Origin of the sequence: Sphingomonas crocodyli (assembly GCF_004005865.1) — a bacterium.
GTDB lineage: Bacteria > Pseudomonadota > Alphaproteobacteria > Sphingomonadales > Sphingomonadaceae > Rhizorhabdus > Rhizorhabdus crocodyli.
Genome location: NZ_SACN01000003.1, coordinates 230384 through 285883, shown reverse-complemented (window position 1 = coordinate 285883; position 55500 = coordinate 230384). Strand labels below are relative to the sequence as shown.

Annotated in this window: 60 protein-coding genes (2 of these 60 only partly in view); 34 read left to right on the top strand and 26 right to left on the bottom strand. The window is 64.0% G+C overall.

Annotated elements, in window-relative coordinates; genetic code table 11:
- From EOD43_RS18950 to EOD43_RS18940, 3 genes are all read right to left on the bottom strand, one after another.
- A protein-coding gene (locus EOD43_RS18950) for a Y-family DNA polymerase (RefSeq protein WP_127745595.1) crosses the window boundary here: on the bottom strand, nucleotides 1-560 show its start. Its footprint begins 1258 nt before the window's first position; only the first 560 of its 1818 coding nucleotides appear in the window; its start codon is at nucleotides 558-560; its stop codon lies beyond the left edge, outside the window.
- The gene (locus EOD43_RS18945; protein ID WP_240653361.1) at nucleotides 478-1224 is read right to left on the bottom strand and encodes an ImuA family protein; all 747 of its coding nucleotides are present in this window, start codon (nucleotides 1222-1224) and stop codon (nucleotides 478-480) included. The genes EOD43_RS18950 and EOD43_RS18945 overlap by 83 nt, the downstream gene beginning before the upstream one ends.
- A 113-nt stretch (nucleotides 1225-1337) precedes the next feature.
- Complete coding sequence (locus EOD43_RS18940; protein WP_338069013.1) at nucleotides 1338-2033, bottom strand: SOS response-associated peptidase; 696 nt, start codon at nucleotides 2031-2033, stop codon at nucleotides 1338-1340.
- Between EOD43_RS18940 and EOD43_RS18935 the strand changes: the two genes are divergently transcribed.
- The gene (locus tag EOD43_RS18935) at nucleotides 2027-2539 is read left to right on the top strand and encodes an SOS response-associated peptidase family protein (protein WP_240653360.1); all 513 of its coding nucleotides are present in this window, start codon (nucleotides 2027-2029) and stop codon (nucleotides 2537-2539) included. The two genes, EOD43_RS18940 and EOD43_RS18935, sit on opposite strands and share 7 nt — an antisense overlap.
- Before the next feature lie 35 nt (nucleotides 2540-2574).
- Here EOD43_RS18935 and EOD43_RS18930 read toward each other — a convergent pair whose 3' ends face one another.
- Nucleotides 2575-3105, bottom strand: coding sequence for a hypothetical protein (locus EOD43_RS18930; protein WP_127745592.1), 531 nt, complete (start codon nucleotides 3103-3105; stop codon nucleotides 2575-2577).
- Between the two features lie 367 nt (nucleotides 3106-3472).
- On the opposite strand from EOD43_RS18930, the gene EOD43_RS18925 reads away from it, so the two are divergent.
- The 7 genes from EOD43_RS18925 to EOD43_RS18895 all read left to right on the top strand — a co-directional run bounded on the left by EOD43_RS18925 (nucleotide 3473) and on the right by EOD43_RS18895 (nucleotide 9193).
- Nucleotides 3473-4222: a LuxR family transcriptional regulator gene (locus EOD43_RS18925; RefSeq protein WP_240653359.1), complete on the top strand. Its 750-nt coding sequence runs from the start codon at nucleotides 3473-3475 to the stop codon at nucleotides 4220-4222.
- Nucleotides 4223-4300: 78 nt separating this feature from the next.
- Complete coding sequence (locus EOD43_RS18920) at nucleotides 4301-4930, top strand: acyl-homoserine-lactone synthase (protein WP_127745591.1); 630 nt, start codon at nucleotides 4301-4303, stop codon at nucleotides 4928-4930.
- On the top strand, nucleotides 4927-5823 hold the full coding sequence (locus EOD43_RS18915; protein WP_240653358.1) for a phytanoyl-CoA dioxygenase family protein: 897 nt from the start codon (nucleotides 4927-4929) through the stop codon (nucleotides 5821-5823). The genes EOD43_RS18920 and EOD43_RS18915 overlap by 4 nt, the downstream gene beginning before the upstream one ends.
- On the top strand, nucleotides 5820-6434 hold the full coding sequence (locus tag EOD43_RS18910) for a GntR family transcriptional regulator (RefSeq protein WP_127745590.1): 615 nt from the start codon (nucleotides 5820-5822) through the stop codon (nucleotides 6432-6434). The genes EOD43_RS18915 and EOD43_RS18910 overlap by 4 nt, the downstream gene beginning before the upstream one ends.
- A gap of 213 nt (nucleotides 6435-6647) precedes the next feature.
- Entirely contained in the window at nucleotides 6648-6776 is a 129-nt protein-coding gene (locus tag EOD43_RS18905; protein WP_127745589.1) for a benenodin family lasso peptide, read from the top strand.
- Nucleotides 6777-6848: 72 nt separating this feature from the next.
- A complete protein-coding gene (locus EOD43_RS18900; protein WP_164857347.1) occupies nucleotides 6849-7475 on the top strand; it encodes a lasso peptide biosynthesis B2 protein in 627 nt (208 codons plus the stop codon).
- A gap of 86 nt (nucleotides 7476-7561) precedes the next feature.
- Entirely contained in the window at nucleotides 7562-9193 is a 1632-nt protein-coding gene (locus tag EOD43_RS18895; protein WP_164857346.1) for an asparagine synthase-related protein, read from the top strand.
- Here EOD43_RS18895 and EOD43_RS18890 read toward each other — a convergent pair.
- From EOD43_RS18890 to EOD43_RS18875, 4 genes are all read right to left on the bottom strand, one after another.
- Entirely contained in the window at nucleotides 9106-11280 is a 2175-nt protein-coding gene (locus EOD43_RS18890; RefSeq protein ID WP_127745586.1) for an Atxe2 family lasso peptide isopeptidase, read from the bottom strand. The genes EOD43_RS18895 and EOD43_RS18890 overlap by 88 nt on opposite strands.
- On the bottom strand, nucleotides 11277-13850 hold the full coding sequence (locus EOD43_RS18885) for a TonB-dependent receptor (RefSeq protein ID WP_127745585.1): 2574 nt from the start codon (nucleotides 13848-13850) through the stop codon (nucleotides 11277-11279). The genes EOD43_RS18890 and EOD43_RS18885 overlap by 4 nt, the downstream gene beginning before the upstream one ends.
- Before the next feature lie 75 nt (nucleotides 13851-13925).
- Nucleotides 13926-14945, bottom strand: coding sequence for a FecR family protein (locus tag EOD43_RS18880; protein WP_127745584.1), 1020 nt, complete (start codon nucleotides 14943-14945; stop codon nucleotides 13926-13928).
- Nucleotides 14942-15475 (bottom strand): RNA polymerase sigma factor, encoded by a 534-nt coding sequence (locus EOD43_RS18875; RefSeq protein WP_127745583.1) that lies wholly within the window; start codon nucleotides 15473-15475, stop codon nucleotides 14942-14944. The genes EOD43_RS18880 and EOD43_RS18875 overlap by 4 nt, the downstream gene beginning before the upstream one ends.
- A gap of 363 nt (nucleotides 15476-15838) precedes the next feature.
- Between EOD43_RS18875 and EOD43_RS18870 the strand changes: the two genes are divergently transcribed.
- A complete protein-coding gene (locus tag EOD43_RS18870; RefSeq protein ID WP_127745582.1) occupies nucleotides 15839-16075 on the top strand; it encodes a hypothetical protein in 237 nt (78 codons plus the stop codon).
- Between the two features lie 121 nt (nucleotides 16076-16196).
- Here EOD43_RS18870 and EOD43_RS18865 read toward each other — a convergent pair whose 3' ends face one another.
- From EOD43_RS18865 to EOD43_RS18855, 3 genes are all read right to left on the bottom strand, one after another.
- A complete protein-coding gene (locus tag EOD43_RS18865) occupies nucleotides 16197-17291 on the bottom strand; it encodes a relaxase/mobilization nuclease domain-containing protein (RefSeq protein ID WP_127745581.1) in 1095 nt (364 codons plus the stop codon).
- Entirely contained in the window at nucleotides 17288-17815 is a 528-nt protein-coding gene (locus EOD43_RS18860; protein ID WP_127745580.1) for a mobilization protein, read from the bottom strand. Before EOD43_RS18860 ends, EOD43_RS18865 begins: the two co-directional genes overlap by 4 nt.
- A 459-nt stretch (nucleotides 17816-18274) precedes the next feature.
- A complete protein-coding gene (locus EOD43_RS18855; RefSeq protein ID WP_240653357.1) occupies nucleotides 18275-19417 on the bottom strand; it encodes a site-specific integrase in 1143 nt (380 codons plus the stop codon).
- Between the two features lie 98 nt (nucleotides 19418-19515).
- Here EOD43_RS18855 and EOD43_RS18850 point away from each other — a divergent pair, with 98 nt between their 5' ends.
- The 4 genes from EOD43_RS18850 (at nucleotide 19516) to EOD43_RS18835 (ending at nucleotide 22338) form a co-directional block, all read left to right on the top strand.
- The gene (locus EOD43_RS18850) at nucleotides 19516-20571 is read left to right on the top strand and encodes a hypothetical protein (RefSeq protein ID WP_127745579.1); all 1056 of its coding nucleotides are present in this window, start codon (nucleotides 19516-19518) and stop codon (nucleotides 20569-20571) included.
- A gap of 384 nt (nucleotides 20572-20955) precedes the next feature.
- The gene (locus EOD43_RS18845) at nucleotides 20956-21633 is read left to right on the top strand and encodes a ParA family protein (RefSeq protein WP_127745578.1); all 678 of its coding nucleotides are present in this window, start codon (nucleotides 20956-20958) and stop codon (nucleotides 21631-21633) included.
- The gene (locus EOD43_RS18840) at nucleotides 21630-21965 is read left to right on the top strand and encodes a stability/partitioning determinant (RefSeq protein ID WP_127745577.1); all 336 of its coding nucleotides are present in this window, start codon (nucleotides 21630-21632) and stop codon (nucleotides 21963-21965) included. The genes EOD43_RS18845 and EOD43_RS18840 overlap by 4 nt, the downstream gene beginning before the upstream one ends.
- 19 nt (nucleotides 21966-21984) lie before the next feature.
- Nucleotides 21985-22338, top strand: coding sequence for a hypothetical protein (locus EOD43_RS18835; RefSeq protein ID WP_127745576.1), 354 nt, complete (start codon nucleotides 21985-21987; stop codon nucleotides 22336-22338).
- Nucleotides 22339-22354: 16 nt separating this feature from the next.
- Here EOD43_RS18835 and EOD43_RS18830 read toward each other — a convergent pair whose 3' ends face one another.
- A complete protein-coding gene (locus EOD43_RS18830) occupies nucleotides 22355-22741 on the bottom strand; it encodes a DUF3768 domain-containing protein (protein WP_240653355.1) in 387 nt (128 codons plus the stop codon).
- A gap of 92 nt (nucleotides 22742-22833) precedes the next feature.
- Nucleotides 22834-23229 carry a single-stranded DNA-binding protein gene (locus tag EOD43_RS18825; protein WP_127745575.1) on the bottom strand — a complete coding sequence of 132 codons (396 nt, stop codon included), beginning with the start codon at nucleotides 23227-23229 and terminating at the stop codon, nucleotides 22834-22836.
- 489 nt (nucleotides 23230-23718) lie between these two features.
- Here EOD43_RS18825 and EOD43_RS18820 point away from each other — a divergent pair, with 489 nt between their 5' ends.
- Nucleotides 23719-24300 carry a mobile mystery protein B gene (locus tag EOD43_RS18820; protein ID WP_127745574.1) on the top strand — a complete coding sequence of 194 codons (582 nt, stop codon included), beginning with the start codon at nucleotides 23719-23721 and terminating at the stop codon, nucleotides 24298-24300.
- Nucleotides 24301-24471: 171 nt separating this feature from the next.
- Here the strand turns inward: EOD43_RS18820 and EOD43_RS18815 are convergent, their stop codons facing one another.
- Together EOD43_RS18815 and EOD43_RS23770 are read right to left on the bottom strand one after the other, a co-directional pair.
- Nucleotides 24472-24765 (bottom strand): hypothetical protein, encoded by a 294-nt coding sequence (locus tag EOD43_RS18815; protein WP_127745573.1) that lies wholly within the window; start codon nucleotides 24763-24765, stop codon nucleotides 24472-24474.
- Between the two features lie 107 nt (nucleotides 24766-24872).
- A complete protein-coding gene (locus EOD43_RS23770) occupies nucleotides 24873-25037 on the bottom strand; it encodes a hypothetical protein (RefSeq protein WP_164857345.1) in 165 nt (54 codons plus the stop codon).
- Between the two features lie 454 nt (nucleotides 25038-25491).
- Between EOD43_RS23770 and EOD43_RS18810 the strand changes: the two genes are divergently transcribed.
- The 4 genes from EOD43_RS18810 to EOD43_RS18795 all read left to right on the top strand — a co-directional run bounded on the left by EOD43_RS18810 (nucleotide 25492) and on the right by EOD43_RS18795 (nucleotide 28423).
- Nucleotides 25492-25881 carry an MbcA/ParS/Xre antitoxin family protein gene (locus EOD43_RS18810; RefSeq protein ID WP_127745572.1) on the top strand — a complete coding sequence of 130 codons (390 nt, stop codon included), beginning with the start codon at nucleotides 25492-25494 and terminating at the stop codon, nucleotides 25879-25881.
- Entirely contained in the window at nucleotides 25881-26561 is a 681-nt protein-coding gene (locus EOD43_RS18805; protein ID WP_127745571.1) for an RES family NAD+ phosphorylase, read from the top strand. Before EOD43_RS18810 ends, EOD43_RS18805 begins: the two co-directional genes overlap by 1 nt.
- 280 nt (nucleotides 26562-26841) lie before the next feature.
- Nucleotides 26842-27090 carry a helix-turn-helix domain-containing protein gene (locus EOD43_RS18800; protein ID WP_127745570.1) on the top strand — a complete coding sequence of 83 codons (249 nt, stop codon included), beginning with the start codon at nucleotides 26842-26844 and terminating at the stop codon, nucleotides 27088-27090.
- A 1-nt stretch (nucleotide 27091) separates the two neighbouring features.
- Complete coding sequence (locus EOD43_RS18795; protein WP_127745569.1) at nucleotides 27092-28423, top strand: type II toxin-antitoxin system HipA family toxin; 1332 nt, start codon at nucleotides 27092-27094, stop codon at nucleotides 28421-28423.
- A gap of 173 nt (nucleotides 28424-28596) precedes the next feature.
- Here EOD43_RS18795 and EOD43_RS18790 read toward each other — a convergent pair whose 3' ends face one another.
- The 10 genes from EOD43_RS18790 to EOD43_RS18745 form a co-directional block, all read right to left on the bottom strand.
- The gene (locus tag EOD43_RS18790; RefSeq protein ID WP_127745568.1) at nucleotides 28597-29274 is read right to left on the bottom strand and encodes a thermonuclease family protein; all 678 of its coding nucleotides are present in this window, start codon (nucleotides 29272-29274) and stop codon (nucleotides 28597-28599) included.
- Between the two features lie 279 nt (nucleotides 29275-29553).
- Nucleotides 29554-30489 (bottom strand): DUF2493 domain-containing protein, encoded by a 936-nt coding sequence (locus EOD43_RS18785; RefSeq protein ID WP_127745567.1) that lies wholly within the window; start codon nucleotides 30487-30489, stop codon nucleotides 29554-29556.
- 243 nt (nucleotides 30490-30732) lie between these two features.
- Nucleotides 30733-31185, bottom strand: a complete 453-nt coding sequence (locus EOD43_RS18780) for a hypothetical protein (RefSeq protein ID WP_127745566.1) — start codon at nucleotides 31183-31185, stop codon at nucleotides 30733-30735.
- 259 nt (nucleotides 31186-31444) lie between these two features.
- A complete protein-coding gene (locus EOD43_RS18775) occupies nucleotides 31445-32413 on the bottom strand; it encodes a M28 family peptidase (RefSeq protein WP_164857343.1) in 969 nt (322 codons plus the stop codon).
- A gap of 4 nt (nucleotides 32414-32417) precedes the next feature.
- Nucleotides 32418-33926 (bottom strand): hypothetical protein, encoded by a 1509-nt coding sequence (locus EOD43_RS18770; protein WP_127745564.1) that lies wholly within the window; start codon nucleotides 33924-33926, stop codon nucleotides 32418-32420.
- A gap of 569 nt (nucleotides 33927-34495) precedes the next feature.
- Nucleotides 34496-34777: a hypothetical protein gene (locus tag EOD43_RS18765; protein ID WP_127745563.1), complete on the bottom strand. Its 282-nt coding sequence runs from the start codon at nucleotides 34775-34777 to the stop codon at nucleotides 34496-34498.
- Nucleotides 34778-34850: 73 nt separating this feature from the next.
- Complete coding sequence (locus tag EOD43_RS18760) at nucleotides 34851-35765, bottom strand: DUF7146 domain-containing protein (protein ID WP_240653353.1); 915 nt, start codon at nucleotides 35763-35765, stop codon at nucleotides 34851-34853.
- A gap of 405 nt (nucleotides 35766-36170) precedes the next feature.
- Complete coding sequence (locus EOD43_RS18755) at nucleotides 36171-36785, bottom strand: recombinase family protein (protein ID WP_164857342.1); 615 nt, start codon at nucleotides 36783-36785, stop codon at nucleotides 36171-36173.
- 14 nt (nucleotides 36786-36799) lie between these two features.
- Complete coding sequence (locus EOD43_RS18750; protein ID WP_127745561.1) at nucleotides 36800-37693, bottom strand: replication initiator protein A; 894 nt, start codon at nucleotides 37691-37693, stop codon at nucleotides 36800-36802.
- 505 nt (nucleotides 37694-38198) lie between these two features.
- Nucleotides 38199-39005 (bottom strand): helix-turn-helix domain-containing protein, encoded by an 807-nt coding sequence (locus EOD43_RS18745; RefSeq protein ID WP_164857341.1) that lies wholly within the window; start codon nucleotides 39003-39005, stop codon nucleotides 38199-38201.
- A 981-nt stretch (nucleotides 39006-39986) separates the two neighbouring features.
- On the opposite strand from EOD43_RS18745, the gene EOD43_RS18740 reads away from it, so the two are divergent.
- The 14 genes from EOD43_RS18740 (at nucleotide 39987) to EOD43_RS18675 (ending at nucleotide 53604) form a co-directional block, all read left to right on the top strand.
- Nucleotides 39987-40631: a lytic transglycosylase domain-containing protein gene (locus tag EOD43_RS18740; RefSeq protein ID WP_206363597.1), complete on the top strand. Its 645-nt coding sequence runs from the start codon at nucleotides 39987-39989 to the stop codon at nucleotides 40629-40631.
- A 47-nt stretch (nucleotides 40632-40678) separates the two neighbouring features.
- A complete protein-coding gene (locus EOD43_RS18735) occupies nucleotides 40679-40954 on the top strand; it encodes a TrbC/VirB2 family protein (RefSeq protein ID WP_420822467.1) in 276 nt (91 codons plus the stop codon).
- 3 nt (nucleotides 40955-40957) lie between these two features.
- Nucleotides 40958-41296, top strand: coding sequence for a VirB3 family type IV secretion system protein (locus EOD43_RS18730; protein ID WP_127745558.1), 339 nt, complete (start codon nucleotides 40958-40960; stop codon nucleotides 41294-41296).
- Nucleotides 41293-43722 carry a VirB4 family type IV secretion/conjugal transfer ATPase gene (locus EOD43_RS18725; protein WP_420822464.1) on the top strand — a complete coding sequence of 810 codons (2430 nt, stop codon included), beginning with the start codon at nucleotides 41293-41295 and terminating at the stop codon, nucleotides 43720-43722. The genes EOD43_RS18730 and EOD43_RS18725 overlap by 4 nt, the downstream gene beginning before the upstream one ends.
- Before the next feature lie 65 nt (nucleotides 43723-43787).
- The gene (locus EOD43_RS18720) at nucleotides 43788-44426 is read left to right on the top strand and encodes a TrbJ/VirB5 family protein (RefSeq protein WP_164857340.1); all 639 of its coding nucleotides are present in this window, start codon (nucleotides 43788-43790) and stop codon (nucleotides 44424-44426) included.
- Nucleotide 44427: 1 nt separating this feature from the next.
- Nucleotides 44428-44664, top strand: coding sequence for an EexN family lipoprotein (locus EOD43_RS24270; protein WP_420822463.1), 237 nt, complete (start codon nucleotides 44428-44430; stop codon nucleotides 44662-44664).
- A gap of 2 nt (nucleotides 44665-44666) precedes the next feature.
- Nucleotides 44667-45647: a TrbL/VirB6 family protein gene (locus tag EOD43_RS18715; RefSeq protein ID WP_127745556.1), complete on the top strand. Its 981-nt coding sequence runs from the start codon at nucleotides 44667-44669 to the stop codon at nucleotides 45645-45647.
- Between the two features lie 273 nt (nucleotides 45648-45920).
- Nucleotides 45921-46607 (top strand): VirB8 family type IV secretion system protein, encoded by a 687-nt coding sequence (locus EOD43_RS18705; protein WP_127745554.1) that lies wholly within the window; start codon nucleotides 45921-45923, stop codon nucleotides 46605-46607.
- The gene (gene virB9, locus EOD43_RS18700; protein ID WP_127745553.1) at nucleotides 46604-47446 is read left to right on the top strand and encodes a P-type conjugative transfer protein VirB9; all 843 of its coding nucleotides are present in this window, start codon (nucleotides 46604-46606) and stop codon (nucleotides 47444-47446) included. The genes EOD43_RS18705 and virB9 overlap by 4 nt, the downstream gene beginning before the upstream one ends.
- On the top strand, nucleotides 47443-48636 hold the full coding sequence (gene virB10, locus EOD43_RS18695) for a type IV secretion system protein VirB10 (RefSeq protein WP_240653352.1): 1194 nt from the start codon (nucleotides 47443-47445) through the stop codon (nucleotides 48634-48636). Before virB9 ends, virB10 begins: the two co-directional genes overlap by 4 nt.
- A 1-nt stretch (nucleotide 48637) precedes the next feature.
- Nucleotides 48638-49666 (top strand): P-type DNA transfer ATPase VirB11, encoded by a 1029-nt coding sequence (gene virB11, locus EOD43_RS18690; RefSeq protein WP_127745552.1) that lies wholly within the window; start codon nucleotides 48638-48640, stop codon nucleotides 49664-49666.
- The gene (locus EOD43_RS18685) at nucleotides 49632-51548 is read left to right on the top strand and encodes a type IV secretory system conjugative DNA transfer family protein (protein WP_127745551.1); all 1917 of its coding nucleotides are present in this window, start codon (nucleotides 49632-49634) and stop codon (nucleotides 51546-51548) included. Before virB11 ends, EOD43_RS18685 begins: the two co-directional genes overlap by 35 nt.
- Nucleotides 51535-52638, top strand: a complete 1104-nt coding sequence (locus EOD43_RS18680; RefSeq protein WP_127745550.1) for an LPD7 domain-containing protein — start codon at nucleotides 51535-51537, stop codon at nucleotides 52636-52638. Before EOD43_RS18685 ends, EOD43_RS18680 begins: the two co-directional genes overlap by 14 nt.
- Before the next feature lie 45 nt (nucleotides 52639-52683).
- A complete protein-coding gene (locus EOD43_RS18675) occupies nucleotides 52684-53604 on the top strand; it encodes a HEPN domain-containing protein (protein WP_127745549.1) in 921 nt (306 codons plus the stop codon).
- 19 nt (nucleotides 53605-53623) lie between these two features.
- Here the strand turns inward: EOD43_RS18675 and EOD43_RS23760 are convergent, their stop codons facing one another.
- A complete protein-coding gene (locus EOD43_RS23760) occupies nucleotides 53624-53782 on the bottom strand; it encodes a hypothetical protein (protein WP_164857338.1) in 159 nt (52 codons plus the stop codon).
- A gap of 560 nt (nucleotides 53783-54342) precedes the next feature.
- On the opposite strand from EOD43_RS23760, the gene EOD43_RS18670 reads away from it, so the two are divergent.
- Entirely contained in the window at nucleotides 54343-54819 is a 477-nt protein-coding gene (locus tag EOD43_RS18670; protein WP_164857337.1) for an Hsp20 family protein, read from the top strand.
- 414 nt (nucleotides 54820-55233) lie between these two features.
- Nucleotides 55234-55500, top strand: the start of a protein-coding gene (locus EOD43_RS18665) for a flavin-containing monooxygenase (protein WP_127745548.1). Its footprint extends 1359 nt past the window's final position; the window shows 267 of its 1626 coding nt (coding positions 1-267); its start codon is at nucleotides 55234-55236; its stop codon lies beyond the right edge, outside the window.

The window sequence follows — 55500 nt, the reverse complement described above, 5'->3', positions numbered from 1 at the left end:
CGATCGAGCCAGGCGCGATCAGCATCCGGCTCGGCATCGCGGACATCGAGATCGGCGACGAGTGCCCGGGCATGCGCAGCCGCCATGCCGGGCCGCAGACCCAGCGTAGCGGCCAGCGGACAGACCGACGTAACGACATCGCGTTGACCGGTCCGCAGGACGAGGATGGTCGGTCGCTGTTGAGGACTGGGCCAGTTCGACGCGAGCAGCGGTGCAGACGGGGGTGCGCCGTCGTCCGATGGCATCGCGCGAAACGGGTGGCCGGCCGCTTCGCTGCGTCTGCCGAGCACCCGCATCGTCGGACGCTGATGCGATGGCAACGCATCGATCTGTTCTGATGTCGGCCGATCGCCCAGCTGCTCATCACGCGCCCACCGCGCACCCGGCCGCCAGCCGCCTCCGCGAGGGACCGAGCAGGCACCGGGATTATCGTCGATGGCGCCGGGGAGGCGTGGACTGAGGTCGACCGGCTGGACGTCACGCGGCCTGACGGACCGCTCCGCCTGTCGCAACCGCTCGATCGGCAGAAGGGCAAGGCAGAGCGAGGCAACCCGTGTCATCGCACGCCTCCAGCTCAAGAGAAAAAGGATTGCCACCCCGCTGGCGAACCAGCTCGACCGACCAGCGCGCGCGTCCGAGGCCTGCGTGGGGTAGCGGCGCCGATGGAGCACAGCCTATTCGCCAGCGGGTCATTGCCGACGATGGTTGCGCGAGCGGACATCGCTCGCGCATTCGGTGGCGACGATAGAGCAGCATCGGCGTGCGCCCATCCGAAGCTGCAAGCTGAAGCCGCCGCGTGGCGGTCTGGTCGGCCGTTTTTACCTCGGCGATGACGCAGGCAAGCGATCCGTCGCGAAGACCGTCTTCGGCCAGTGCGAGCACGTCGGCATCCTTGCGGCCCTGGGCGTACAGGATCTTATCAGGACCAAGCCCGACCTGTTCGAGACCAGGGGCATAAAGATCGAAGCGACTAAGTGCCCATAGGACGGTGAAGCCCGGCGCATTTGCGAAACGTGCCGCAATTCCGGCCGCAAACAGCGTAGCGGCAGCGTCGTCTGTCAGGTTGGCCGTCGCCGCTGTAATCTCGTGGAGGCCCGCGCCATCAAGTCCGTGATCGGCGAGGCGATCGTCCACCTCCGGAATACCGAAGCCAAGGGCCGGGCCTCGACCTTCACGCACCTGTGCCAGCTCGGCGCGAAGTGCTGTGATCTGTTCGGAACGCATCCGCTCGTTGGAATGGGGCATAGGAAGCATAGGTCAGAATCGACTCGTTTGTTCCCTTAATGTTCCGCCCGGCATGGTCCTGCGTCAAGGGCCCTCGTGCACCCTTTGTAAAACTACAGCGCCAGGATGGATTGCGCCGCGGGCGCGGGCGGCGGAAACACGCGCGTTACAGTCAAACTGGCCTTGGGCAGATGGCCCAGCACATCCACTGCCGGAACCGCGGGATCGAGCCAGTCGGCCCACCGATTACGCGGCAATGGGATGATCTGACGATGATGATAAGGCGCGATATCCTCGCCCGCCTCAGTCGTCAGCATTGTGAATGCCTCGCCGACATCGGGATGCGATCGCCAAATGCCGGCGATACAGAACCAGCGATGCTCCTTCAGCGTGAACAGCCACTTGTCTTTCAGACGCTGCTTGCGATCCTCGGATTTTGTGAACTCATAGAAGCCATCGGCGAGGATCAGGCAGCGCTTTGATGAGAACTCGCGTCCTTCTGTCCTGAAATTGTGGACCGGCTTTCCGGTCGGCCCAGGCCAACTCCAGCGACGGTTGACGAGTTCGCCTAAGCCTCGCGCCCGATCGACACCGCGCACGATCGGCGCGGTGTCAGTGATCCTGATATCTTCGCGCGCCGGCACATTGGGCACTCCTTCAGGCATCGAGATCCTGATCTTGAGATCGTCAAAATCCTCGGCGATCGTAGCGATATCGACCTCGAGCCGGTAGTCGTTGCACATCCCTCTCGCTCCGACTTGCTTCCCGTTCTTGTTCTTCTTATGTTCTGAATGTGGATTCGGTGGCAACCCCTTTTGATTGCAACGCGCCGCTCGGCGATCGTCGGGCGATCATCCGGCGTAATCCTGACGATAGTCAAGAAATCGAAATGGTCGAGGCGATGTGGGGCAGTAATCCCAGATTTGCCGCTGGTGCCAGCTTTGGGTTCATCCGCTCGGAAGGACAGGCCTTCCCAAGCTACCGGTGTCTTATTCCGGCGTCGGAATTCATCGTGCGGGACGGCAAGAAGCAATATCGGGTGACGCTCGACACAGGCAACTTTTTCTATCTCGCCGGCGTCTGGGAACCTCCTATGGCGGGCTGGCCCCTGAGCTATCGCGTCATCACGGTCGATGCGAACCATGAAGTGTCGCTCTATCAGGAACGGCATGGCGCGATCATCCAGCGGCGCCAGGTGATGCAATGGCTTGATGCCACGGCCGCGGATGACGAGCTTCTCGTCACCCCCCCGCCACGCATCTTCGTGATACAGGAGATTGGCGCCAAGCCGGTCCAGACCAAACTGGCACTGTGACCGGCGACAAAAGCCGGTGCGAACGCCTTGAACCCTTAGCCCAGCCGCAAGGCAGGACGCGCACTTTCAGTGATCGTGTAGACGGCTTCGCGTTGCGCACCCCGGTTATGGTGGTCGACGCGTTCGCCCTGATAATGTCGCCTTACCAGGCCAGCCTGCACCAGGTCCGAAACAGCACGGCTGACATTGCACCGGCCCGCCTTCAGGACACGCAAGCGCACTTCGGCATCGACCAGGCGATCTCCCTCTACCGCATCGGCGGGAAGCCGGCCGGCATTCTCGAGTTCGGCACGGACTTGTGCCACGATCGCGAGGCGCCGGGCATCGCGCTGCGCCATCGGTACGAGCGCATCGCACAGCCAGTCTCGGATCGGCACGCGCCGATCATCCTCAAGGACATAAGGGCCCGCTCTGCCGCGCGCGTCGGCGGCCTGAGCGATCAGGTGCAGGACCATCAAGGAGTAGCGCGGGCGTTGCGAAACGCCCGCGATCCGCTCGATCAGACCTGGCAGCCCGAGCGCGTCATTGCGATCAGCATGTCCGGCAAAAAGATCTGTCTGGAACATAGCAGGAATCTAGCATGGTTGTTCGCCATGTGAATCCCTCCAGTCGGGCGATGTTCGATATTATCGCCCGTGACACTTTACCCTTGGGGTGAAGTGTCACGCGTAGGAAGGATGAGCGAATTGCATCGCTACAAGTAGTCCGATCAAATATTGATATTGTGCAATCGTCGTCATCCGCAATTCATGACCAATCGCGCCGAATTGGCTCAAATCAAGGCTTGAATGCTGCTGTTATTACCGATGATGGTCGCCCGCACCTGACTGAACCGGGCGGAGCGCGCCGAGGTGAAACCGGCTTGCCCACCCCCAAAAAGGCGATTGCCTGCGCTGTGACTGGGCGCGCGACAGGTGGTCGATACGGGCGACCATGAGCCGCATGAAGCTTGTGGATTCCTTCGTAAGCCAGCTGACCGGCCGGCTCGACGAAGCGAATCTTCACGAAGCACTCGAACGCGCAACCCACGACATGAGCTTTCACCATTTCGCCCTGTCACGACATCTGGACAGAAGCCGGGCGCTCGCACCGGATATTCGGTCGCATAATTACCCCGCCGGCTGGGTCGATGAATATGACGAGCGCACGTTGGGGAGCATCGATCCGGTGCGGCGGGCCAGCGAGCGCACCGTCGCGGGCTTCGCCTGGTCGAATCTCGGAGATCTGATCGCACTATCGGAAACCGACCGCATGACCCTTGAGCGCGGGCACCGGCACGGCATCGGCGATGGGATGACGGTACCGGCCAATATACCGGGGGAGGTCAGCGGATCCTGCACATTTGCCCTGCGCCCCGGCGAAGTCTTTCCCTGCCATCAGTTCGGCACCGCGCAGTTGATCGGCACATTCGCTTTCGAAGCGGCGCGGCGATTGCAGAATGACCGGCGGGCGCCACCCACCCACGCCCTCACCGAGCGTCAAAGAGATTGTGTTTTATGGGTCGCCAGGGGCAAGTCGGATTGGGAAGTCTCCAAGATCCTTGGCATCAGGCACGATACTGTTGTGCAGCATCTGAAAATGGCGCGTGAGCGATACGACGTGGAAAAACGAACGTCGCTGGTGGTCCGCGCATTGTTCGATGGTCTTTTCTCGTTCGCCGACATCATCCGCAGGCGTTTCTGATTACCCCCCCCCCATTTCTTGGTATTTGGGGCAATGCTTCCAAGGCCGACATTGAGCCTCCGTTGAAGGGAGGCTCTTATGCAGACGCTGTTTCCCACGTCAGTTTCCGATCGGGCGCTCCGGTCTATGTTCGCCGCGCGTAAAGAGGTTTTCGTCGACCTCCTCAAATGGGATTTGCCCATACTCGAGGGTCGCTACGAGATCGACCAGTTCGATACCAGCGACGCCGAATATCTGATTGTCGCGGCAAGCAACGATCGCCATCGGGCATCGGCGCGCCTGCTTCCCACCGAACGTCCTCATCTTCTCGATACGGTGTTTCCCCATCTGTGCACAGGCCCGATACCAACTGGACCTTCCACGCGCGAGATCACCCGCTTCTGCCTTGATCGCCACCAGCGCTCGGCAGAACGCAGGGAAGCCCGCAATACGCTGATTAGCGCCCTCGTCGATTATGCGCTGGAGCAGCAAATCGACGCTTATACCGGTGTCGCCAATCTCGACTGGTTCGAGCAAGTTCTTAATTTCGGCTGGGAATGCTCGGCGCTCGGTCGACCGATATTGGGGGCCACCGGATGGCTGACCGCCCTTCACATACGCATCGACCAGGACACACCGGCACGTCTGTGCGCACGCGGGATTTACCGTCCGGTCGGAGCGCCTGACGCTTCGCCCCTGCGGCCCTTGCATCTGGAGTTCGCGGCATGACCAGCCTCGCAATGGCGGACCACCCGCTGGCCGCGGCCGACGCATTGAACCGCAACGGCTATTGCATCATCCGTAACGCCGCGCCGGTCTCGGTGGTGATGGAGCTTGCCAGCGACCTTGATCCGATCTTCGACGAGACCCCATTTTGCCAGGGTCATTTCTATGGGGAACGGACAAAGCGCTTCGGATCGGTACTCCGGCGCTCCTCGCATGCGGCGGATCTCGTCCAGGCACCACCTATCCTGGCGCTGGCTGAGGCTGTGCTCGGACCGTGGTGCGACCGATTTCAGCTCAATCTGACCCAAGGCATCGCCATCCATCCGGGCGCACCGGCTCAGTTCGCGCACCGTGACGAAGATATGTGGCACGGCACGAAGGGCGTCCACGAATATCTGATCAATGTGATCTGGCCGCTCACGCGTTTCGAGCGCGATAATGGCGCGACAGTGATCTTCCCCAACAGCCACGGCCCGCTTGGGCGTGACACCGGCTGTACCAATCCGATCGTCGCCGAATGCGAACCTGGCGACGCCATCTGCTTTCTCGGTTCGACCCTGCATGGCGCTGGCGCCAATTGCAGCGACACTGAACGGCGTTGCCTCATCACCGGCTACAGCCTTGGCTGGCTCAAGCCCTATGAGAACCAGTGGCTCGCCTACCCCCCGCATATCGCTCGCCACTTCTCCACCGAGCTGGCCGAGCTGATCGGCTATGTCCAGCACCGGCCCAATCTCGGCAATTATGAGGGTCGATGCCCGTCGGTGCTGCTGCGCGACGCCGTACCCGATCATCTTGCAGCGGCGGACGCGCTCACGCCTGATCAAACCGCAATGCTCGCCGAGTTCATACGCGATCAGTCGCTCGACAACCATGCCCGGCAGGGACGCTTATGAGTCCTGCTCAGGCGCTTGCGCGCTGCTACGCGCACATCAAGCGAGAACTCCTGTTCGGCGAGTTCGGTCCTGGTCGTCGTCTCGAAGCGACCCGCATCGCCGATCAGCTCGGGGTCAGTATCACGCCTGTACGGGACGTGCTCAATCGACTGGTTGGCGAGGACCTCGTCATAGCCAAGTCCGGTGACGGCTTTCATGTTCCCTGGCTCACCCAGGACGAACTGCACGATCTCTATCTATGGAACGGCTTTGTGTCCGATCTGGCCGTGCGTGCCCCGAGCCAGCGCAGCGCCCCCTCGCCGCCTTCATCGGACAGTTACGCAGCCCGCGCCGCATCATTCTTTGCCGGCTTGTCCGTTGGCAGTCGGCCGATCGAATGGGCGATGCGGCGCAACAACGAGTGGCTGAGCCGAGCACGAGCGGTAGAACCCGACGTCATGGACGGCATCGACGAGGAACTGAACGAGCTCCTCGCCATGTTGGAGCAGAATGACCAGCGCAATTTAATCGCGGTTCTGCGGCGCTACCACCGGCGGCGTGAGCGCGCCGCGGATTTAGTAATACGTGCGATGCGAAGGCGATATCGAGAGGAAGATCCTGCCCCGCTCTAGGCCCTTCCATGTCAGGCCTCTGACCGGCTGGCCGTCGCGCATGTCCAGGCTCGCGCTAAAGGCGACGGCACGCACCCAGTGCGTAGTTTCACCAGCCGGTCAACCGCTCCGAAATATGACCGGAATTTCGGTATTATATCGTTTTTATATACCCTCGAACGCTGCAGCCTTGATCGTGCCGGCCCTGATGGCCCGCATCGAAAGGAGCACGTCATGAGCAAGGACGTTCACGAGGAAGACTGCATCGAGCTTGGCACTGCGAGCCTGAGCACCCAGGGCGCCGGCCCGCGGGTCGAAGACGAGATCGGTCTGCAGTTCCAGTCCGGTCTCACCAACGACTGACTGATCGGCGCGTGGCGACCGTCACGCGCCGATTTCACACGGTTGCTTGCCATGCCATCGGCCTCATCCTCCATGTTCTGGTGCCTGATCGACGATCAGCCGATCGTCCTCGACATTCAGCGGGACAGATATTGTCTGCTGACGGGCAAGACCGCTGTTGCGCTTGCCGCGCTCGATCCCGATGCCGCCGCGCCAGATAAGCGGGCCGTTCTCGAACAACTCGCCATGCTCAATATCGTGGCGGCGCAAACATCCGAGATCAGTCCGCCTTGCTCCCATCGCATAGCCGAGCGCGAGATCCAGCATCTGCCGCCTCCCTCATGGCTCGATCTGACCGAAGTTATGATCGCGCTTTTCCGCAGCTTCAGCCAGCGCCGATGGGCGCTGGCGAAGCGCGTGGACGAGTTCCGCAGGCGAAAGGCGCGTACGCCTTCCGCTCCCGATTTGCCCCTGGCCCCTGCCGAGGCGGTAGCCAGTGCCTTTGATCGCTCGCGCCGGCTGACGCTTGGTTTCGACCAATGTCTGGTACGAGCCTTCGCTCTGGCCACCACCCTCCTCACCCGGGGCTACCACCCCGCGATCATCTTCGGCGTCCAGCTCCGCCCCTTTGCCGCGCATTGCTGGGTCGAACTTGACGGGCGCTTGATGGACGACCGGATCGCGCACGTTTCCCTCTTCACCCCTATCCTCGTCCTGTGAGCGGTCCGTACATCATCATGGTCAGCGACCACCCTCACCCGGGCCCGGTTCCCGAAACCGTGTCAGCGGTTGCGGCCTGTCTCAACATGAGCGTCCACCCGCTGATGAATCGCGCTTGGCTTCTGACCCGGTCCGACACGTCCTGGCGCACAACCGGCGCAACTATCGTCATCGGCGACGCCTTTCCACGCGCGTGTGACAGGTCCTCACCGTGCGTTTTCGACAATCTTTGGGGCGGCTACGTCGCCGTTTTGCTGCCCGCGGACCAAGGGGGCGCGATAGAGCTCTGGCGCGATCCGTCGAGTGCGGTTGGCTGCTATTATGCGCGCAGCCGGGAATGGACGGTCTTCGCGTCCAATGCAGGTGACCTGGCACGAGCAGGCGTCGTCGCCGTGGAGATCGACTGGTACGGCCTGGCCGCGCATCTTACCTTTTCGCAGCTTCGCACCCCACGCACGGCGATCAACGGCGTTCACGAGTTGCTTGCCGGTGGACGGCTTCGGCTCGGCGAGCGGGGCGTTACCGCGCAAGCCATGATCTGGTCTCCCTGGGCCTACGGCGCGCCAGACAAAATGATCCGGGATCCAGCCGACGCGTCGCGCGCGGTACGCGAGGCGATCCTCGGCACGGTCGCCGCCCGGCTAGATGGCAAGGGCCGATCAATTTTGCGGCTGTCGGGCGGCCTCGATTCGTCGATTCTGGCTGCGGCGATGAAGGCGGCTGGTCACGACTTTGTCTGTCTCAATTACCGCACCCGTCACGCGTCCGGCGATGAGCGCCATTATGCGCGCAAAGTCGCGAACCACCTGGCGGTCGAACTCCATGAGGTCGAGCTTGACCCTGCTCGCGTCGACCCGTTCCGATCGAGCGCTCGAGACATACCGCGCCCGACGATCTTCAGCTTCAGCCAGGCCCATGCGCACCACCTTGAGGAGACTATAGGACTGACCGGGGCGAGCGCGATTGTCGATGGCGGCGGCGGCGACAATGTCTTTTGTTATCTGCATTCCGCCGCCACGGTCGCGGATGCTGTGCGATTGGAGTCCCCCACAGGCTGGTGGAGGGCAGCCTGCGACATGAGTGATCTGAGCAAAGCCTCGCTGGCGACCATCGGTCGTGCGACGGTCGCGAAACTTCGGCACGGTCATCTCTATCGCTGGCAACCGACCGACTTCTGGCTCAATCAAGATTACGTCCCGTCCTCGTCCTTCCAGCACCCCTGGCTTTGCACGCCCGGCACCGGTCTCCCGGGCACGCTGCGCCATATCGCAAACATCATTCAGATCCAGAACCATCTCGATGCCGGATCGCTCGTTCGTCTACCCGTGCTCTCGCCCTTGCTGGCGCAGCCCGTGATGGAAACCTGCCTGCGGGTACCAAGCTATCTCTGGGCGCGCGGCGGTATCAATCGCCGCGTCGCGCGCGACGCCTTCGCGAACCTCCTGCCGGAGGAAATCGTGTGGCGGCGCGACAAGGGCACGCCGACATCGATCGTGGGTGGATTGTTTGAAACGCATCGTGATCGCCTGCGCGACCATCTGCTCGGCGGTGTTCTGGCGTCAGCCGGCTTCCTTGACCGACCTCGCCTCGAGCGCGTGTTCGATCAGAATCGCGTCGCGCAGGACATAACCTACTCGCTGCTCGTTCGCCTCGCCGATGCCGAAAGCTGGGCATGCGCCTGGTTGAGCCGATCAGACCAGCCACGCGCGCTCGCCTGATCGGCAAGAGCGGACCAGCGAGCATATTGCTCCTCCTTGGCAGGATCCGGGTCTCGGCGCCTTAGCAACCAGAAGTCGAACCAGTCGATCGTGCGCTGATAAAGGGCGAGGCGGTGCGCGGGTTGCCACTTGATGTGGCCCTCATCGGCAAAGACGTGCATCTCGGTCGGCGGCCCGACCCGTCGAAACGCCGCATAGGCCTCCAGCGCACGCTGATATTCGTCGTCTCCCAACTGGAGCAAAATGGGTCCCGTGATCCGCGACGCGCCGAGCGCTGGTGACACAGCGCGCCAGAAGGTGTCGCGTGGCACAATAGGCGAAGGATAACCGGCGCGTTCGCGCGCGGCTTCCCATGCCGGACCGACCAGGATCGCGTCAGTATCGGGGTCCGCGCAACACGTGCTGGCAGCGGTGGCGGCAAACAAGTCGTTATGATGGAGCAACAGATACCAGGCCGTGGTTGATCCGTCGCTAAGGCCGGTGAGCCCGATCCGACGATCATCGACCACATTCAACGCGCGCGCCGCGTCGATCCCCGCCAGAACCGAGCCTGCGACGTTGCGCCGCTCTGCCCAGTTCACGGCGCCGATCGCATCGACTTCGCGCCAACTGGAAAAGCGTCCCGGATATCGCGATCCGTAACTCGCCGGCCGCTGGACGCTCAGGACCGCATAGCCGCTGGCCGCCAGGGGGAAGATTGGAACCTCGTCCCCGGTGCCTCCCCGCAAGAAGCCACGGCTTTCATACTGGACCACGATCAGTGGATATCTGGTGCCCGGTCGCCAGTCCGGCGGCAGGACCAGATCGCCGAACGCGCGAAAGCCCATGGCATTCGTCCACATGAGCCGGCGCACTGAACCGGACCGGACTTTAGCAAATCCAGGGTTGGGATCGAACAAGCGGCTGAGGCCCCCCGTTCGCTTATCGATCGCGACGATGCTGCGCGGGCGGGTGGCCGTCTCGAAGAGGCAATAGAGCCGGCCAGGACTTTGAATGCACCCGGTGAGCAGCCCCGGCGTGCGCAATAAGCGTCGCGATGACCGCCCGGCTCGCCAGCTATAGAGCGCGATGTCGCCGCCTGCCCAGCCTTCACGGCGAAGATAGAGGACGGAGCCCGGCGCCTGGCCCCACCAGAGGCCCATGATCTGATCGCCCGCGCAATCTTTGCACGTAGCTCGCCTGCCATAGCCATCGCTAATCGACAGTGTCGCCGGAGAAAAAAGGCGACCCGGAATGACCGCGTTCACCGCAGCGCTTAACCCGCCCGCTCCGCCAAGTCGCGCCAGGACGCCGTCACCAAGATCCGGCGGGGACAAGATCGCCGCCTCGGCGTCGCTGGCGAGCCGCACGCGCCCCTGCGGTCCCACGACCTCGAAGCGGACCGGCAGGGGGCCTCGCAACTGTGGCATTTTCCCGAACACCGGCACGTAGCGATCATCATAGAGAAAACCCTGCCGCGCTTCGGCGGCACGCGCTGCGCGGGCGTCGAGCAATGCCGGACGGCTGGCGATCACAAGATCGCGACCGTTTGGCGCCCAGTCGACCTTCTCGATGTCAACGCGCGAGGCCGTGACAGCGCGCGCGCCGGACCCGTCGAATGCCGCAACCCAAGCCTGAGTGACTCCACCATCGCGTCTGAGAAACGCGATCGACCGACCATCAGGAGACCAATGCGGGGTCACCACCTGCGCGACATCTAGCCGGGTGATCAGTCCGCGCAGGATCTGGGTCATCGGCAGAAACTCGCCGCCCTCATCGACAATATGCGGGGCACCGCGTGATGCGAGCTCCAGCACCATCAGCGCTCGACAATAGCGGTTGCGCGCGGGGTCGGCGCGGGTGAGCACGAAGGCAAGCCGCCGCCCATCCGGCGAAAGCGCGAGCGGACCCGGCGCACCGAGCCCGGAATCGGTGGACACGATATCGCGCACGCTCGCCAGATCTGCCGGCGTGACGAGACCCCCGGTGACCGGCGGCGATTGGGCGAGGAAGATAGCGCAGGCCTGCGCTTGTGCTATCCGCGGAATGAACAGCAGGCTGATCAGAGCGGCGACCCGGAAGGGTCGCCGCAAGATTCGCAGGCTCACGGGAAGCGCTTGGTCAGCGTGAGACTGACAAAGCGCCCGATCGGAGAATTGTTGGTCGCATCATAGGGCAGATCATAATCCGTCAGTGTCCGGATGAGGTCCGGCTTTTGATTGAACATGTTGCTGACCGATGCGGCGATCTCGAGATTCGCGAACGGCCCCGCCCTGTCACCCAATTCGTGACGGACCGTCAGATCGAACGTTGTCATGCCCCCTGAGCGTACGATCGGGGAGAAACGGCGGTCATCGGTGTCGCCATTGTAGTTGCCAGCGAACGTGACAACCGATCCGCCATCGCGCCAGGTTAGGAACCCCCGCGCAGTATAATGCGGTGGAAAGAAAATCTGACCAGCGTTCGCAGCAAATGGCTGGCCTGGCAGCGTTTGCTGTTCCGACTTCAGATAGGCGCCGTTAACGCCGAAGGTCAGGCTCCCCGTCTCGCGGATCGACAGGCGGTATCGCAGTTGAAGGTCGGCGCCCTCGATCTTCTGTGCGGTCACGTTGCGGTTGCGATTATCGATGATCGCGACGATCCTGCTGGGGTCATAGCCTCCCGCAGCCAGCAGCAGTTGCTCGACACCCGCCACTGCCGCTGCCTTGTCGGCCGCACTTGGCGCCCTGTTGACGAAGGTCGCGTTCAGGGGATCCGAAAGAGCGCGCGCGAGCGACGCGATCGGTGCCGCGACCCGATCGCGATAGTCGATGTGGAAATAGCTGAGATCGACACTCAGGCCCTCGATCGCACGCGGGTGCACCGCGAGCGTCGCCGACCATGTCTTCGCGCGCTCGGGACCGATTCCTGGCTGTCCACCCGTCAGGAACAGGGCTGTCGAGCCAGCGGGAAATCCGCTTCCTCCGACCGATGCGATTGGACGGACACTGGCTGTTTTTGCCGTGAAGCGTTGGAACAGCGTTGCCGCCTTGAACGACTTGCCCCAGCTTCCCTTGAACGCGAAGTCGGGGGTCGGCTCGTAGATGAGCCCGAGCTTGGGCGTGGCGATATCGCCGATGGCGCGATAGTTCTCGTAGCGGATCGCGGCACTCGCGGTCAGCTTGTGGACGAATCGGAGCTCCTGGCTTGGACCCACGAGGGGCGCATTGATTTCACCGTAGGCGTAACGGCTTGTCTGGCGGGCCCGAAGTGTCTGCGCTCCGACACGCGAAGAGATCAGAGTGTCGCGTCGCAGGCCTGTTCCGATTGCAAGCTTGGCGTCACCACCGGGCAGCGCGAACAGGCTGCCATCAGCGCCCAGCTCGACTGATTGGGCATTGTTGCAGTAGCAACCCCGGGTCGAGTTGGTCACCCTACCGTTGGTATAGCTGTCATTGTCATAGTGAGTACGGTCTCGACCATAGGCACCCGACAGGGTGACGGTCCAACGGTCGGTAGCGGTCCACGCCAGCGACGGCGCGACCACGAAAGATCGGTTTCGCGGAAAATTGTAAGCGCCGAAGGTCAGGTAGCTCGCCGTGCTTTGAAACGGCAGATTGAAGACGCTCCTGCGCTGGTTGTAGAGCGCATCGACCGACAGCTCGAACCCCTCCCCCAGCCGCTGGTGCCCCGCCAGCGCGACATTGCTGCGCTTGATCGATGGATACAGCGTTTGGGTGGGAGCCAGCGCCGCGGTGTAGGACCGCTGGCGAGCGACAATCGCCGACGCATCTTCATGCTCGCCCGCGAGCATGAAACCACCCGTCGACCAGCTATGGCCGGTGATGAACCCCGCCTGCCGGTGCGAGCCGCCGCCATCGGTCGAACCCGCGTAGCGCATCATGACGGCAGCGCCCTCATAGTCGCGCTTCAAAATGATATTGGCGACACCGGCCACCGCGTCGGAGCCGTAAATGGCCGAGGCCCCGTCAGCGACGACCTCGAGGCGATCGACGGCGAGGAGCGGGATGGAGGAGATGTCGACGCCTTGGCGCGTCGCATTATAGCTCACGCGATGACCATTGAGCAGGGTGAGAGTCGCATCGGCACCGATCCCGCGCAGATTGATGCTGACCGAGCTGCCGACATTGATGCCGCGCGCATTGGGTACACCTGACACAAGCCCGGGATTGTTTCCCGCCATGGAGTTCTGAGGAATGTCCCGAATTGCCTCCGCGAGTGTGCCTCTCCCCGCCGAGCGCATGTCGTCCGAGTTCATCACGGTGAGCGGAGATGGCGACGCGGCGCCGGGGATGCGGGTGCCGGTAACCACGATCGCGTCGGACACGTCAGCGCCAGCGTCTAGCGCCGGCGCCGACGATCGCCCCTTCACGATGATACTCTTCCCCTCGATCTGAACGTGTAGCCCAGTGCCCCTTGTAAGAATGGCAATGGCTTGCGGAGCGCTATAGTCACCGCTGACGGCCTCGGCTGTGCGACCCGCGACATCGCCCGGTTCGAAAAGCACCTCCCAACCCGTGCGGGCTGCTACCGCGCGCAGAGACTGCCCGAGGTCCTGCTGGGGAAGGTCAATTCTGACGGCCTGCGCTGCGGTGGGTTCGGCGGCGGGGAGCGCAATCGCCCCTAACGCGACCGATGCTAATGCAATTCGGATCCCCCTCTTGTAGACGCGGTTCATGCTGCTGCCCCCTTTGTATCGGCGCCCACATCATTGCGGTGCACCAGGGGTTCGACGCGACAGAGGTCGAAGACCTTAGGTCTCTCCTGAAATATTTTTGTCGCGCCGGCCTATCCACAAAGCCGCGGGATCGGATCGGTCAACCGACACGTCCAGCAGACGAGCGAGATTGTCGGCAAGATGCGCCGGATCATCGATCCGGAAATGCCCCGATAAGCGTCGGGATGTGAGCGACGGATCGGCTATGCGGATCGGCACCACCGCGTAGCGGTTGGCCTCGGCAACGAGTTGCCCAAGAGCAACATTGTCGGCATCGACCATACCGGTCGGCCATGTCCGGTCGTTATCGACGACATGCGCGCCGATCGCAGCTGTCCCCCGCGCCCGGATGGTAATTGCGTCGCCCGCTGAAAGCACATGCGCGTTCTTCTCAGTTCGAACAGCATCCTTCACCGCGACATCGACGACGCCTTCAAGCAGAGCGACCCGCACCTCACCGCGCTGTGACAACCTGACGTCAAACAGCGTGCCATGAGCGGTCACGCGGCTTAGCCCCGCCTCCACGACGAACGGCCGCGTCTCGTGGGCCACCTGAAATCGCGCTCTGCCACGAACGAGCTGCAACCACCGACGCGCACCATCAAACCGGATTGACACCGAAGACTGGGAATCGAGCGTGACAATTGAGCCGTCGCTGAGGCGGACAGTGCGGATGCGGCCGGTCTGCGCGGCGATGATGGCATCGCCTGCAGATTGCGCCGACCGATGCCCAAACTCAGTGGAATCTGGCGATAGAAGCAGTGCAAGCAATCCCGCTGCGATCGCGAGGCCGGGAGTCCATAGCAGCGAGCGGCGCGGGCGACCCGCGGACGACGGGACCGGTTGCCACCGGTGCGAGAGTTGCAGGATGGCCGCTTCGTCGAACCGGCGGCTTAGCCGCTCGAATATCCGGCGATGGCGCGCGTCCGCCGCGAGCCATTGCTCCAAAGCGGGGCGATGCACGTCCGCATCAGGTCCTTGCATTCGCGCCAGCCATGCGGCGGCGGCCAGGCGCAATTCAACCTCACCGGGGTCAGTTTGGTCGGAAGCGGTCATGCGCCGTCCAGAAACGCATCGATATGCGCAATAGCCCGCATCATGTGATATTCGACTGCCCCCAGGCTGATGCCAAGATCCTGCTGAATTTGGCGATAGGGTTTGCCATCGCGCCGGTTCATGAGGAAGATTGTCCGCGTCTTGTCGCTCAATTGTTCGAGGGCCGCTTCATAGCGCGCGAGCAATTGCCTGGCTTCGAGCTCCTGCCCCTGCTCCGGCGCGATCGCAATATGAGCCGCCTCGTCGATCGGCACCTCCTGCGCATGGCGGACGCGGCGGCGATGAAGGTCCACAAGCAGGTTGCGCGCGATCCGTTGAAGGTAGGCCGCCGGGTTGGCGAGATCCGCGCGTCGTGGCGACGTGGCGAACCGAACAAAGGATTCCTGCAACATATCATTGGCGGCATCTTCGCGCCCGGTCTTGCGCTTTAGATAGCGCAGGAGGCCCGGTGCCTCGCGTCGGAACAAGCGGTCGAGATCGATCTCATCGCCCGGGGCCACCTCGATCGCGCGCGGCGATGGCCCGCTCATGCGAGCACCGCTCGATCATGGCCACCAAGACGAAGCCTGCCAAAGATTTGGATAACAAACATCGGCGCGCAATCCGCGCGCGGCTACCATCCTGCGTCCGACACGCGTCGGATCGACCGGATTTCACAAGCTGTGCCGCGATGGGTTTGCCATCGCCTCGGCCATCCGTCCGTGAAGGACCGATGTGATTGATGCCTGACGGGAAAGTCCCGAGCGCAGTCGCCGACGAACCTGCGCTGGCAAGACTTTGCCTCAACGACGACGTCCTCGCAAGGCAAGGTGTGGCTACCCCCATTTCTTGGAATAGCGCCCGCCGCTGCGCGGCGGCAGCAATCTAACCGCTATCCTGGCGGAGGTTGGACCATGGATGACGTTGGTTACAAAATGCTCGAAGGCCTGGTCGCCAACCTGCGGCAAGCCTGTCAATCGAGCGGTCTTGCGGCTGCGGAAATCGCGCAAATCCTGGCGATCGACGTGGACGAGTTGGCCGTCGTGGTCACCGGTGACATCGCGCGTGCTGCGATGCTCGATATATGGTCGGTTCTACCTTTCCTGCGCCGGATCGATATGCCGTTAGTCGAACTGCTGCCAACGACGTGAAAAGCCTGCACCGGCTTTGCGATTTTCGCCGCAATATCTGTCAAGCAGCGTTGACGCGCGTCGCTCATCGACGCCCGATACTAAAGGTCGCCCCGATTTAGAGGGGCACGCGACGGGGACTTCAATCGCGGTCGCGCGCTCCACGAGACTTCGATTGCGGCCCTTTGACCGGTGAGGGAGCTTGCCGGAACATCCCAAGCCCCGCCGCGGCGGTGTCGCCGCCATAGCGCTGCACATCACGCGCATGGTGTGCGGCGAGTTCGAGGCGTCGGCTGAAGGGCGCCGGCATGGCATCGACATAGGCCCGGAGTGCTCGGCCGAGTGCTCGATCGCTTTCGTCAGGCAGGCCTGCGAGCTGATCGGCAACCCGGCCATAAGCCTTTTTCACCTGCTGCTGCTTCACGATCGCGGCGCGCTCCCAAGGCGTAAGTTCACCCGACGCCGCGAAATTGCGCCCGGCACGGCGCGCGGCCTCATCCACCTCGATCAAGCCGCCCGTCATCGCGTAGCGCTGTTTAAGCTTGAGAAGCGACACGTTGTCGGTGCGGCGGGTGATGCCCCGCGCGCGTCGCGGGGTCGCGTCCGCCTCGATGCCGCGTTCGCGCAACTCGTGTGCGAAGGTCTCGCGCATGCGATGGAGGTCGGCCTTGCGAGGATTGAAGCGTGCCCCGCCCAACTCGCAAGGCGCAACTGCGACGGTCACATGGACATGCGGGTGGTCAGTGTCGTCATGGAGCGCGAGCATATAGCGATGCCGCCCCTCAAGCTCGACCCGCGCAAAGGCTCGTGCGGCCGCAAGCACCGTCATCGCGTCGGTGCCGGCGGGCATCGACAGGACCATCGAGATCGAGGTGGATCCATTCGCACGCGCCGATCCATCCTCATGATCCCATTCCGCCGCACGATCGGCCAGTTCGCGCGGATCACGCAGCCGCTCTCCATCTTCGGTCTCGACCTCAAGGTCGCCGTGCCGGCCGATATAGGCGAAATGTGCCGTGACATGATCAGCCCCCTGCTGGCGTCCCGACACCTTCACCATCACCTGGGGGACCCGCTCGACGATCCGGCGCAGCTTTGCGCGCGCAGCATCAATCGATGATACCGAAGGCACGCGAACCGACGCCCTGGGATCGAGGACGCGCCGTCCACCCGACGGTGCGCGCCAGATGCGATCGAGCGAGGCGACCGGGAAGGACGGGTCGGCCGGCTGCGTCATTCAGGTGTGTCCCAATAGGCAAGATCACCACGCCGGGCCGCCCCCACCGCGTTGACAGCCGATCGGATCTCGCACCGAAGCGCATCAAGGCTGGTGTGGACATCGGTCGGGAGTTTCTCCCCAGCTTGTATTGCCTCGGCGATATGACTGACGCTGACCCCTATCCGGCGAAGCTCGGAGCGTATCGCCTCGAGCGCCTTGCCGTCGGGCGCCGCGGGTTCGGGCGAGCAATGAAGGCGTCGGCGCACCAGGCTCACAAGCCAGCCACTTCGTTTCATTCCACGCCGAGCCGCCATCGCCTCGACCGCAGCCACCTCGTCTGACGTGAGCAAAATCTCCAGCCGCTGATCGGCGCGCAAGGACCGGGACACAGCAAGCGGTGCCGCCACCGCCCCTTCGCCGACAGCGTCAAGCACGAGACGCCGCAAGAGAGCGGATCGTCCCCCCTGCCCTTCCGCGAGCCGATCGAACCGGGCCGCGTCCTTGTCGGGCACGAGAAAGGTGAACGAGGTCATGACCTTCATTACGATAATTGAAACCCCGGCGAAAGCCTATCCTGCCCTCCCACCAATTTAGCGATCTTTCATCTAAGATGGTGATGTCGTCGATTGGTAGCGACTACCGGTCGGCGCTCATCAGCACGCCAAAGGAAAGGACAAAAACGATCACGTGGCAGTGGCGGAGATCGGTACGGTTGGCGGCTCGTGCTGCCGGGGCCCGACGATTGCGACGGTTCGCAAAACGACATCGCATCGAGCGACGCGATCCTTTCCGGGCCCGCAAATATTCTCCAACCTGTGCGAGAAACGGCTGAGCGCATCCGATCCATCGCCCACGTGCTGTATATCGAGAGACGGTGCCTTGCCGACCGGTAACCGCTCCGGCGGAGCGCGCGTGGCCATAGAAATCAGGAAACCGGATCGCCAGTTCGCTCACAAACGCTAGCATAACGATAGCATATGATATCATCATGCTATCACTATTTACCCGGCTCCCGTCATTCGAGCGGCCATTCGCGCAGCCGCACCACTCTTGGCCGCCAGCCGCGCTCCGTATCGCATGACAGTGCGCGGGTCGCGCCAGCGATAAGCCTGCATGATGGCGGTCATCGCCTCACCCGCCGCGACATTGTCTTGTGCAACCCCAACGCGGATCGAATGGCTCGAGACGGCCGCCACGAGCCGGTCGCGTTCGGCCTCACCGATAGGGCCCAACAGGCCTTTTTCCCACGCCGCCACTGTGAGACGTTTGTAGATGAATGAGATACTGTTGGGATGCAGCGCCTCGCGACCAATTGTGCGCACCGATCCATCGAAATGCGTTTCAACTCTGCGAAATAGCGCACCTGCATCGATATGGCCGGCGTCTCGCCAGCGGAGGATCGCGCGCATCGTCACCGGCGAAAGATAGGCAAAGGCCCCCTCCCCCACCTGGTCGGTCTTGCTGCGACCGAGCTCCACCGTTCCCGCCCCGGACACATCAGGCCCCTCGATGTCTGCCACATCGATTCCGACCAGCTCCGAGCGACGAAAGCCGGTGTCATAAGCGACGAGCAGCAGTGCGCGATCACGATCGCCCATAAGGTCGCGCCGGCAGGCCTTGAGGAGATGAGTGATGCACAGCCCGGCAGCCGGCGCATCGAGCTCTGCCACGTCGCCCTTGAAACGTAGCGCCCTCGCCTGGCGCTGACGCGTGCCCAGCACGCGTCGCGCCGCTTTCAGCTCAAGCGAGACCAACGGCCCGTTGGTCGGATCGGCAATCCCCACCATCCGATAGGCCCATCCAATGTTGACGAGATAGCGCGCGATCGTCGCGGCCGCCCGGACCTCGATCCCGGCTACGACATCCACCCCGGCCAGCGCGCGAATGAAGGCCGCTGTCGTCTCCGGCGTCGCTTCGCTGAGCTGCAAGGCCGAACGGCGACACCAGTCATCCCAGATGACAAGATCCGAGAGGAACGCCCGGATTGTATTGGGCGCCCAGGCGCGCACCGCAACGCGGATCAGATCGCGATCGACAAGAACGTCACCGGCCGCGCGAACCGTGACGGCGTCGACGACGTCGTCGAGCGTGCGAATTGCTTTTGCCGCCCGGTTATGGACGGAGACCATGCTGACACGCGCCATGCGCTAGCGATAACAGGAAAACCAACTGTTGATAATCCTCCATTATCAACAGCGCGCATCATATCAACATGGATTTTTCGGCATTCTATAGGATATGATTGGTACTGATGAAACCCAGTCCCACCTTCTTTCCGACCTCTCTAGGCTATGGCGACATTGCGCGGATCGAGAAGATCGCCGCTGCGATCGGTGTGCTGAATGGTGCGGTTTTCCGGGGTTTTGGGCACGAAAGCTGGTACATGCGAGCGTGCTGGATGGGCTATGCGCGCGCGCTTCAACTCCAGGCCATCGAACTCGACGAGATTGACGTCATTTCATGGGGCTGCGCGGTCCCCATCCCCGGCCGCGCCCGTCATGATACGCTGGTGGATCCGTTCGGCGCATTTCGAGAATGGCAGGTGTCGCTGGGCCTGGCCGGCGGCCGCCATTGGCGCGAAGACCTGCCCTTCTCCCCTACCCTGCCGCCGGCATTCTCCGAAGCGCCGATCGTACTGCGGGCGATCGCGATCGTCTGCCAATATGCCGCCGCGCGCCCGCACATCCAGGCCTGGCTTTCCCTGCCGATCTTGCTGCACCGTATGGGGATAACCGCCGCCCCCCTCCCCTGCCTTGTCGCCGGCGACAAGGGCGCGCGCTTCGGAACCCGCGACCCGGACGCGGTCGTGTCACGGGTGTTGCGCGATCTTGCCCATAGCGCCACCGACGCTGTTGCGATGTTGGCGCAGATCGAGGCCGATCGGCGGCGATGGATCGAGGTGCTCGCAGCCGAGCGCAAGCCGGGCGCGCTGCGTGACCTCGCCGCGCTGACGATGCGGCAACCCTTATTCCGCCCCGAGCCGCTCGCAAGACAATTGGGCCTCAGCCTGTCCGGAGCGGGCAAGCTGCTGGAGCGCGCGGCGGCACTGGGGTTTGTCACGGAGATTAGTGGTCGGGGTTCGTGGCGTGTCTATATGATTCCCGACATGGCCCGGCGGCTCGGGCTGGCGCCGATGCTGAGAGGCCGTCCGGCCAAACCCCCTCCCCTGCCGAAGCGCGATCCACTGGGTGCTCAACTCGCCGCATTCGACGCGGAGATGGCCGCTCTGGCCGCTCGCTTCCCACACCTCAAGCTTGGCGAAGCGTCCGATGGTGAACCAGGCGGCTCGGCGACATAGTGTGGCCTTCGATTTGCGCAGCCAATGATAGCATGAAGCTATCATGATGATAGCACCTGCATGGCACGTCGTAACTATCTGGAAAGTCGTTATTTTTGTGTGCAGGCAGCTCGTGGCAGGGTGGCGCCTTTACGTCGCGAAGATGTCGAAGCTAGCATCTGCTAGCCTATCATGACGCTATCATATGCTATCCTATGCTAGGCCATCCTATGGCTAGCGCATTGTTATCATATCGACAGCCGTCTGCTATGCGCTCGCTACCATGATGCTATCCTTAGCTATCGACATGCTAGCGCGTTCCTATTGCGTCGCCCGCACAAGGATAGTAATCCGCTAGCGCATTCATGACACTATCCTGTCGAAGGCCTATCGAAAGGAACGCCTATGCCTGTCGTCGCGCTAGCATCGAGCAAGGGAGGCTGCGGCAAGTCGACGACCGCGCTGATCCTTGCCAGCGCCTTCACCGCGGATGGCTACACCGTGAATATCATCGACGCCGACCGGTCGGGACGTCTGATGAAGTGGGGCAGCCATGGCGGGCTACCCGACACACTGTCCGTCGAGAGCGCTGATGAAAAGACGCTGCGCGGTGCGATCGAGGCCAGCGCCCGCAAGGCCGACGTCACCATCATCGACGTCGAGGGGAGCGCCAACATGGGGACGGCGCTGGCGATCGGCTATGCCGATGTCGTAATCGTTCCGGCAAACCCCAGCGCTCCCGACGTCGAGGATGCGGTCGCCACGGTGGCGCTGATCCGAGACACCGCAGGAATGGCCAAGCGCCATATCCCGCACGCCCTGTTATGGTCGCGCGTACCGCCTGCGATCCGCTCGCGCGAGATCGCCGCGCTGGCCAACCAAGTTCTCGAGGGCGGGATTCCCGTGGTGGGGCAAGTGATCGAACGCACGGCCTATAAGAGCCTGTTCAGCTATGCGACCACCCTCGACCGGCTGCCAGCGGGTGAAGTGCCCAGCCTCGACAAGGCAAAGGCCGAAGCCACCGAGGTCGCCGAAGCGATCATTGCCCTGATCGGGAGCCAGAACGCCGAGGTGGCGGCATGAGCGAGGCCCCGCAGCGCCGCCGCCTGCTCGCCGGGCTCACCGATGCCCCCAAGGCGGTGCCCGCCGCGCTTCCCGAAGAGCGCATCGCCGAGGCGGCGGTCCGGCATGGCTTTTCCGCCCCGCCATCGATCGAGGCACCGCCGGCTGAGGCGCTGCCGGCGACGATCACCTTGCGTCGAAACCGTCACTCGGCCGGTCGCACCGAACAGTTCAATGTCCGCCTGCGTCCCGATACGCTCGAGATGATCTACGGCGAGGCCAATGATCGCAACATCCCCCTCGCACAGGTTCTCGAGGAGGCCATGGCCGCTTTGAAGGCTGGTCGGGGCTGAGGCGGGCAGGGGGGTGTCGGTGAGCGAGCAGGCGGCCTGGGATGGCGCGCATGTGCGCGCCTGGCTCGAGCGCCAGTCCGTCAAAGCGCGGCGCGACCAGGATGTCGCGACGCGCCATGGCCGTGACCGCGAAGACGAGTTCGACCAGGCCCTCGCCCGCGAATATGTCTGCCGCCGCAGCTGCAACGATGCTGCCACGCACGCACAGGATGGCTTCCTTGCCCATCTCAAGGGGCTGCTCGCGCAGGGCGAGCACCACATCACCGGTGCGCATGATGACAGGCGGATCCAGCGCCAGGTGCGCGCCTGCCTGCAGAGCCTCGTCAAAAAGGCCAAGACCAACAGCGGGTTCGACAGCTTCGCGCGCTTCTAGGCGACAGGCGCGCCGTTCAATAATCACGCACCCGCATGATTGTGAGGATCCGGCAGGTCACGTCGGGATTGGTCGCGTCGGGCGAGGCACCCCCGCATGCGCGGTCATAATAATCGATCTTCCAGTACAAGGCTTCGCCGAACAGCTCGAAGCGGCCGAAGTCGTGCTCGCCATAGGGATCATTATCCGCAGTGAAGCGATCAAAGTCGCGCACGGCTTCGAAAAGTCGCCGCAATCGGTCAACCCCGGCCGGGGTCGAACGATCGCCAAGCAGCTGAGCGACCGCATCGGTCATCACGACGCGGTTGTGACCGGGGCGGGTGATCATATGCCGCATCGCATCGTTGAGACGTGCGAGACGCGCGGGAACCGCATCACTGGATGGTGGGGGAGGGGAGGGCATGTTGAAATCCTTGCGAGGATGCAGCGCCCTCGAGGTGTCGGGCCTGCAGACTGTCTGACAGCCCGGCGGCGCGGGCCGCCGGGCCGCGAGGGTCAGTAAGGGATATCGTCCTCGGTCGCGCCGGCGCGGCCGGTCCCCTTGCCCTTGGAAAGGAAGGTGACATCGTCGGCGAGGATTTCGACGCCGTACCGCTTGATCTCATCCTTGTCGGTCCACTGGGTGTAGTGGAGGCGGCCCTGGACCATCACCTTCTGCCCCTTGGCGACATAGTCCGCGACGGTCTTTGCGACGCCGTTGAAGCAGGTAATCCGGTGCCATTCGGTGTCCTCGACGGTCCGGCCGTCGTCGTCCTTGAGGATCTTGCCTTCGCTGTCGCGCTTGGGCCGCGAGGTCGCGAGGGTGAAGCTGGTAATATTAGCGCCACTGCCGGTGGTGCGGGTTTCGGGCTCGGCACCGACATTGCCGGCGAGGATGACGAGATTTTTCATGGCTACTTCCTTCGAGTTCGGTCGGAAGGGCCTTTCCCTTCGACGGACCCCTATCAAAGGCGGCGGCGGCGCGCCTCCACCGCAGGCGCAGCCGGAGGGGAACCTCGCCCGAAGGAGTGGTGCGGGCAGCCGGCCTCGAGGGACGGCAACTCGGTCCTGACAGGGCGCGGGTTGGCGGCAGCGCCGACGTCGCCTTAGGGCTTTCCGTCACAAGGAAGGGAAGGGGCTTTCGGCATCGAAGGATGTGCCCGTGGATCGGGCATCCCACTCCCGTCGGTTCCGATACCGACCCACCGCTGACCCGACAAGACTACCCGCGCAGCTCGCGATCCGCCGTTTCCACGCTGCGGGGCAACGACACCGCCTGAGACGCCGCCCATCGTCCAGACCCGAAAGTGGCCCTGATGTCGTCGACGCGGCGCCCCATCGGCCGCATCAGCCAAGGGGGCCGTGTCGGCATGTCCGGGCCGCCCGCTCGAGGTCCTCGGCATGTGGTCAGCGATGATCTGCTCGCGGTCGAGCCTCAGCTCCTCGACGCACTTGCCCGATCAGGAAGGCGCCGTCCGTGCATGCCGGTCTGTCATCGTCCCAGAACCGCAGATCGGCATAGAGGATGCCGCCCGGTGGACGTTCGCGCGCAGGCGTGACGTCCTTAACGAGCGCTTCCTGCGCGGTCTCCACCGCCGGATGTTCGGCGATGTCTGGCGCTGGGCCGGCGACTTCAGCACGACAGCGCGCAACATCGGGATCGATGCCTATAGCATCGGCATCGAGCTGCGGCAGCTGACCGACGATGTCCGCTTCTGGATCGACAACGGCTCCTACCCGGCCGAAGAGATAGCGGTGCGCTTTCACCACCGGATCGTCGCGATCCATCCCTTCCCAAACGGCAATGGCCGCTTGTCGCGCCTGGCGGCCGACTTGCTGGCCGTCCAGCTTGGCCTCGACCGCTTCAGCTGGGGCAGCGCCAACCTTATCGAGGCGCGGGCAACGCGCAAAATCCATGTCGAGGCGCTGCGCGCGGCCGATCGCCACGACATGGCGCCGTTGCTCACCTTCGTTAGATCCTGAGGGCAGGGCAGGGTAGGCGGCACGCCGGCGGCGAGGAACCGGCCGGCACCATAGATGCGCCAACCCGCCCACCGCGACAGGGCTCGTCGCCCGCCGGCCCAAAGCGCCGTCGGCGGTTCGGGGCACGCGCCTTACACGGTCCGGCGCCGCCGGAGCCTCCCGATCACCCCATCATGGGCATTTGGCGAACTGGCCCTTCTTCGGACCGGTCGAATAACGGCACTTGCCGTCCGCACCCTTGGCGACCTTGGCCATCGAGCTAGTCTGAGTGACCTGTGCGCATTTGATGAACTGCCCCTTGTCATTGCGGCAAGCGGCTTTCTGTGTCGTCGACGTCGCGCTGGTAACCAGACCGTTGCTGGTCGTCACCTTCGAGGTCGTCTTGGTCGCAGCGGCGCTCTGCGCCAGCGCCGGCGCACCCGCCAGCAGGGTCAGGATGGCGGCAGCGCGGATCAGGGTCTTCATGGCATCTCTCCTGCGCCGACTTCGGCGCGGCACGCCAACGCGCCACAACGATCGCAGGTCCCGACGTCCCATCAAAGAAAAGGCGGGGGCAGGGCCCCCGCCGACGCTCAGGCGAATGGATCGAACTGGTTGACGACAACGTCTTCGGGGTCGACCTCGTCGGCGCAGATCACGGCAAATTGCGGCCCCACCGCGATCACGACGGTCGGGACCATCAGGGTTTTCGACAGCGACAAGGCGCTTCTGCGGGCGATCTGGATATCGGTGAACATGGGGACGGGCTCCTTTCAGGCTCGTCGGCGGGATCAGCCCCGCTCGACAGGCGCCCGACAGGCCGCGGATTGGCCGCGATCATCTTTTGGGCTCGGCCAAAAGACCGAAGCGAGAGCGTACGGACCCTTCACGGGTTGATCGTGGAAGGCCGGGACGCGGACCAAGGATCGCGCCTCCAAGAGCGGGGTGAGGCCGCCGCTGATCGGGGCAAGACGAAGCCCCCGCCGACGCCGGCTCGTCAGCACCGGGTCACGATGGCCACGGGAACGACTTGCCCCCGCCCGGGATCCTCCGACGTCCCCGCACCGGCTATATGTCAATCACGCAACGACCATCGGAGGTGCAGGACATGGCCTTGGGCAAGAAGGCGGCCTCGCATTCCAGCTCCATCTCAGGTTGCATCAGAAATGCACATATCTTGACGAATGTCTCGATTATGAACATAAAGGCTGCATGAGCACGCAGCCACATCCTGCCGCGCCGCCGACCCGCAAGGATTTGACCGGCCCCGCGTTGCGGACCTTCTTCCGGATTGCCGACGTCTGGAAGCTGCGCGAGCAGGAGCAGATGAACCTGCTGGGTCTCGACAGTCGATCGACGTTCCAGGCTTGGAAGCGCGGCGCGGTCGCAGCGATCCCGAAGGACGCGCTCGAGCGGATTTCCTATGTGCTTGGCATTTATAAGGGTCTCCAGATCCTCTTGCCGCGCAGCGCAGACGAGTGGATTCACAAGCCCAACCAGAGTCCGGTCTTCGGCGGGCGCTCGGCGCTCGAACGGATGACGTCGGGCAATGTCGCCGACCTCTATGTCGTGCGCCAGTATATCGACGCGCAGCGCAGCTGATGACCCCGCCCGTCGCCGAGATCCGGTGGCAGCCCTGTTACCGGATCATTCCGAGCCGTTTTCCGCCGATCGGACTGTTCGAAGCGGTCGCCGACCCCGACGATCTCGACGCCGTTTACGCAATCGAGGCGATGACCAATGATCGCCTGCGCGAAGAGGTGGGAGAACTGCAGCTCGTACCACCCGAAGAGCGGGTCTCGGGTCCCGGAAGTTCGCCTATCATGGCCGCCTTCACCCACCGCAATCCCGAGGGCGATCGCTTCAGCGACGGCAGCGTCGGTGTTTTCTACGCCGGCCTTACCCTCGACACGGCCATCGCCGAGACGCGCTACCACCGCGCGCGGTTCCTCAGCCTGACCGCCGAGCCGGCGCAGGAGATCGACATGCGCGTCTACGCGGTCGATCTGGCCGCCGACCTCCATGACATCCGCGCCCTGCGCGACAGCCACCCCGAACTTTATCATCGCGAAAGCTACGGGGCGTCGCAGGCCCTGGCCAACGCACTGCGCCGCGAAGGCGCTGACGGGATCGTCTATACGAGCGTCCGGCACGATAGCGGCGAATGCGCCGCAGTGTTCCGGCCGAGCCGGCTCTCCAATTGCCGGCAGGAACGCCATCTGTGCTATGTGTGGACCGGCCGCGAGATCGGCACGATCTACGAAAAGCGCGATCTTAGCTAGCGCATCGCCGGGCGAACAGATCCAGCGCGTTCTACCTTGGGATTGATCGTGATCGCTTTTTAGGTCGCGCGGGCCCGGCACAGGAATGAAGCGTGGATTTTCGCTCGGTCCATCACGCTCGAGGCCTGTTGTCCGTAAGCGCAATTCAAGAGAAGGAGGCTCATACCCCGCAGGGCATAATTCGAGAATATACCCTGAGAGCCATAAGGTCGATATCCCCCGAAGGGTATATTGCTAAATTATACCCTTCGGGGTATTGGTCGAGTTGAAAGGACGACCAATGGCGCAGATGGCCCGCTCTCCCCGACAGCTCGGTACCCTCATCCAGAACGCCAGACTGAACCGTGACCTTACCCAACAGGCGCTCGCGTCAATGGTGGGAACGGGCCAGAAAACAGTCTCGCGCATAGAAGCAGGGCATCCCGGAACGAAGCTCGACACATTGTTCGGGATCCTGGCGGCGCTTGACCTCGACCTGCAGCTCGGACCTCGCAACAAGGGCGAACCCGACTTGACCGAAATTTTCTGAGATGGTGCGCCGCAGGACCCATATTCCGCTCAACGTCCTGATAAACGGACGACTGGTCGGCCGCCTCGAGAAGGAGCCAAGCGGCGCCGTCTCTTTCCAGTATGACCAGAGCTGGCTCGACTGGCCGCACGCCTTTGCAGCCTCTCTGTCATTGCCGTTGCGCACGGCCGTCTATCGTGGGGCACTGGTCAATGCGGTGTTCGACAATCTCCTGCCCGACAATGCCAATATTCGCCGGCGGGTGGCCGAGCGTACCGGCGCCGAAGGCGCCGATCCCTATAGCCTGCTCGCCCGTATCGGCCGTGATTGCGTGGGCGCGATGCAGTTCCTGCCCGACGGCACCGACGGGGGCGCCGACGGCACGATCGTCGCCGAGCCGCTCAGCGACGCGAACATCGAAGCAATCCTCGCCGATCTAGCGATCGCGCCGCTCGGGATCGACGCCGATCAGGATTTCCGCATTTCGATCGCGGGCGCGCAGGAAAAGACCGCACTGCTTCGCCACGAAGGACAATGGTTGCGTCCGCTCGCGACAACGCCAACCACACATATCCTCAAACCCCAGCTCGGACAGATCCCGACATCAACCGGCATGGTCGACATGACCGCGAGCGTCGACAATGAGCATTATTGCCTGGCGTTGCTCAGGGCGTTCGGTCTGCCTGTCGCCAACACCGAAATCGCCACCTTCGGCAAGCGCCGAGTCCTTGTCGTCGAACGCTTCGACCGGCAATGGCGGCCCGATGGCCGGCTCCTGCGCGTGCCACAGGAGGATTGCTGCCAGGCGCTCGGGATCGCATCATCGCAGAAATATCAGAGTGAGGGCGGCCCGGGTGCCACTGACATCCTCAATCTGCTCGGATCGAGCGACGATCCGGCCGCTGACCAGGCCGCGTTCTTCGCCAGTCAGATCATCTTCTGGTTGATCGGCGCGACCGACGGCCATGCCAAGAATTTCAGCCTGTTCCTGCGTCCGGGCGGTGGCTTCCGCCTCGCTCCGTTCTACGACGTGCTAACGGCGCAAATGGCAGCCGATCGGGATCAGTTGACCCGTAAAAACTTCCGTCTGGCGATGGCCGCGGGCGACAGTCGACATTATCGTCTCGATGAGGTGATGGGGCGCCACTTCGTCCAGACCGCACGCAAGACCCGGATGGGCCCGACCCCGATTGGCAAGGTCGTTATCGACATTCGCGCGAAAGCGGACATCGCTTCCGACATCGCGCTCAAAGCCATGCCCGCCGACTTTGCCGAGGAGGTCCATGCGAGCGTCAGCGCCGCCATTAGACGGCGGCTTGACCGTCTCGATACCGCGCTCGCCGAACTCGAATGAGCGCGTGCCGCTGATACGATCGTGCCGAGACGTCATTGCCCTGTGACGCAAGCCGCCGCCGGGAAGGGAGGAACCGGCGGGCCTGCGAACGTAATAGACGCGAGCGGGGGGATATGCGGCTTCGCAGGACGAACAGGCTCGCAGCCAGGTCGTTCTGACGCGATAACAGGAAGTTAACGGACCGCTGGACGCCAGCCCGCCGCCTGTGCCTCGCCCAGCGAGCAGAACCAGCGTTCGCCGCGCACCGGATCGATTTTGACGGCGGCATAATCGCGCTGCCCCGGCACATGGACGATCCGCTTGCCTGCAGCGCCGATATTGCCCTTGAAGGGACACGCGCCGGCTCGTGTTCCAACCGCCATGCGCTGGCGCTGCTGCTGGCGCCATTTGGATGGCGCCAGCATCGTGCCTGCCCAGATGTTACGGCGAGCCGCCCGCGCTGTCCGCTCGAGGGCGGCATGGGCGCCACCGGAGTAGCGCGGATAGTCGAGTGCCCAACCCTGGAGGACGAGCCAGCCCCCGATATCGTGGCCACCGACCGTGCAGGACGCGACCATCCGACCATAGTCGTCGCGACCGTGCGAGCGGCAGGCAACGGGCCGCCTGGCGATCAGGCCAGCTAACGCCGTTCGAGCCTTCGCTCCACAAGGCCAGTTCGTGTGGCTGATCGTCTGGCAGATCTGCGCTCTTTCGGGTGCATCGATGCCCCAGAGGCGAATGCGCAGTCGACCGAGCACGAGGGTATCGCCATCGACCGCCCGCGCAATTCCTTGAGTCTCGACCGCTCGGACGGGCAGCGGGATCGCAAGGAGGGAAAGAGCGACAAGAGCCAGGAAACCGCAACGCGCCATGATGATGGCATCGGGTGTGTCACCGCCGAAGGCAAGGCCGAACGGACTGTACGGGCAGCAATGCGATTCCTGAAGCAGGATCTCACGCCGCAGCGACGAGGCTGCCGGGCAAGACGTCCGACCCTAGGCTGCGCCCGGATGGCATCGGCGAACGCCTGTCGGTCGAACAAAGCGGGGCGGGGGGAGGGGGCACGAAGCGGACCGTTCTCTCACCGGCGAGTTGATTCCCTCTTTCGGAGCAGGGTTTGGTCGAGCGGCAATCCGCCCGACCATCTGCGATCAGTGCGCCGCGGACGGCGGCGTGCCGAGCGGTCCCCGACGATCGACGACCGTGATCCCACGCTTCTTCGCCTCGATCACGAGACGCTCGAGCACGCCATTGCCCTGAAAAGCGATCACGTAGCGAGGATCGAGCGACAGCATCTGCTCGTTGCGCCGAAATCCCGCGCGCTCGCCCAGCTTGGCGTCAAGCCCGAAGCGCACCTGCTGAATGCCGTTCTGCTCGGCCCACGAGGCAGCAAGCCGGTCGACACCCTTCATGTCGCCGCCGTGGACCAGATACATGTCGCCAACCCGGTCCCGGACGCCATTGAGCGTGGTCAGGAGATGATCGGCGAAGCTCCTGCCGTCGGCGTCCGACGCGAAGCTGAGCCGTCCGCCTGCGAACACCACCGGGGTCCCGTGCACGATATTGGCATCGCGGATCTTGTCGCGACGCGCGCGCAGGAACGCCCGTCCGTCGACAACCGCCGAGGTGACCCCGAGCGAGATACGGTTGCCGCTCGCCGGAATCCACGATCGGCCGGTCTCGCGCAGATAATGCCGGGCGGCGGTGTCGCGCATGCGCTCGAACGCGCCTGCCGATTCCTCAATCTTCCTGGCGAGGTCGATCTTGTCCTCCAGATCGGTGGCCGCGACCTCGGAGCCGTCCTGCTCGGCGACCAGCAGGCGTATGTCGTCGGCAAGGCGGTCAACGGTCGCCTGCTTACGCTGAGCGATCCGGTGGAAGATATTGACCATGTTCCAGGCGAGATCCTCGATGTCGCGTTCGAGCGAGCTGTTGCTGAGCGTGGCGAACAGGTCGCTCCAGATCGCGCAGACGGTCTGGTCGAGCGCTTCGGACGGGGGCGGGGCCATCCCGACCAGGTCCTGTGCCCGGGGTTCGAGATGGCCGAGTTCGAGGGCGGACAGGGCCGCAGCGAGCGAGGTGGTCATGATGCCGATCCTTTGGGTACGAGACCGGCGGCCTGTCCGCCGGATGCGCACCTCCTTGGCCGACCGCATGAGCGGGCCTGACACCGAGGCCGGGCCGAGGGGAACCCGCGCCGGGCGGGGTGGGGCGGGCAGCCGCACCGCGGCAACACGGCCCGCCCGACGCGGGTTGTCGGGACCGCGCGGCCGGCCAGTGCGACATCCTCCGGCGGTCAGGCACGTCGCGTCCGGCTGATCGGCGCGTCCTCAGTCGTCGGCGGGCACGATCCTGAGAGCGGGCACCGCAAATTCGCCGGCCGCCAGATGCTCGAGCAACGCCTCGGTCGTGCCGAGCTCTCGGATCAGGCTGGCCGGGACCAGGATTTCGCTGTTCTCTTCGTTGACATCGAAAACACGCTCGCATGCGCCGTCGAAGACGAGCCGTTCGGGGTCGAAGGCGCCCGGATTACCGCCTCGCCAGCGCGCGAACGGCAGAGCGTTTGCCTTGCAGAAGGTCTCGAGCGCTTCGAACCGACCGCCATCGACGTCGTCGCGGACGAGATAGAGGGGCGTTCCTGCGTCAAGATGCGCCTGCGTGATCCGCGCGCCATCCCAGTCCGCCAACGCGCCCTCCGCCTCGATGGCGTCGAGAAAGGCGGGAAGAAGCGCTAAGCGCAACATCCCGCCGATGCGGATTGCCACGGGGGCGCGGTCAGCCATGATGGTCTCCAATAGTCTCGGACATCCATAAGATTGTCCCCTGGCTCGCGATTGCCCGACCAGTCGGCGTGCGCCTGCCGCAATGACGCTAGATTTCAGCGCGATTACGCGCAACCGAAAGCCGCGGTCAGGTCGACTGCTGGAGCGCTTTTGCCTGATGGCGAATCGTATCCCATCGCACCGGCAGGACAGCGCTGGCGCCGGCGGATGAAGAGCCACGAAGCGCGATCCACGACCGCCGGACGCAGAAGAGCTCGGGTCACGATGCCGCGAGCGGTCGATAACCCGAACTGTCGTCCATATCCTCGTCCCACGCCATCAACTGGAAGTCCTCGTAGGCCACGCCGCACTCCTCGAGCATCCGCGCGGCGAGCAAAGGATGGTCGGCGACCGCGTCGGCAAAATTGCCCAGATCGGACCGTGCGCGGTCATAATAGCCCCAGTTCTCAGCCTCCCGGATTGTCGGATCGCGCTCGATCACAAGCCGCGCCGGATCGAGCCTGAGCATCGCGGCGAGCAATTTCTCGCAGTGACGAATGTCGAGCGTTTCTGTGGGACCATGTTGTCCGCGATAGCCGACCGACAGGTTGGTGCATTCGGGAACGAGGTCCGCATATTCATTGGTATCGGTAAAGACACCGCTATCATCGGGTGCGTAACGAAAGTTGGGGTTCAGCCGGTTAAGCGCGCCGGCCAGGCTGATCGCGAAGGCGTCCGAACAGGTGCGACCATAGCTTTGATGCGTGATCACATCCTCGCGGCCGGCGCGATCGAAAGCGATGGCCGCGTCGATATCACGCAGCAGTCCGGGCGTATTGCGCCGGATCCATCGCGAGCCGAGACAGCCTCGCTCCTCGCCGCGATGAAAGACATAAAGACCCGGCCGGCCGGCTGCGATCATATTGAGCATGATCCAGAGCCCGGCACCGTCATCGGCGCCGAGCGACATACCGGGCTTGCCCTTGCACAGGCTCACTATCCCATGCGCGTCTATCTTGACGTCCTGCTGTCGGCCGCGGGCCGCAACGGTGTCGATGTGACAACTCCACAGGACACGCGGCCGCGTGCCGATCGTAACGATCCGGTTGCCGAAGCCGTCCGAGATCATGCCGGGGACAGGATCGAGATATTCGCGGCAGAAGGCGCGTTCGACGGCGCTGTCGTGGGGACGCGCCCACGACAGGATTTCGAGCAGGCCCTGGCGGCCCGCAACATCAGAATTGGCCATGCGATCATACTCCCGCATGGGGTGCGACACGGTCTGCGGGCACCAGTACGAAGGTGGGAAGACCAGCACATGCCGGGTGCCGCGCACGCGCGGGCGCGCCCGGTACTATCCGATCGGCAAGACCATCAGGCACGGAGGTCTCCGGCTTGTCATGGACGGCCTGGTCGCCGTAGCTCTGGAGCCGTCGATAGGCCTGCACATGCGCCTGAGCGAGATCGGGATCATCATCGTCGAACGGCTTGGGCAGAAAGGCCTCGGACAGCCATTCGTCATGATATTCGGTAAGATCCTCGGCGTGGAACCACGCACCGGAGGCGTCGCACTGACGGCAGCAGACCGACGCCCACCATTCGCTGCGATCCTCAAGATAGACAGCGCCGAAGCTCTCGGCGTCTTCCTCGATGACGGTGCACTCGCCAGTATCGGCGTAGACCGTGACGAAACTTTCCTCGTCGCTATAGGAGCGGCCATTATGGTCGCAATAGACGGTGTGGTTGTCGAAGCAGCTGGCGCACCAGGTCTCCGAGCCGCCGTCGGTTCGATACACCTCCTCGTACGGGCTGGCGTCACTATCGCAGCGCGGACAATACCACGCGCGATGGCCGAGCCCGTTGGTGTTCTCGGAGCAAATGCCGCCGTGGCCGATGACAAGAAAGTCGCCGTCATCGTCGAGGTCGCCGCCGGCGTCGATATAGGGCACGACGAAATCCTCGCCGTCCATGATCCGCCGGACGCGCGCGCCGTTGAGGCTCCCCTGCGCATAGCCGGCATTTTCGAGCAGGAGCCGCAGACGCGAGACGTCACCATAGATGTTGGTGTAGATTTGCCGGCCCGGCCAGACCACGCAGCGGGCCTTGGCGTCATTGCGCGCACCGATATAGGCGAGCGCGGTGTCGGGCCCGGCATAGACGCGCGTTGGATGGCACCAGCTGTCGAAGTCATCGGCACCATGCGCCATGCAGCTTGCGGGCCCTCCGACATAGACATCCTCGATCTCATCGGCATCCTGGGTGATCCTGAGGACATTCTCCTCGAGTTGCACCGAGAGCCGGGCGCACCACGTTTCGACCGCATTGTTGTCGAGATGGTCGGAAAAGAACCGATGCAGATAGCGGCCGGGCGACATCACCAGCTGGCGATCGGCCTGCCCCTTGGCGGCGTTCTCGGTGAAGGCGATCTTGCCCGCCTGCTCGGTCGAGACATGGCAGAAATGCGCGTCGTGGCGAGCCTGATACCAGTCTTCGTCGTGCCAGGGCGTCGCCGCGTAGGTGCCGTCGACAAAGCGCAATTTTTCGCGCGTCTGCCAGTCGAGATCGCCCGGTTCGGCGTCGGCCAGGCCAATACGCAGCGGGGTTGCGGGCGACCGTTCGAGCAGCTTGCGCCTGGCGGTTTCGGCCTCCTCGAACGAGGCCCACAGGCATTGCCTGTCGCAAGCCGACGCCAGCCAGGAGTCGGCCGTTATCGCCCGCCACTCGGTTGCCGAGTGCGGGTACAAGATCTGGAAATGTGCCATGGACGTGACTCCACGCGGCCGCGCGCGATGGGCGCGTGCCGTAGATTTGAAAGGGGAGGGGGCAGCGAGGCGCCGCGGCGTCAGATCGCCAAAGGTGCGGCTCGGATTACCCCTGAAGCTTCGCGACGATGGGCGATTTCACCTCGCCGGCAGATCGGTCGGTCTCAGGATGACGACCTGCGCTCCGAGGTCGGGGGCTTGCTGCTATCGGGGCGCCGGTGAGGAGTGGGGATAGTCATTGCGACCTCCTGTGGTCCGCCGGGCACCATCACCCGGCCACTCCAACCGAAGGAAACCTCTCCTCTTGTTCGCGTGTGCGCGCGATCAGAGAACGGCGAACCGGCAAGCCGGATCACGGCAACTTAACGTGTCGGGTGATGTCGATGCTTTTGGGCGGATGAGCAAAACGCGGCCGAATCCCGTTTGACGACCGTCAGGACGATGGGTGGCGACCAGCTTGCAGCGCTTACCGGAAGGGGAAGGAAGCCGTCCGTCGAAGAGTGCCGCGATCATTGGGCTCGCTCGTCAGACGAGCCAAGCGAGACTCGCGAACCCAACCATGGCTAACCTCATTCGAACTGGTTCAGATCGATTTCGGCAGTAGCGACGACGTCGCTCGCATCATTGCAGATTTCGAGCGAAACAAATTGCTGATCATTCGAGACATACGCGGTTAATCCGCGCGCCTCATGGATATACCAGTAGCTCTCGCCGACGCCGCTCTGGGGTCCGTCGACGTCTGACCATTCCGAGCGAGCCGTGTCGGTGAGATCAGCGATCGCCGCGATATGATCGAACTGTGCGCAGCCAGCTTCGAGCGTCACATGGTTGATCAAGACATTGGTGCTCATGCGAGCGCTCCTGTTTCGCCGTCGGCCGGATAGCGCGCGGCCGGCGGTATACAATGAGAAGTCGGACAGATGTCTACCCGATATTTCCGATCGCGGTCGCCGCAAGCGTCTCAGTCAGATGCCTGCGCCAGGCATCATTCCAGTCTTCGCGAGCCGATGCCAGTCTTCGAACGACCTCGCGGCCGCCCGCCTCCAGGTGGGGCAAAGCCCGCGCGTAGCAACGTGCGGCCGGGGCACCATGATCGGCGTAGACGATGATCCGTCGGACGTGTTCCGGGATCGCGACGAGGGCGAGGCGCTCGACACCCCCGAGCGCCCATGTCGGCGTTCCAAACCATGACATGGCGGAGAGTGCATCCTCGACGCCTTCGGCCAGTCCGAGTTCGTCCTCGGGTTCGGCGAGACGGATCGCCCCTTGCCCTAGCAGGCCGAGCGCGCGCTTGGCCTTGCGGATCGGTTTGTGAAGCAAATCCTCCAGGTCGAGGAACGTGCGCTGGACGGCGATAATGCCGAGCTCGCTTTCGACCGCGGCGATCATCGCGGGAAGCGCGCGGCGCGCCGCGCCGGCGCCGAGGATGGTGGCGGGATTGTAGCGCAGTTTTCCAGACCGGTCCTCCAGGCCGCGAAGCCGCAGATAGTCCTGTGCGGGGGTGCCGGCGATCGGCACGCTCTCGCGCCAGAGCTGTCGCGCAAGGCTCGTCCGGTCGGGTCCGCGCGGCAGGACCGGCATCGGGAGCGCGGCATGATCATGGAGACGCTGACGGCGAAGCTCGGCCATGACGTCTTCGGTGGAACAGCCCGCGAAGCAGTGGAACAGGATCGCGCGATCGCCGAGCCGCACCGATAACGACGGCGATCTGTCGGCATGGGCCGGGCACCGGCAGTCGCCGCGCGTTCCATGCCAGGTTCCACCCAGGGCTTCGACGATCGAGCGGGCACGGGTCGCGGCATCGGGGGATCGATCAGGCATAGGGAACTCCGTCAGCATCTACGAACAATTCGCCGTGGGTATCCTCCCCTCCAACCTTGCCGCCGGCCGCTAAGTTCGTTCTGCTCGCGAGCATCAGAGCCAGCAGGCCTTTGCCGATCCTTCCGAAGTGGAGCACCGCGATCTGCCGGGAATGTCTCACGCGGACGAGAATAGGCGGCGATATTCGCTTACGATCACGGCGAACTCGCCGAGACGGTGGCTCGCGCCACTTTCGGTCCCTGCCGGTGGCTTTTGCCAGATATTCGGCTGTTCACCAAAGTCCTCGCCGAGGGACCAACGCCATCGAGACGAAGAGCGGCGACACCGCCCGCCTTATCGCGCTATCCTAGCGGGCACTTCGCAACCGCTATGTCGCCACTTCGAGGGTTTAGGGGTTCCAGTCCGAACACGCACCGTGACCCGCTAGCCGTCTGCCGGCGGCTCGGACGCGATATTGGCGGCCGCACGCTCCATTCTGCGACGGAAGTTCCACAGCGTCTGACGTGTCACACCGAAACGCTGCGCGATGTCGGCGACCGATATCTCAGCCGCGATCAGGGCTTCGATCTCGGGCCAATGCTCGTCGCGCAGCCGGCGCGGGGGTCCGAGCGCATTTCCCTCGTCGCGGCGCCGGGCGAGGCTGTCGTGCGCGCGCTCGCTCACCAACGCACTTTGAGCCCGTGCGAGCGCCATAAGGGTCGGCCGCGCTCCGTCCTGATTGCTGGTGTCGAGGCCGTCGTCGAGGACGCGCAGCTCGGCGCCGATATCGAATATGCGCTCGATGAGGGCAGCGATGTCGACCAGACTGTGGCCAAGGCGGTCGAGGCTGGTGAGAAAGAGCGATCCACCGCTTCGCAGCGCGTCAAGCGCCTGTTCGCGCGCTGTGTAAGCCTGGCCGCGGTCACCGGAATCGGCGACTTCGACAAAGATCGGATCGCAGCCGGCCTGGGCGAGCGCGATGCGTTGCGCCTCGAGGCTGAGGCCGAGGCCGCCACTACGCGCATAGCCGATCTTCTGGCTGATCCGATCCCCCGTCACGCCTGGGCCTATCGTCAGGCCGCGTCGTCGCCGCGCTTATGGATGAGCTTGCGCCGGCGGGCGGCATCGGGACGAGCATCGAAGCGGATCGAGGTTTCGAGGCGTGGACGCCCGCCTTTGGGGGAGGGGAGCTTCTCCTCGATGATCTCGAGGAAATATTCGGGCAGCGTGTCGCTGTCCGAAATCCGCCGAAGCTCCTTCTTGAAATATTCGAGACCGCGTCCGTCGGTCGAGCATCCGACCCGGGCGGCGAGCGCTTCGATCCCGATGATATAGCCGTTGCCGTCCTGGCAATTGAACATCGCCAGTTCGTAGAGCCGGCGCTCGATCGGACCGAGCTTGAAGAAATCGAGATGATAGGCGGCGATCCGGCGGTCGGTCAGGATCGCCCGATACAGCCAGTCGCAGACCATGACCTCGATCGCCTTGACCCGGCGTTCGCCATTGCGGTCGCGGGTATGCTTGATCTCATATTTGAGCACCCACGAGAAGGCGCCCTCATGGCCCTCGCCGCCGGTCTCGACATTGGTGATGATCTGGGTGCCCTGCAGCCGCTGGAGCGAGGCGCGCAACGATGAATAGGACCGCGCCGAGGCGTTTGTGTCGGTCACGCGGAACAGATCGTTGGCTGTGAAGGTGAGGCACTGCTCGACTTTTTCGCCGCGCTCCATCCGCTCGACCATGAGGCTGGCGATGTAGAGCAGGATCTCTTTGTCGTAGATCGTGGCGATACCGTCGCTGCCGGGATTGATCTGGATCCGGACATCGTCCGATTCGAAGATCATCGGCTTCATCTGTTTCTTCTTGGCCAACGCAAAGAAGGGAAACTCAGCCACGGTCTGTTCGCCCTGGACGTCGCCAAATAGCGGACTGTCCAGCTTGAAAAGATCGCCTTGATTGAGGGACACCGCGTCCATCATGGTCCTCGCCTGAGTCTCGACGCCAAGCTTGTGGTGTGCGGATCGGCATGTCCACCCCTGGGCCGACGAGGCGGGGGTTTTCCGGGTAAAAGCACGAAGATTAGTCGCGGGCCGCTCGCTGGAATCGTCAAAGCCGGGCACAGCGCCCGAAAAGCGGGGCTTTGGCCTGCCTCCTCGCACGCGATTGGCCCCTCGGACGCCCGATCGATCGTGCTTTCACATGGAAAACCGGGCGTGATTCGCCTGGCCTTGCCGGTGATCGGGATTTGACTTGGAAAACCCCGGAACCGGCTTTGTGATCGCGACCAGGCCCACCAAACGCTGTCGGACGGGCTGCGGTCGAGCCTTTGAGCGCTGCCCAAATCGCTTGCTCCCATCGGGGAGCATCGCACCGGCATAGCCGGGGCGTCCCGCACTTGTGGGGAGTCTCGGGTGAGGTTTGCTCGGGTTGGCTTCGGGCTTGGGGGGCCGTTAGGCGTGACGCGTTGGCCGACTAGGCCAACTCACTTGGTGCTTGTTTAATAGACTCGTGGAGCGGTGGCGTATTCTTTTGAGACTCACGCTCCCAGTGCTGATCGAGCGCGGCGCCGAGGCGGGCCAGCATAGCGCCCAGATCGCCGCCGACGACCGCTTTGGCATAGTCGCGGGCATTAAGGCTCTGGAGCATCGTGGCGGTTTCGGTCAGGCGGTCCGCTTCGCGCTGGAGCTGATCGTCGGGAACGGGGATCGGCCGCATCCAGCGCGGCAGCGCGGATACGAGCTTCTGGGCGAAGACCGGGCAATAGGCGTTGGACGTCTGCTTGCGGCGGGGTCCGGGGGCCGCATCCTCGACGCGCACGAAGCGCCTCTGGCACATCAGAAACCCCGCGGCGACGAGTTGCTTGAGCGCGCGCGCGATCGTCGCGCGGCCAAGGCCGGTGTCATGCGCGAGCTTGTCATAGGACGGATAGACCGCGCCTTTGCAGGTGCGCCAGTAGACGAGCAGCCGTTCCATGACCTCGACCGCGCCCAGCGTGAGGGTCGTGGCAGCGCGCTCGGCGGGATCCAGGGGACGCCCCTCGGCACGCGCCGCGCGGGCGGCGCGCTTTCCTTCGACGGCGTAAGCCTTGACCGCCTTGAGCAGCCGGTCAGCTTCGCCCTTGCCGGGCACGCGGAAGAAACTGTCCTCGAAGGTCCCGGCCTCGAGGCTGCCACGCAGCACCGGCTGTCGCGTACGATGCAGCCCGCTATGCGCGCGGCCGGGCTTTCGGGCATTGCCGATGACGATCGTCATCGCTTCGCTCAGGGTAAGCGCCGTCATCACGTCCTCCATTGCGAAGGCCGTCACCGGGCAAAAAGTCTCCGTGGCGCGAAGCGCGCATCCTTGATCACGATGGTCAGACGGGCTATGAAGGCAGTCGCTTCGAGACGACGGTTCGCGCTTGCCGGCGCGTGCCTCTTAGAGCCTATCTGGGATGCCCGGCCTTCGTGCCGGGTTTCCTTTTATCGGGCCACGACCGTCCTTTCCTTGGGTTGATCATGCCGCGCCGCCGCCCGGGAGACCGGGTGAGGGCAGGGGACCATGCCGGCCGATCCGGCGCGGCGGCGAACAGAAGGGCCCGGCTGCGGCGTCATGCGCAGGGTCGGCTGGCGACGACAGGCGATGATCGGCATAGCGGATCCTTTAGCGTTGCGACGGGCAGCGCCCGCTGACCGGCTGGGCGGATCGGGTCCGCAGGGCCGGGGCGGGCGGAGTTCCGCCAATCGGCAATGTCCGCGATTGGTTAAGACCGGCAAAGCATTCTGATTCGTGCTTTCGTGCGGGAAACCCGCCGCCAGATTCGTGCTTTCACGCGGAAAAGCACCCGAAATGACTCGAACAAGCGCAGCCAAGCTGCCGCGATTGTTACAGAAACATGTTCGAATGCGGGATCGGACCGGGAACAGACGCAGATGGCTGTGCGAGCGCACGCGATGTTGAGACGCTGTGTGAGGTCATTCGTGCTTTCACATGGAAAACCCCCCGTCGGGGACCGCGACCCATGACGACCGGCGCGATATCGCACTGAGCTGATTCGAAATTATTGTCCGAAAAAAGCCCTGTGCGCGTCCCGGCTGCGCCAATTCGCGCGCGTCTTGATCATGTCAAATAAACCATGTTATGGTCCATTTGACATTCGGAGCTTGACATGGACGTCACCCATATCGGCATTACCGGAACGACGATCGGGGCGGAAGCCGCGCTGTCGTACGCCATGCCCGATCGGTCCCCTGCCTGGCGCCCGCTCGGGAAGCGGCGCGCATGATGCTGTCGATCTCGGCAGCCGCGGCGCTCGCCTTCCAGTGCGCCCCGACGGTCGCGCCCGAGACCCTGCTGTCGGTCGCTCATGCCGAGAGCGAGCTCGACACGCTCGCGATCGGGGTCAATCGCGGACCTGCGGCGCCGCGCGCGACCAGCGAGGCCGAGGCGGCGCGCATCGCGCGGGCGCTGATCGCGAAGGGCTATAGCGTCGACCTGGGGATCGCGCAGATCAACAGCCGCAACCTCGGCTGGCTCGGGCTGAGCGTCGAGGACGCGTTTGACGCCTGCGAGAATTTCGCCGCCGCGGCACGCGTGCTGGGAGATGCTTTTGCCGCGACCTCGCGTGCCGGCGGTGCTGACCCGCTGGGGCGTGCGCTCTCGCGCTATAATAGCGGCAATGATCGGCGCGGCTTCGCCAACGGCTATGTCGGGCGGGTCTATCGCGCGGCGCGCCGGATCGTGCCCGCGCTCGATGCGCCGGCGGCCGAACCGCTATCTTATGTCACGCCGCCGGCGTCGCTGAGCCCGCCCCCGCTCGCGGATCTGCCGGCGCCGGCGCGCGAGGCTGAGCCTTTAGCGGCCAGCTGGGACGTGTTCGCCCGCAGTTCGCACTCACCGCTCATCGTCTTTGGAGGCTCACAATGAGACACGCCGCATCCGCACTGCGCTCGCTCAGGCCTGCTGATCGGACGATGCTGTGGCTTGGCGCGATCGTGATGCTGGGTCTGATCGTGCCCGATGCCGCCTTCGCGCAAGGCACCGATGGCATCACATCGATGGCGCAAAATATCCTCGACTGGCTCCAGGGGAGCTTTGCCAAGACCGTCGCGACCATCGCGGTGATCATCGTCGGCTTCATGTTCTTCACCGGGCGCGCATCGCTCAATCTGTTCGTCACCGTCATCATCGGCATCTTCATCGTGTTCAGCGCGGGTTGGATCGTCGACCAGATCACGGGCGGCGCCTGAGCGATGCGTGGCCTGTCCGAGCCGCTGGTCGAGGACATATTGTTCCTCGCGGTCACGCGCCCGGCGATGTGGCTCGGCGCGCCGCTCGAGGCCGCCCTTCCGATCGCGTTTGCGGGCGTGCTGATGCTGCTGGTCTCGGGCAATCCGCTCTATGCGGCCGGTTTTGGCGTCGCGGCCTTCGCGGCGGCGCGGCTGGTCGTGCGGCATGATCCCAATGCCTTTCGGCTGATGATGCTGTGGATCGGCACCAAGGCGCGCTGCCGCAATCGCGCGGTCTGGGGTGGAAGCTCCTATTCCCCGCTCCCGACCGCGGGCACGCGTCGCGCGGGGTTCGCCCGATGATGGCCCTGAGATCCGAAAAGGCGGCGCGCGCAGTGCTGCGCCGCGAACAGGATCCGACGCGCTTCCTCCCGTTTGCCCGCCACGTCGACCGGCACATCATCGCGCTCGACGATCGCAGCCTGATGATCAGCTTCCAGCTCGACGGGGTCGCGTTCGAGACGAGCGACCCGCAGGATCTCAACGCCTGGCACGAAAAGCTCAACGCGCTGTGGCGCAATCTCGCCGACGAGCGGCTCGCGGTGTGGACCCACCACATCAGGCGCGTCGACGATCAATATCCTGGCGGGCAATTCCGTTCGGATTTCGCGCGGGCGCTCGACGCTGCCTATCGTGACCGGATCGGGGCGCGGCCACTCTTCCTCAACGAGCTGTTCGTGACCTTGGTGATGCGGCCGGCGGCCGGCGGCGCCGATCAGGTCGCCGACCTGATGCGCCGGCTGTCGCGCGCGGCTGCGACATCGGCCGAGACCGATCCCGATGCGGTGCGCCGGATCGAGGAAAAGGCGCGTGACTTTGAAAAGCTGCTTGCAGCGTGCCGACCGCGGCGGCTTGGCGTGTATGAGCGGCACGGACTGGCCTTTTCCGAACCGCTCGAAATGCTCGAGCAGGTGATGACCGGCCGACGGCTGCCCGTGCCCCTGGTCGCGGGGCATCTGGGATCGGCGCTCTACAGTTCGCGCGCGATTTTCGGGGCCGAGGTGATCGAGATCCGGTCGGCGGACCGATCGAGCTTTGCCGGCATGTTCGGCATCCGCGAATATCCGGCCGCCACACGGCCCGCGCAGCTGGCCGGGCTGCTGCGGCTGGCGTGCCCGCTCATCGTCAGCCAGTCCTTCACTTTTCTCGGCAAGGCGGCCGCCGCTGAGCGCTTCCGGCGCCGACAGAACCAGATGTATTCGACCGAGGATGTGGCCGAGAGCCAGGCCGACCAGCTGTCCTATGCGGCTGACGATCTGGCGAGCAATCGCTTCGTGCTGGGCGATCACCACTTCTCGCTGGCGCTGTTTGCGCCCACGCTGCGCGCGCTCAACGACCATATGTCCCACGCGCGCGCAGCGCTTGCCGATGCCGGCATGGTCGCCGCGCGCGAGGGACCGGCGCTCGAGGCCGCCTACTGGTCGCAGCTTCCGGGCAATTTCGCGTGGCGATCGCGGCCGGCCGCGATCACGTCGCGCAATTTCGCGGCCTTGTCGCCCTTCCACACCTATCCCGCCGGGCGCGCGCGCGGCAATCACTGGGGACAGGCGGTGGCTTTGCTCAAGACGAGCGCGGGATCGCCTTATTATTTCAACTTCCACAAGGACGATGTCGGCCACACGCTGATCGTGGGCCCGTCGGGGAGCGGCAAGACCGTCATCCAGAACTTCCTGATGGCGCAGCTGGAAAAGCTCGCGTCCCGGCAGATCTTCATCGACAAGGATCGCGGAGCCGAGATCTTCGTGCGCGCGAGCGGGGGCACCTATCTGGCGCTCGCCAACGGCGCGCCGACGGGCTTCGCGCCCTTGAAGGCGCTCGCCGCCACCCCGGCCGACCGCGCTTTCGCGCGCCGCTTCGTGCGGATGCTGGTTGCCGCGAGCGAGGGGATGCTCACCCCTGCCGAGGATAGGATGATCGACGAGGGGCTGGCGGCGCTGTCGCGACTGCCGGCGCCCGCGCGCACGCTGACCGCGCTGCGCGCGGTGCTCGGGCAGAGCGACGCCGCCGGTATCGGCGCGAGGCTCGAGCGCTGGTGCGCGGGCGGGGCGCTGGGATGGGTGTTCGACAATGACGAGGACACGCTCGGCTTCGACGCGCGCTTCGTCGGCTTCGACATGACCGACTTTCTCGACAATGCCGAGATCCGCGGCCCCCTGATGGCCTATATGTTTCACCGCATCGACGCGCTGCTCGGCGAGGAGGCGCAGGCCGATCGCGCGGCGCGCACCGTGATCGATGTCGACGAGTTCTGGAAGGCACTGGGTGATGAGGCGTTCCGCGCCTTTGCCCAGGACGGGTTGCGCACGTTCCGCAAACGCAACGCCTTCCTCGTGCTGGGCACGCAGAGCCCAGCCGAAGCCATAAGCTCCCCGATCGCGAGCGCGATCATCGAGCAGGTCGCCACCCAGATATTGCTGCCAAATCCGCGCGGCCGCGCCGAGGACTATATCGATGGGCTGGGGCTTACCGCCGCCGAGTTTCGCCTGATCCGGGAGGAGCTGCAGCCCGAGAGCCGCCGGTTCCTGGTCAAGCAGGGGCACGACGCGATCGTGGTCGAGCTCGATCTGGGCGGCATGGACGACGCGCTGGCGCTGCTGTCGGGACGCAGCGAGACGCTTCCGATCCTCGAGGCCGCGCGCGCCGCAGCGGGCGACGACCCGACGGCCTGGTTGCCCGAGTTCCAACGGCTGCGCCGCGCGCGCGGCCTCCACCGAGGAGATGTGGGGTGAAACCAATCGGACTGGTGATAGCGACAGTTTTGCTCGGTACCGGATCGCAGGCGCCTGGCCAGGGCATGGCCGTGTTCGACGCGTCGACCTATGCGCAGACGCTTGCGACCGTGCGCAACACATTGTCGCTGATCGAGCAGGGCCGTGAGCAGCTCACCGAAGCGCAGCGTCTCTATGCGAGCATGAACCGGCTGACCGACGTCAACAGCTATGGCGCGGTGCTCAACCTCGATGCGGTGCGCAACCTGCTCCCGCCCGAGGCACGCGACATCGACAAGCTGGTCAAAGGCGACGGCGGCGGCGGGGATTTGAGTGCGCGTGCCGAGCGCATCCTGCGCGACGCCGATCTTGACCCGGGTGCGACCATCCCGACCGAGGTCGACAGCGCCTATCGCGCCGCGCTTGAGGCGGCCGGCCGCAAGAGCGCGACCGCCGCGGCGATCGCGGATACCGCCTTCGATGTCTCAACCCGGCGAACCGAGGGGCTCGAAGATCTGCGGCAAAGGCTCGATGTCGCTACTGATGCGAAAGCGGTCGCCGACCTCCAGGCGCGGATCGCGGTCGAAACCGCGCACATCCAGAACGACCAGAACAAACTCGAGGCCATCGCGCTGCGCCGGGCCGCCCAGCAGGAGCTCGATCTGCGGGCGGATGATGCGCGCCGAAGCCGTGACCTCGAAGCAAGTTTAGGTGGGAGCCGTTGAGATGCTCGCTGGGAGGGAAGCAACGTTGTTGGTTATGCTAATAGCATACCTGTCAGGATGTTCGCGAACGCCGGCTCCGCCGCATAATTCATTATATTATGATGCGCATCCGGACGCGCGAGCGAAAATGCTCCAGCTCTGTGCTCAGGATCAGAGCCAAGAGGACATGTTAGGCTGCATTGCCGCGCAAGAGTCTCAGCGCAGCGCCGATCTCGAGCAATCGCTCGGCAGGCGGTGAAAATGGCGATGGACTTTTTCAGCATCGCATACGGAAGCCTCGACGCGACGCTTTCTGATTTCCTCAGCGACCGCCTTCCTCAGGTGATCGATGAAGTTCGGCAACCACTCGGCGTCGGGCTGGCAATCTACTTGGTGTTTGTGGGCTACGCCGTTCTTCGAGGGTTGATCGACGAACCGTGGCGCGAGTGGTTCTATCGCATCCTTAAACTATCCCTTGTCTGGGTCGCTGTCAGTAGCGCCGGATATAATGCATGGATAGTTCAACCTCTATCCGTGGATGCTCCGAACGCGATCACCACAGCTATATCGGGAGAATCGGTAGAAAACGCAGGCGGAACATTTGACAGCTTTTTTCTGCGAAGTGATAGCATAACTCAAAAGCTCGACCGATATAGTCGGACCTTCGCACCGCTGAACCCATATAAGCTTGTTATTTATGCGGCGGGGCTTCTTGTCTGGCTTCTGACCGGCCTTGCAGCCACGATCGGCTTCGCGATCACCATCTTCGCCAAGCTGGCCTTGGCGATCATCGTATCGCTCGGGCCGATCTTCATCGCGCTAACCCTCTTCAACAGCACACGGGGCTTGTTCGTCGGGTTCCTCAACCAGGCATTCAACTATATTCTCCTGATCGGGATCATCGCGGCGATGACCGGGCTCGTGATGAGTCTGGGAAGCGCGGCGGAGGCCAGCGCCACAGCCGCCCAGGATCCGGTGTTCGGCTCGATCATCTTCGACATCTATGTGCTGCTGGGGAGCATTTTCTTCTTTCAGGCGCCGTCGATCGCGGCGGGCATTGCCGGCGGAGCAGCGGCCGGGGCCGCCGATTTCGCGCGGCAAGCTATCCTGACCGGTCGGGGCGGCGGCGGCATCAAGCGCGACATGGGCGCCGATGCCGGGCGGATCTATCGCCTGGCACGCTGGGCGGCAGGGCAAAAACCCGCTTCCAGTGTCAACAGCATCAAACCGCAGGAGCGCTAGGATGCGAAAGCCTTTCCTTATTCTGGCCCTGATGGCGTTTGGCGCGTCGAGTGCGACCGCTCCGGCCTGGTCGGCGGAAAAGCCCAAGCTGCCACGTTGTGATGGCGGCGAGCGACGCGATGCCAATCCGTATGGGAGCGTGCTACCAGGTGCACCCAGGCCCGCCGTGACGATGCCGCCCCAAGCCGGCAAACCCGTCGCGGCGTATCTCCCTGCGAAGAGGGGAGTGGGGCGGACGCGTTCGCAACACTATCCAAGCTGTTGAGCGGCGCGATGGCCGAGGGCATCCCGTCGCGCGACCTCGAGCGCTACTTCGCCGAAGCGCGTAGCTGGGACCAGGACCGCATCCGGTCAGCCTACCGGTCGCGCAAACTTGCGTGGATCGTGGCCGGCATTGCTGGCACGCTTGCGACCGCGGCGGTGGCGGCTGTCGTCGCGCTGGCACCGCTCAAGACGGTCGAGCCGTTCGTGATCACCGTCGATCGCACAACGGGTGCCACCCAGGTCGCGACCGCGATCACGGGCGAAAAGCCGCTCAGCTACGATGAGGCCGTCTCGAAATTCTTCCTCGCTCAATATGTGCGCGCCCGCGAGGGGTGGATCCCGGCGGCGGCACGCGAGAATTTCAACAGCGTCGCCATCCTGTCGGATCCCAACGAGCAGGCACGCTGGCAGCGCGCCTTTGACGCGACCAACCCCGCCAGCCCCCAGACGATGTTCGGCGCGCGAGCCTCGGCGCAGGTCACGGTCCGCAGCATCACCTTCGTTAATCCCAAGATCGCGCAGGTCCGCTTCACCCGAATGGTGCAGCCCGATCTGGGCGACGCGGTCTCCACCAACTGGATCGCGACGATCAGCTTTAGCTACAGTGCCGCGCCGATGGCGGAAGGCGATCGCTTCCGCAATCCGCTTGGTTTCCAGGTTTCGAGCTACCGGGCCGACCCCGAGGCAATCCAATGATCCGCCCTTTTGTCATCGCGCTGCTGATCGCGGCCAGCACGCCGGTCTTTTCGGCCGAGACGCCGCACCCTGGCACCGCGGATCCGCGGATTACCTGGGTCAATTATAATCCGGCCCAAGTCTACCGCGTGGTCGGCACGTTCCGCAGCGCGACCCAGGTGCTGTTCGGCCCTGGCGAAGAGATCGCCCATGTGGCGCTGGGTGATACGATATCGTGGGAGGTTGCTCCGGCTGGCAACATCCTCTTCATCAAGCCGCGCGAGCGGGCGGGGCCCACCAATCTCATCGTGACCACACGGCGCGAGGGCGAAGTCCGCAACTATCAATTCGAACTGGTCGCGCGCTCGGGGGGCATTTCGGTCGCAACGCCGAACACCTTCTTCCAGATCGGCTTCCGCTATCCGCAGGATGAGGCACGCCGCGCGGCACTCGTGCAAGCGCAGAAGCTCGTCGCGCTCGAGCGCGGCGCGATCCGGCTCGCGCTCGACCACGGCGCGGTAACCGGCCCAAGGAATATGGCTTACACGGTGCAGGGCGCGAGCGCGCTCCAGCCCTCCGAGGTCTCGGATAACGGGCAGTTCACGGTCCTGCGCTTTCCAAATCGCCAGGAGTTGCCCGCGATCTTCGTGGTGGCTCCCGACGGCAGCGAGAGCCTCGTCCCTTACGACGTCCGCGACGATTTCGTCGTCATTCACCAGATCGCGCGCGAGTTTCGCCTGCGACGCGGCCGGATCGTGCTGTGCATCTACAATGAGGGGCCGGCAACGTACGGGATCGACCATCACACTGCGACGGCATCCCCCGATGTCGACCGCTCCCTCAAGCAGGAGCCGCGATGATGGCGGGGGAACGGCAGCGCGACGTGGCCGGAACATCCGCGCCGACGCGCGATGCGACCCCGGCAGTCGCCGACATCGATCGCGGCGCGATCGGTTCGATCGGGGACAATACGCGCACCAATCTTATGCGGGGCGGGGCCTTTGCGGCCGTCGCCGCCGTGGTGGGCGTGTTCTTCATCACCCAATCGGGGCCGGGCAGGGGGGATGGCCGCACTCAGGCCGAAAAGCGCGCCGAAGCGACCCCGGTCAAGGCGGTCGTCGATTATGCGCAGGTGATGGCCCACGACGCCGCCGATCCCCGACTTGTCGCAGGGGAGGCAAATGGGCGCGCGCCGCAGTTGAGCGACGTTATTGCGTCGAACCCGCAGGTACCGGCGATCACGCCATCGGGTTCGGAAGCATCTCAGGACGATCGCACGCCGCAACGTTCGGCCGGTCAGATCATGGCCGACGCGAAACGTCGCGCACCCCTGATCGCCTTCGGCGGCGGTCAGGCCCATGACAGGCAAGGCGACAGACCCGGCGAACCTCCTTCATCCTCGCCAGTATCCGCAGAGGGCGACGCGACCGATCTCGACCGCCTCCGGCGCCAGTCTTCCGTCAAAATAGCGCGTGCCTCGATGCTCGGCGATCGCGATACATTGGTCACCGCCGGCACCTTGCTGCCGTGCGTGCTCCAGAGCGCGATCAACTCGACCCAGCCCGGTTATACGAGTTGCACGATCCCGCGCGACATCTTCTCCGATAATGGCAATGTCATCGTCATGGAGAAGGGCACACGGGTGCTCGGCGAATATCGCGGCGGGATCTCGCAAGGTCAGAACCGGCTCTTCATCCTATGGACGCGCGCGGTTACGCCGAGCGGCGTTGCGATCGATCTGGCCTCGCCCGCGTCGGATGCGCTCGGGCGCAGCGGTGTGCCCGGCACCATCGACAGCCATTTCTGGGATCGGTTCGGTGGTGCGCTTCTGCTCTCGCTGATCGACGACGGCATGCAGGTGGCGGGTCAGGCGCTGGCCGATCGCGGATCGAACACGACCCAGGTGCCCAGCGATGCCGCCGGGGTGGCGCTACAGAACAGCGTCGGCATCAAGCCCGTGCTGCGCAAGAATCAGGGCGAGGACGTCGGCATCTTCGTCGCGCAGGATTTCGACTTTGCCCACGTTTATGGCCTGCGATTGAAGCGTTAAGATGCGCGCGTCAGACACATCGCTGCTGCGCCACCATCTGGCTCCGCTACAGCCGCTACTCGCGCGCGAGGGAGTGAGCGAGCTGGTCATCAACCGGCCGTTCGAGATCGGCATAGAGATGGCGACCGGCTGGGACTGGATCAAGAGCGCCGAGCTCGATAGCGACTGGCTGATGACGTTGGCGCGCAGCGCCGCGGCGGTAACCCGCCAGGACATTGCTGATACCAGCCCGATCTGTTCGACGATCCTTCCGGGCGGCGAGCGCGTCCAGATCGTCGTGCCGCCCGTCGTTCCCGCGGAGACGGTGTCGCTCACGATCCGCAAACCTTCGACAGTCGACAAATCGCTCGAAGACTATGCCGCGAGCGGTCTGTTCGAGGCGACGCGCATAGCATGCGAGGCGCTACCCGCGCTCGACGAGGAACTGCTCTCCCTGCGCGATAAGGGGCTCTGGCTCGACTTCTTCGCGCTCGCTGTCGAGGGGCGCAAAAACATCCTGGTCAGCGGGGCGACCGGTTCGGGCAAGACGTCTTTCAGCAAAAGCCTCATCCAACATATCCCGGCGCACGAGCGCATCCTCACGATCGAGGATACGCGCGAGCTGACCGTCCCGCACCGTAATGTCGTCCATATGACCTATGCCAAGGACGGGCAGGGGCTGGCGAAGGTCGGAGCCAAGGCGCTCCTCGAAAGCGCGCTCAGGATGCGCCCCGATCGTATCCTTCTTCAGGAGCTGCGCGACGGCACGGCCTTCTTCTATCTGCGCAACGTCAATTCGGGCCATCCCGGCTCGATCACGACGGTGCACGCCAACTCGGCTGCCGCGGCGTTCGAACAGCTGACCTTGCTGGTCAAGGAATCGGAGGGCGGGCGCGATCTGGCACGCGACGACATCAGGGGCATGCTCCACACGCTCGTCGATATCGTCGTCCAGCTGCGTCGGTTCGAGCCGCGCGATGGCGAGCCTGCCCGCTACCGGATGACGGAGGTCTATTATGACCCTGTTCGGTCAAGCCGCGCCCAGGGCTAAGCTCGCGCTCGCACTGGCCGGCGCCATCGTGCTGGTGCTCGCGATCCTTGCCGCCGGCGCGCTGGTCGCCCTGTTCGGGCTGGGCCAGATTAGCCCGAACATGCGGATCGAGCGGGTGCCGGCCTTTTTCTACCATTATCGCGCCGACCCGACCGTGCGCGGCTGGCTGATGCGCGGAATGATGCTCTCGGGGGCAGCGGCGGCGATCGGCGTTGGAATGCTCGTGCGGCGCCGCGCGTCGCTCCACGGCGACGCCCGCTTCGCGCGCGAGACCGAGCTCAGGCGCGAGGGCCTCAGGTCCACGACCGGCATCCTGCTGGGACGCAAAAGCGGGCGCTACCTCATCTTCGGCGGCAGCGAGCATGTTCTGCTCGAGGCGCCGACCCGCAGCGGCAAGGGCGTCGGCGTCGTCATCCCGAACCTCCTCAACTGGAAGGATTCGGTCGTGGTCCTCGATGTGAAGAAGGAGAATTGGGACCTGACCGCGGGCTTCCGCGCGCGCCAGGGCCAGCAGGTCTTGCTGTTCGACCCGCTCGACCCGGGATGCCGGACCGCGCGCTATAATCCGCTTGGTTATATCGACCGCGATAACCCGATCGAGGTCATCAACGAGCTCCAGAAGGTCGCGGTGATGCTGTTCCCGTCGCCCGAGCGAGGAGACCCCTTCTGGATCGACGCCTCGCGGATCGGGTTCATCGGTATCGGCGGGGTGGTCGCGGCGACCGCCGACCTGCCGTTCACGATCGGCGAGATCTACCGCCAGCTCACCAATGGCGACCCCAAGGTGCGGCTTCCCCGGCTGCTACGCGAGCGCGACGAGGCCGGGGCACCTTTGTCGGCCGCGTGCGCGAGCGCGATCACGGACTTCACTTCGGCGTCGGACAACACGTTCGCCTCGATCAAGCAGACGATCACCAGCCGGCTTAATCTCTGGCTCAACCCCTATGTCGATGATGCAACCTCCGAGAGCGATTTCGACCTGCGCGATCTGCGCCGGCGGCGGCTGTCGATCTATCTGGGGGTGTCGCCCGACAATCTCGACCGGATCGCACCGCTCTACAATCTGTTCTTCCAGCAGCTGGTCGACCTCAACACGCGCGAGCATGCGGTGGCCCGCGCGCCGGTCGAGGTCCTCGTCCTGCTCGACGAGTTTGCGCGTCTCGGCCGCGCGACCACGATCGCGAGCAGCATCGCCTATATCGCGACCTATGGTCTGAGGTTGCTCCTCGTCATCCAGAGCCGCGCGCAGTTGCGCGCGCTCTATGGTCCCGACGAAGCCGAGACGATCGTCACCAATTGCGGGGTCGAGATCGCGTTTACCCCCAAGGAGCTTCGCGTCGCCAACGATCTGTCGGAGCGGCTCGGTTATTATACGATCAAGGCGATCTCGAAGAGCCGGACGATCCACGGCCTCATCGCCAACCGCTCGCAATCGGAATCGGACCAGCGCCGCGCGCTGATGCTGCCGCAGGAGCTGATGCAGATGCCGCGCGGCGACATGCTGATCCTGCGCGGCGGCATTCCACCGATCCGGGCGAGCAAGATCCTTTATTATCAGCGCGCGGACTTCACGCGAAGGCTGGCTGACGCGCCGGTTCTGGCGCCACGCGATCTCAAGCCGATCCCCCGTTTTGTGGAAGGGAAAAATGTCTCCGACGGCGTGGCGGCGACGCGCAGGGAGGAAGAGATGAGTCCCGATATCATGGCCGGCGACAGGCAGCTGTTAATCAACGCCGACGATCTCAATGCCGATGTGGTCGAACTGATCGAGACCGACCGGATCGATGGCGACCGCGCGACGCAGATCGTCTGTGCCACAATCGCGCAGCAGCTCGGCATCGTGGAACTGGCGAGCGGAGGCGACGATCATGAGCGAAACTGATGATCACATCGACGGCAATGCGGTCCAGCCGGATCCGCAGGGGAAAATCTGTTCGCAACGCAAAGGCGATCTGCCGCCCACGGTTGCCGCGCGCTATTTTGCCGAGGAGCGTGGTCTCAGGCGCGACTGGCACCTGTTCGAGGCGGCGCGCGACAGAAAACCTGCGATCCGAGACCTGGGAAACCGCCTGATCCAGACCGGACAGAGCGAGGCGGTGGTTCGTGATCTGGTCGAGATCGCCGCCCACCGCGGCTGGGACCGTATCCGCGTCGAAGGCTCGGCAAGTTTCCAGCGTCTGGTCGAGCGTGAAGCAGAGAGGCGAGGGATCATTGTCGATCGTCCGCGCGCCGCGATACCGGCACGCGGCGCGGTCCATGACGAGCTTTTGTCCGCCGACCGTCGCCCCGCATATCGCCGGCAGGCTGACGGACCCGAGACTGATTTTCGCAAAGGGGTACAGGGTGTGGTGACCGCGATCGGGGAGGCGGTCTACCAGAACAAGCCCGGCCGCCGCCCGAGCCCGGTGGTCGATCTTCGCCTCGCAGACGGCAGCACCAGCCGTGCGTGGGGGGCGGCGCTTCCCCAGGCGCTTGCGCAGGCCAAGGTGACAATCGGCGACGAAATTGTCCTGCGACAGGAGCCGGCAGAACCAGGAAGGGGAGCCCGGCGTCGCTGGATCGCGCTGCCTGTCCGTGAGCGAGCCACGGAAAGCAGCCGGCAGTCCGAAGAGGCTCGTGAGAGCCTGGGAAATCGCTTCCGCCGATTGAGCCCTCAGGACCGCGCGCGCGACCCGGAACTGCGGGGAGCCCAATCGCAGTTAGTCGCCGCCAGAGCGCTCGCCGCAGCCTATATGAAGCAGGATCCGGTCGGCGCGGCGGTCGTCGGCGCGCGTCTGCAGGAGGCGATTATCGCGTCGCTCGACAAAGGGCGGCGCTTCGAGGTGGCCCGCACGAGGCCGCGATCCGGTGGCGAGGAGGAGCTCGTACTTCCGCAAACCCGGGAACGCGAAGGACCGCCTGCCGGGCGCCCGACGGCCAAGGCCCAACATCCCGAAATCACCAAGGTACGCGATCGTGGCCGGCGGCGCTGAAATCGGCGGGATGACGCTACGAGTCCGGCTTGCTAGGCTGTTTCCATGAAGACCGACCTCGATCATCTTCCTGCAGCCAAGCAGCGTGAACTCGAGCGGGTCGTCCAGATCCTGTTCGAGGAGTTTGACGACGCGCTCGGCGAAGCGAAAGCAGGCTGGCGCAAGAAGGGCAGGGTGCTTAAGGTCATCTTGTACGGAAGCTACGCGCGCGGTGGTTGGGTCGACGAGCCCCACACGGCCAAGGGCTATCAGTCGGATTACGACCTCCTCGTGATCGTCAACGACAAGAGGCTGACCGACCGTGTCACCTATTGGTCGAAGCTCGACGAGAGGCTCATCCGCGAGGTGTCGGTCACGAAAACGCTGCGCACGCCGGTCAATCTGATCGTGCACACCCTTCAGGAGGTGAATGACGGTCTCGCCCACGGCCGCTACTTCTTCATGGACGTCGCCCGCGACGGGATTGCTCTCTATCAATCGGATGACACTGAGCTTCACGAGCCTCGCCCCAAGACGCCAGAGCAGGCGCTGGCTATGGCGCAAGAATACTACGACGAATGGTTTCCAAGTGGCATTGTCTACCTAAACACCGCTCGCTCGCTGGTCACCCAAGGAAGAACAAAGGAGCCAGCCTTCATCTTACATCAAGCGGCAGAACGTCTTTACCATTGTGTCCTCCTCGTTTGTACTTTTTACACGCCTCACGTTCACAATTTGGGTTTCTTGCGCTCGCAAGCTGAACGCGTAAACTCACGACTTGTCGACGTTTGGCCAGCCGGACGGCGTGAGCGAGCAATGTTCGAGAAGCTCAAAGAGGCGTACGTGAAGGCGCGATACTCCAAGCATTACCGGATCACCGCAGAAGAGCTCAGCTGGCTAGCCGAACGGATTGAGGATTTGGGCGCGGCGGTGCAGGAGGTCTGCCTCGGCCGGATTTCGGAAATGAAGAAAGTGGTAACCGGCTGATCTTGTCCAGCATATGCTGTCAGACGGGCGGGAGGTCTTTCAAAGTCGCGCTCAAGATGGCGGCTAGCGCATCTTCGGCACGCGTGCGGATGGCTTCATCTTTTGAGGTCAGATCCTGCCGAAGCCACTCGGGTAGCTGGGCAATTTTTTCCTGCAGCCGTCGATTGATGTCAGCCATGTGAGGCCCATGCCTCGCTGCCAAACGTCATGCAAGAAGAATGGCCGGAAAGGGGCCGATTTCCGACTGGCAGCTTTCAGACGGACACAGGTGAAGGCGGACCATCGTTTCTTGGATGCCATCATGGCGCCGAGCGGAGACTGGATGTGTCAGCGCACGCCAAACTGTGATCTACCCAAGCGAGGATCTGGGGATCATTGCGCGAGGATCAGCATGGGGTGAGCATGCTCGACCTCCGGCGCGGAGAATATGCGCGCAACAAGCTTGCCTCGGTGCTTGGCGCAGCCGGTGCGAAAGATAGGGTTTTCACGCGGCGCCCTCCGCACCAGCTATCGATTGAGCAGCGAGCGGGAGAATCACCTTCGTCGTGCGGGGCCTAGCTACCAATATGAGATCCACGATCCGCCAAAAAATCTGCAGGAGACAGGAGAGCGGATCTTGACCTGCTGAAAAGCGAAATTATCTCGCCGCCGCCGGGTGCCGAAAGGGCTCGGTCGCGAGAGGGCGCTGGCTCTTTCCAGCGCTTTTCATGCTCAGATTGCTCATCGGAGGATTTGACTGTGAGAACCAATTTTGATTTTGCACCTTATCGCCGCTCGACTGTCGGCTTTGACCGCCTTTTCGATATGCTCGAGGGAAATGTGCGCAACGAGTTGGGCGATCCGTATCCGCCTTTCGATCTCGAAAAAATCGATAATGACAGCTTCCGGATCACGCTGGCCCTGGCTGGCTTTTCACCGGACGAGGTCGAAATTACCGCGGAGCAGAATCAGCTGGTCGTCGTTGGGCGCAAGCGCGACGAGGCCGGCACGAGCGAGCGCTATCTTCACCGGGGCATCGCCGCCCGGCCGTTCGAGCGACGGTTCCAGCTTGCAGACTTTATCGAGGTGCGGTCGGCGACCTTCGAAAATGGTTTGCTGACTATAGCGCTGAAGCGCGAAATTCCGGAGGCGATGAAGCCGCGCAAGATCGAGATCGGTGCCCCGGCAAACGACGGCGGTCGTCTTCCGCAGATCAAGCAGCAGGCTGAAGCCTGATCCAACCGCCGGCGACGCGCAAACGTCGCCGGCCCTTGGCTGTAGTTCATAGTCCAATGACCGATGTTGATAGGGTAACGGACCGTTCGCCTCGCAGCGCGCCTGTCCGTCGCCGACCGCCCGATTGGCTCATCGCCCCGCATCTGCGCCAGCATCATTCTGGTGTCGACGCCCGGCACCTCTTCGCAGGTCGGCACAGCGTGAGCGATAGCCACGATCGCGATCGTCCCGAGCGGTCGGCCCGGGTTCCATTTCCCGACTGGAAAGACGGTAGCGGCAGGCCACTATTTACTTTGCTCGGGCCGCCTCATCGCCGACGTGATGGCGGGCCGGCGGGGTAGGGGTCGATCACCCGTCGGCGCGGACTGAGGCGAAGGCTGTATGAGAGTGATGATCAACGATTAGGGATGAAAGATGCAACGTTTCGATGCGATCGTGGTCGGCGCAGGCTTTGCGGGCATGCACATGCTGGTCAAGCTGCGTGAGATGGGTCTGAGCGCGCTGGTGATCGAACGCGGCAGCGACGTTGGCGGCACTTGGTACTGGAACCGCTATCCGGGCGCGCGCTGCGACGTGCCGTCGATGGACTATTCGGTGCCGTGGGACGACGAACTCGATCAGGAATGGAACTGGACCGAGCGTTACGCCGCCCAGCCCGAAATCCTGACCTACGCGCTCCAC

Bases quoted from the DNA above. Each gene is read 5' to 3' on its own strand.
- EOD43_RS18945 (WP_240653361.1), bottom strand. From the start codon at position 1,224: ATGCGTTCCGAACAGATCACAGCACTTCGCGCCGAGCTGGCACAGGTG.
- EOD43_RS18930 (WP_127745592.1), bottom strand. From the start codon at position 3,105: ATGTTCCAGACAGATCTTTTTGCCGGACATGCTGATCGCAATGACGCG.
- EOD43_RS18925 (WP_240653359.1), top strand. From the start codon at position 3,473: ATGAGCCGCATGAAGCTTGTGGATTCCTTCGTAAGCCAGCTGACCGGC.
- EOD43_RS18920 (WP_127745591.1), top strand. From the start codon at position 4,301: ATGCAGACGCTGTTTCCCACGTCAGTTTCCGATCGGGCGCTCCGGTCT.
- EOD43_RS18915 (WP_240653358.1), top strand. From the start codon at position 4,927: ATGACCAGCCTCGCAATGGCGGACCACCCGCTGGCCGCGGCCGACGCA.
- EOD43_RS18910 (WP_127745590.1), top strand. From the start codon at position 5,820: ATGAGTCCTGCTCAGGCGCTTGCGCGCTGCTACGCGCACATCAAGCGA.
- EOD43_RS18905 (WP_127745589.1), top strand. From the start codon at position 6,648: ATGAGCAAGGACGTTCACGAGGAAGACTGCATCGAGCTTGGCACTGCG.
- EOD43_RS18900 (WP_164857347.1), top strand. From the start codon at position 6,849: ATGTTCTGGTGCCTGATCGACGATCAGCCGATCGTCCTCGACATTCAG.
- EOD43_RS18895 (WP_164857346.1), top strand. From the start codon at position 7,562: ATGAGCGTCCACCCGCTGATGAATCGCGCTTGGCTTCTGACCCGGTCC.
- EOD43_RS18885 (WP_127745585.1), bottom strand. From the start codon at position 13,850: ATGAACCGCGTCTACAAGAGGGGGATCCGAATTGCATTAGCATCGGTC.
- EOD43_RS18880 (WP_127745584.1), bottom strand. From the start codon at position 14,945: ATGACCGCTTCCGACCAAACTGACCCCGGTGAGGTTGAATTGCGCCTG.
- EOD43_RS18875 (WP_127745583.1), bottom strand. From the start codon at position 15,475: ATGAGCGGGCCATCGCCGCGCGCGATCGAGGTGGCCCCGGGCGATGAG.
- EOD43_RS18870 (WP_127745582.1), top strand. From the start codon at position 15,839: ATGGATGACGTTGGTTACAAAATGCTCGAAGGCCTGGTCGCCAACCTG.
- EOD43_RS18865 (WP_127745581.1), bottom strand. From the start codon at position 17,291: ATGACGCAGCCGGCCGACCCGTCCTTCCCGGTCGCCTCGCTCGATCGC.
- EOD43_RS18860 (WP_127745580.1), bottom strand. From the start codon at position 17,815: ATGAAGGTCATGACCTCGTTCACCTTTCTCGTGCCCGACAAGGACGCG.
- EOD43_RS18855 (WP_240653357.1), bottom strand. From the start codon at position 19,417: ATGGCGCGTGTCAGCATGGTCTCCGTCCATAACCGGGCGGCAAAAGCA.
- EOD43_RS18845 (WP_127745578.1), top strand. From the start codon at position 20,956: ATGCCTGTCGTCGCGCTAGCATCGAGCAAGGGAGGCTGCGGCAAGTCG.
- EOD43_RS18840 (WP_127745577.1), top strand. From the start codon at position 21,630: ATGAGCGAGGCCCCGCAGCGCCGCCGCCTGCTCGCCGGGCTCACCGAT.
- EOD43_RS18830 (WP_240653355.1), bottom strand. From the start codon at position 22,741: ATGCCCTCCCCTCCCCCACCATCCAGTGATGCGGTTCCCGCGCGTCTC.
- EOD43_RS18825 (WP_127745575.1), bottom strand. From the start codon at position 23,229: ATGAAAAATCTCGTCATCCTCGCCGGCAATGTCGGTGCCGAGCCCGAA.
- EOD43_RS18820 (WP_127745574.1), top strand. From the start codon at position 23,719: ATGTGGTCAGCGATGATCTGCTCGCGGTCGAGCCTCAGCTCCTCGACG.
- EOD43_RS18815 (WP_127745573.1), bottom strand. From the start codon at position 24,765: ATGAAGACCCTGATCCGCGCTGCCGCCATCCTGACCCTGCTGGCGGGT.
- EOD43_RS23770 (WP_164857345.1), bottom strand. From the start codon at position 25,037: ATGTTCACCGATATCCAGATCGCCCGCAGAAGCGCCTTGTCGCTGTCG.
- EOD43_RS18810 (WP_127745572.1), top strand. From the start codon at position 25,492: ATGAGCACGCAGCCACATCCTGCCGCGCCGCCGACCCGCAAGGATTTG.
- EOD43_RS18805 (WP_127745571.1), top strand. From the start codon at position 25,881: ATGACCCCGCCCGTCGCCGAGATCCGGTGGCAGCCCTGTTACCGGATC.
- EOD43_RS18800 (WP_127745570.1), top strand. From the start codon at position 26,842: ATGGCGCAGATGGCCCGCTCTCCCCGACAGCTCGGTACCCTCATCCAG.
- EOD43_RS18795 (WP_127745569.1), top strand. From the start codon at position 27,092: ATGGTGCGCCGCAGGACCCATATTCCGCTCAACGTCCTGATAAACGGA.
- EOD43_RS18790 (WP_127745568.1), bottom strand. From the start codon at position 29,274: ATGGCGCGTTGCGGTTTCCTGGCTCTTGTCGCTCTTTCCCTCCTTGCG.
- EOD43_RS18785 (WP_127745567.1), bottom strand. From the start codon at position 30,489: ATGACCACCTCGCTCGCTGCGGCCCTGTCCGCCCTCGAACTCGGCCAT.
- EOD43_RS18780 (WP_127745566.1), bottom strand. From the start codon at position 31,185: ATGGCTGACCGCGCCCCCGTGGCAATCCGCATCGGCGGGATGTTGCGC.
- EOD43_RS18775 (WP_164857343.1), bottom strand. From the start codon at position 32,413: ATGGCCAATTCTGATGTTGCGGGCCGCCAGGGCCTGCTCGAAATCCTG.
- EOD43_RS18770 (WP_127745564.1), bottom strand. From the start codon at position 33,926: ATGGCACATTTCCAGATCTTGTACCCGCACTCGGCAACCGAGTGGCGG.
- EOD43_RS18765 (WP_127745563.1), bottom strand. From the start codon at position 34,777: ATGAGCACCAATGTCTTGATCAACCATGTGACGCTCGAAGCTGGCTGC.
- EOD43_RS18760 (WP_240653353.1), bottom strand. From the start codon at position 35,765: ATGCTGACGGAGTTCCCTATGCCTGATCGATCCCCCGATGCCGCGACC.
- EOD43_RS18745 (WP_164857341.1), bottom strand. From the start codon at position 39,005: ATGACGGCGCTTACCCTGAGCGAAGCGATGACGATCGTCATCGGCAAT.
- EOD43_RS18740 (WP_206363597.1), top strand. From the start codon at position 39,987: ATGATGCTGTCGATCTCGGCAGCCGCGGCGCTCGCCTTCCAGTGCGCC.
- EOD43_RS18735 (WP_420822467.1), top strand. From the start codon at position 40,679: ATGCTGTGGCTTGGCGCGATCGTGATGCTGGGTCTGATCGTGCCCGAT.
- EOD43_RS18730 (WP_127745558.1), top strand. From the start codon at position 40,958: ATGCGTGGCCTGTCCGAGCCGCTGGTCGAGGACATATTGTTCCTCGCG.
- EOD43_RS18725 (WP_420822464.1), top strand. From the start codon at position 41,293: ATGATGGCCCTGAGATCCGAAAAGGCGGCGCGCGCAGTGCTGCGCCGC.
- EOD43_RS18720 (WP_164857340.1), top strand. From the start codon at position 43,788: ATGGCCGTGTTCGACGCGTCGACCTATGCGCAGACGCTTGCGACCGTG.
- EOD43_RS24270 (WP_420822463.1), top strand. From the start codon at position 44,428: ATGCTCGCTGGGAGGGAAGCAACGTTGTTGGTTATGCTAATAGCATAC.
- EOD43_RS18715 (WP_127745556.1), top strand. From the start codon at position 44,667: ATGGCGATGGACTTTTTCAGCATCGCATACGGAAGCCTCGACGCGACG.
- EOD43_RS18705 (WP_127745554.1), top strand. From the start codon at position 45,921: ATGGCCGAGGGCATCCCGTCGCGCGACCTCGAGCGCTACTTCGCCGAA.
- virB9 (WP_127745553.1), top strand. From the start codon at position 46,604: ATGATCCGCCCTTTTGTCATCGCGCTGCTGATCGCGGCCAGCACGCCG.
- virB10 (WP_240653352.1), top strand. From the start codon at position 47,443: ATGATGGCGGGGGAACGGCAGCGCGACGTGGCCGGAACATCCGCGCCG.
- virB11 (WP_127745552.1), top strand. From the start codon at position 48,638: ATGCGCGCGTCAGACACATCGCTGCTGCGCCACCATCTGGCTCCGCTA.
- EOD43_RS18685 (WP_127745551.1), top strand. From the start codon at position 49,632: ATGACCCTGTTCGGTCAAGCCGCGCCCAGGGCTAAGCTCGCGCTCGCA.
- EOD43_RS18680 (WP_127745550.1), top strand. From the start codon at position 51,535: ATGAGCGAAACTGATGATCACATCGACGGCAATGCGGTCCAGCCGGAT.
- EOD43_RS18675 (WP_127745549.1), top strand. From the start codon at position 52,684: ATGAAGACCGACCTCGATCATCTTCCTGCAGCCAAGCAGCGTGAACTC.
- EOD43_RS23760 (WP_164857338.1), bottom strand. From the start codon at position 53,782: ATGGCTGACATCAATCGACGGCTGCAGGAAAAAATTGCCCAGCTACCC.